The 57671-nt window shown below is 48.6% G+C and carries 52 protein-coding genes (2 of these 52 only partly in view); 21 read left to right on the top strand and 31 right to left on the bottom strand.

Features of this window, described 5'->3' with window-relative positions; translation table 11 throughout:
- Both EYR25_RS08010 and EYR25_RS08015 read right to left on the bottom strand, forming a co-directional pair.
- Window positions 1-1277: the 5' portion of a BamA/TamA family outer membrane protein gene (locus EYR25_RS08010; protein WP_133179196.1), read on the bottom strand. Its footprint begins 364 nt before the window's first position; only the first 1277 of its 1641 coding nucleotides appear in the window; it begins with the start codon at window positions 1275-1277; the stop codon falls past the left edge of the window.
- A 175-nt stretch (window positions 1278-1452) separates the two neighbouring features.
- Window positions 1453-2673, bottom strand: a complete 1221-nt coding sequence (locus tag EYR25_RS08015) for a threonine/serine exporter family protein (protein ID WP_011718608.1) — start codon at window positions 2671-2673, stop codon at window positions 1453-1455.
- A gap of 156 nt (window positions 2674-2829) precedes the next feature.
- On the opposite strand from EYR25_RS08015, the gene EYR25_RS08020 reads away from it, so the two are divergent.
- On the top strand, window positions 2830-3228 hold the full coding sequence (locus EYR25_RS08020; RefSeq protein WP_086904098.1) for an MAPEG family protein: 399 nt from the start codon (window positions 2830-2832) through the stop codon (window positions 3226-3228).
- 212 nt (window positions 3229-3440) lie between these two features.
- A complete protein-coding gene (locus tag EYR25_RS08025; protein WP_133179198.1) occupies window positions 3441-5786 on the top strand; it encodes a YgiQ family radical SAM protein in 2346 nt (781 codons plus the stop codon).
- A gap of 203 nt (window positions 5787-5989) precedes the next feature.
- Here EYR25_RS08025 and EYR25_RS08030 read toward each other — a convergent pair whose 3' ends face one another.
- From EYR25_RS08030 to speFL, 4 genes are all read right to left on the bottom strand, one after another.
- Complete coding sequence (locus EYR25_RS08030) at window positions 5990-7144, bottom strand: porin (RefSeq protein WP_133179200.1); 1155 nt, start codon at window positions 7142-7144, stop codon at window positions 5990-5992.
- Between the two features lie 124 nt (window positions 7145-7268).
- Window positions 7269-8588: a putrescine-ornithine antiporter gene (gene potE / locus EYR25_RS08035; protein WP_133179202.1), complete on the bottom strand. Its 1320-nt coding sequence runs from the start codon at window positions 8586-8588 to the stop codon at window positions 7269-7271.
- An 85-nt stretch (window positions 8589-8673) separates the two neighbouring features.
- On the bottom strand, window positions 8674-10836 hold the full coding sequence (speF, locus tag EYR25_RS08040; RefSeq protein WP_133179205.1) for an ornithine decarboxylase SpeF: 2163 nt from the start codon (window positions 10834-10836) through the stop codon (window positions 8674-8676).
- Window positions 10837-11147: 311 nt separating this feature from the next.
- Window positions 11148-11264, bottom strand: a complete 117-nt coding sequence (speFL, locus tag EYR25_RS21555) for a leader peptide SpeFL (protein ID WP_374897525.1) — start codon at window positions 11262-11264, stop codon at window positions 11148-11150.
- 473 nt (window positions 11265-11737) lie between these two features.
- Between speFL and EYR25_RS08050 the strand changes: the two genes are divergently transcribed.
- From EYR25_RS08050 to EYR25_RS08075, 6 genes are all read left to right on the top strand, one after another.
- Complete coding sequence (locus EYR25_RS08050) at window positions 11738-12286, top strand: YbhB/YbcL family Raf kinase inhibitor-like protein (RefSeq protein WP_133179207.1); 549 nt, start codon at window positions 11738-11740, stop codon at window positions 12284-12286.
- Between the two features lie 17 nt (window positions 12287-12303).
- Window positions 12304-13062, top strand: coding sequence for a helix-turn-helix transcriptional regulator (locus EYR25_RS08055; RefSeq protein ID WP_133179209.1), 759 nt, complete (start codon window positions 12304-12306; stop codon window positions 13060-13062).
- A 31-nt stretch (window positions 13063-13093) separates the two neighbouring features.
- Window positions 13094-13444 (top strand): YkvA family protein, encoded by a 351-nt coding sequence (locus tag EYR25_RS08060; protein ID WP_133179211.1) that lies wholly within the window; start codon window positions 13094-13096, stop codon window positions 13442-13444.
- A gap of 179 nt (window positions 13445-13623) precedes the next feature.
- Window positions 13624-15021, top strand: a complete 1398-nt coding sequence (locus EYR25_RS08065; RefSeq protein ID WP_133179213.1) for a hypothetical protein — start codon at window positions 13624-13626, stop codon at window positions 15019-15021.
- Window position 15022: 1 nt separating this feature from the next.
- A complete protein-coding gene (locus EYR25_RS08070) occupies window positions 15023-16060 on the top strand; it encodes an acyltransferase family protein (RefSeq protein WP_023265999.1) in 1038 nt (345 codons plus the stop codon).
- 86 nt (window positions 16061-16146) lie between these two features.
- On the top strand, window positions 16147-16749 hold the full coding sequence (locus EYR25_RS08075) for a hypothetical protein (RefSeq protein WP_039977508.1): 603 nt from the start codon (window positions 16147-16149) through the stop codon (window positions 16747-16749).
- 75 nt (window positions 16750-16824) lie between these two features.
- Here the strand turns inward: EYR25_RS08075 and EYR25_RS08080 are convergent, their stop codons facing one another.
- From EYR25_RS08080 to EYR25_RS08095, 4 genes are all read right to left on the bottom strand, one after another.
- Window positions 16825-17406 (bottom strand): YSC84-related protein, encoded by a 582-nt coding sequence (locus EYR25_RS08080; protein ID WP_023266001.1) that lies wholly within the window; start codon window positions 17404-17406, stop codon window positions 16825-16827.
- Window positions 17407-17543: 137 nt separating this feature from the next.
- The gene (locus EYR25_RS08085; protein WP_023266002.1) at window positions 17544-18476 is read right to left on the bottom strand and encodes a hypothetical protein; all 933 of its coding nucleotides are present in this window, start codon (window positions 18474-18476) and stop codon (window positions 17544-17546) included.
- A gap of 54 nt (window positions 18477-18530) precedes the next feature.
- Window positions 18531-18932, bottom strand: a complete 402-nt coding sequence (locus EYR25_RS08090) for a nitrous oxide-stimulated promoter family protein (RefSeq protein WP_133179215.1) — start codon at window positions 18930-18932, stop codon at window positions 18531-18533.
- A gap of 104 nt (window positions 18933-19036) precedes the next feature.
- Window positions 19037-19396 carry a DsrE/DsrF/TusD sulfur relay family protein gene (locus tag EYR25_RS08095; protein ID WP_023266004.1) on the bottom strand — a complete coding sequence of 120 codons (360 nt, stop codon included), beginning with the start codon at window positions 19394-19396 and terminating at the stop codon, window positions 19037-19039.
- A gap of 252 nt (window positions 19397-19648) precedes the next feature.
- On the opposite strand from EYR25_RS08095, the gene EYR25_RS08100 reads away from it, so the two are divergent.
- The 7 genes from EYR25_RS08100 (at window position 19649) to EYR25_RS08130 (ending at window position 25458) form a co-directional block, all read left to right on the top strand.
- Entirely contained in the window at window positions 19649-20578 is a 930-nt protein-coding gene (locus EYR25_RS08100) for a hypothetical protein (protein ID WP_133179217.1), read from the top strand.
- Between the two features lie 203 nt (window positions 20579-20781).
- Window positions 20782-21093: a hypothetical protein gene (locus EYR25_RS08105; protein ID WP_023266006.1), complete on the top strand. Its 312-nt coding sequence runs from the start codon at window positions 20782-20784 to the stop codon at window positions 21091-21093.
- 11 nt (window positions 21094-21104) lie between these two features.
- On the top strand, window positions 21105-22559 hold the full coding sequence (locus EYR25_RS08110) for a protein adenylyltransferase SelO (RefSeq protein ID WP_133179219.1): 1455 nt from the start codon (window positions 21105-21107) through the stop codon (window positions 22557-22559).
- An 11-nt stretch (window positions 22560-22570) separates the two neighbouring features.
- The gene (locus EYR25_RS08115) at window positions 22571-22864 is read left to right on the top strand and encodes a DUF3630 family protein (RefSeq protein WP_133179221.1); all 294 of its coding nucleotides are present in this window, start codon (window positions 22571-22573) and stop codon (window positions 22862-22864) included.
- A gap of 10 nt (window positions 22865-22874) precedes the next feature.
- Complete coding sequence (locus tag EYR25_RS08120) at window positions 22875-23912, top strand: serine/threonine protein kinase (RefSeq protein WP_133179223.1); 1038 nt, start codon at window positions 22875-22877, stop codon at window positions 23910-23912.
- Window positions 23913-24039: 127 nt separating this feature from the next.
- On the top strand, window positions 24040-24651 hold the full coding sequence (locus tag EYR25_RS08125) for a thiol:disulfide interchange protein DsbA/DsbL (RefSeq protein ID WP_133179225.1): 612 nt from the start codon (window positions 24040-24042) through the stop codon (window positions 24649-24651).
- 594 nt (window positions 24652-25245) lie between these two features.
- A complete protein-coding gene (locus tag EYR25_RS08130; protein ID WP_011624366.1) occupies window positions 25246-25458 on the top strand; it encodes a DUF1107 domain-containing protein in 213 nt (70 codons plus the stop codon).
- Here EYR25_RS08130 and EYR25_RS08135 read toward each other — a convergent pair.
- Window positions 25455-25676, bottom strand: a complete 222-nt coding sequence (locus tag EYR25_RS08135) for a cell division protein ZapB (RefSeq protein WP_023266011.1) — start codon at window positions 25674-25676, stop codon at window positions 25455-25457. The two genes, EYR25_RS08130 and EYR25_RS08135, sit on opposite strands and share 4 nt — an antisense overlap.
- A 179-nt stretch (window positions 25677-25855) precedes the next feature.
- Between EYR25_RS08135 and EYR25_RS08140 the strand changes: the two genes are divergently transcribed.
- Both EYR25_RS08140 and EYR25_RS08145 read left to right on the top strand, forming a co-directional pair.
- Entirely contained in the window at window positions 25856-27361 is a 1506-nt protein-coding gene (locus tag EYR25_RS08140) for a Na+/H+ antiporter NhaC family protein (protein WP_133179227.1), read from the top strand.
- Window positions 27362-27417: 56 nt separating this feature from the next.
- Complete coding sequence (locus EYR25_RS08145; protein WP_133179229.1) at window positions 27418-27774, top strand: RidA family protein; 357 nt, start codon at window positions 27418-27420, stop codon at window positions 27772-27774.
- A 146-nt stretch (window positions 27775-27920) separates the two neighbouring features.
- Here the strand turns inward: EYR25_RS08145 and EYR25_RS08150 are convergent, their stop codons facing one another.
- Together EYR25_RS08150 and EYR25_RS08155 are read right to left on the bottom strand one after the other, a co-directional pair.
- Window positions 27921-28256, bottom strand: a complete 336-nt coding sequence (locus EYR25_RS08150) for a hypothetical protein (protein WP_133179231.1) — start codon at window positions 28254-28256, stop codon at window positions 27921-27923.
- A 17-nt stretch (window positions 28257-28273) separates the two neighbouring features.
- Entirely contained in the window at window positions 28274-28540 is a 267-nt protein-coding gene (locus EYR25_RS08155; protein WP_165953478.1) for a Rho-binding antiterminator, read from the bottom strand.
- 336 nt (window positions 28541-28876) lie between these two features.
- On the opposite strand from EYR25_RS08155, the gene EYR25_RS08160 reads away from it, so the two are divergent.
- Together EYR25_RS08160 and EYR25_RS08165 are read left to right on the top strand one after the other, a co-directional pair.
- Entirely contained in the window at window positions 28877-29608 is a 732-nt protein-coding gene (locus EYR25_RS08160) for a DUF1223 domain-containing protein (protein ID WP_243729945.1), read from the top strand.
- A gap of 262 nt (window positions 29609-29870) precedes the next feature.
- The gene (locus EYR25_RS08165; RefSeq protein ID WP_133179236.1) at window positions 29871-30962 is read left to right on the top strand and encodes a branched-chain amino acid aminotransferase; all 1092 of its coding nucleotides are present in this window, start codon (window positions 29871-29873) and stop codon (window positions 30960-30962) included.
- A gap of 59 nt (window positions 30963-31021) precedes the next feature.
- Here the strand turns inward: EYR25_RS08165 and EYR25_RS08170 are convergent, their stop codons facing one another.
- From EYR25_RS08170 to EYR25_RS08195, 6 genes are all read right to left on the bottom strand, one after another.
- Window positions 31022-35524 (bottom strand): EAL domain-containing protein, encoded by a 4503-nt coding sequence (locus tag EYR25_RS08170; protein WP_243729946.1) that lies wholly within the window; start codon window positions 35522-35524, stop codon window positions 31022-31024.
- Between the two features lie 287 nt (window positions 35525-35811).
- Complete coding sequence (prpF, locus tag EYR25_RS08175; protein ID WP_133179238.1) at window positions 35812-37005, bottom strand: 2-methylaconitate cis-trans isomerase PrpF; 1194 nt, start codon at window positions 37003-37005, stop codon at window positions 35812-35814.
- Between the two features lie 86 nt (window positions 37006-37091).
- Complete coding sequence (gene acnD, locus EYR25_RS08180) at window positions 37092-39695, bottom strand: Fe/S-dependent 2-methylisocitrate dehydratase AcnD (RefSeq protein WP_133179240.1); 2604 nt, start codon at window positions 39693-39695, stop codon at window positions 37092-37094.
- Between the two features lie 111 nt (window positions 39696-39806).
- Entirely contained in the window at window positions 39807-40934 is a 1128-nt protein-coding gene (gene prpC, locus EYR25_RS08185) for a bifunctional 2-methylcitrate synthase/citrate synthase (protein WP_011718564.1), read from the bottom strand.
- A 233-nt stretch (window positions 40935-41167) separates the two neighbouring features.
- Window positions 41168-42046: a methylisocitrate lyase gene (gene prpB / locus EYR25_RS08190; RefSeq protein WP_023269001.1), complete on the bottom strand. Its 879-nt coding sequence runs from the start codon at window positions 42044-42046 to the stop codon at window positions 41168-41170.
- Window positions 42047-42109: 63 nt separating this feature from the next.
- On the bottom strand, window positions 42110-42898 hold the full coding sequence (locus tag EYR25_RS08195) for a GntR family transcriptional regulator (protein WP_023269000.1): 789 nt from the start codon (window positions 42896-42898) through the stop codon (window positions 42110-42112).
- Window positions 42899-43247: 349 nt separating this feature from the next.
- Here EYR25_RS08195 and EYR25_RS08200 point away from each other — a divergent pair, with 349 nt between their 5' ends.
- Complete coding sequence (locus tag EYR25_RS08200; RefSeq protein WP_133179242.1) at window positions 43248-43721, top strand: 2-thiouracil desulfurase family protein; 474 nt, start codon at window positions 43248-43250, stop codon at window positions 43719-43721.
- 32 nt (window positions 43722-43753) lie between these two features.
- On the opposite strand, the gene EYR25_RS08205 is transcribed toward EYR25_RS08200, so the two are convergent.
- From EYR25_RS08205 to EYR25_RS08215, 3 genes are all read right to left on the bottom strand, one after another.
- Window positions 43754-44695: an acyltransferase gene (locus tag EYR25_RS08205; RefSeq protein WP_133179244.1), complete on the bottom strand. Its 942-nt coding sequence runs from the start codon at window positions 44693-44695 to the stop codon at window positions 43754-43756.
- A 7-nt stretch (window positions 44696-44702) separates the two neighbouring features.
- Entirely contained in the window at window positions 44703-45605 is a 903-nt protein-coding gene (locus EYR25_RS08210) for an acyltransferase (RefSeq protein ID WP_133179246.1), read from the bottom strand.
- Window positions 45606-45719: 114 nt separating this feature from the next.
- The gene (locus EYR25_RS08215; RefSeq protein ID WP_133179248.1) at window positions 45720-47246 is read right to left on the bottom strand and encodes a YifB family Mg chelatase-like AAA ATPase; all 1527 of its coding nucleotides are present in this window, start codon (window positions 47244-47246) and stop codon (window positions 45720-45722) included.
- Window positions 47247-47471: 225 nt separating this feature from the next.
- Here EYR25_RS08215 and EYR25_RS08220 point away from each other — a divergent pair, with 225 nt between their 5' ends.
- A complete protein-coding gene (locus EYR25_RS08220; protein ID WP_133179250.1) occupies window positions 47472-48587 on the top strand; it encodes a DUF1963 domain-containing protein in 1116 nt (371 codons plus the stop codon).
- Between the two features lie 16 nt (window positions 48588-48603).
- Here the strand turns inward: EYR25_RS08220 and EYR25_RS08225 are convergent, their stop codons facing one another.
- From EYR25_RS08225 to gmk, 9 genes are all read right to left on the bottom strand, one after another.
- Complete coding sequence (locus EYR25_RS08225) at window positions 48604-49200, bottom strand: response regulator transcription factor (protein ID WP_023268994.1); 597 nt, start codon at window positions 49198-49200, stop codon at window positions 48604-48606.
- Complete coding sequence (locus EYR25_RS08230) at window positions 49200-50279, bottom strand: sensor histidine kinase (protein WP_039978998.1); 1080 nt, start codon at window positions 50277-50279, stop codon at window positions 49200-49202. The genes EYR25_RS08225 and EYR25_RS08230 overlap by 1 nt, the downstream gene beginning before the upstream one ends.
- A gap of 84 nt (window positions 50280-50363) precedes the next feature.
- Window positions 50364-51068, bottom strand: a complete 705-nt coding sequence (locus EYR25_RS08235; protein ID WP_133179252.1) for a tetratricopeptide repeat protein — start codon at window positions 51066-51068, stop codon at window positions 50364-50366.
- A 176-nt stretch (window positions 51069-51244) separates the two neighbouring features.
- Window positions 51245-52195 carry a calcium/sodium antiporter gene (locus EYR25_RS08240; RefSeq protein WP_023268991.1) on the bottom strand — a complete coding sequence of 317 codons (951 nt, stop codon included), beginning with the start codon at window positions 52193-52195 and terminating at the stop codon, window positions 51245-51247.
- Between the two features lie 170 nt (window positions 52196-52365).
- Window positions 52366-54030, bottom strand: a complete 1665-nt coding sequence (locus EYR25_RS08245; protein WP_133179254.1) for an AMP-binding protein — start codon at window positions 54028-54030, stop codon at window positions 52366-52368.
- A 232-nt stretch (window positions 54031-54262) separates the two neighbouring features.
- Window positions 54263-54646, bottom strand: coding sequence for a RidA family protein (locus tag EYR25_RS08250; RefSeq protein WP_011624341.1), 384 nt, complete (start codon window positions 54644-54646; stop codon window positions 54263-54265).
- 21 nt (window positions 54647-54667) lie between these two features.
- Window positions 54668-56770, bottom strand: a complete 2103-nt coding sequence (gene spoT / locus EYR25_RS08255) for a bifunctional GTP diphosphokinase/guanosine-3',5'-bis pyrophosphate 3'-pyrophosphohydrolase (RefSeq protein ID WP_023268989.1) — start codon at window positions 56768-56770, stop codon at window positions 54668-54670.
- Window positions 56771-56813: 43 nt separating this feature from the next.
- Window positions 56814-57092 (bottom strand): DNA-directed RNA polymerase subunit omega, encoded by a 279-nt coding sequence (gene rpoZ, locus EYR25_RS08260; RefSeq protein ID WP_007651394.1) that lies wholly within the window; start codon window positions 57090-57092, stop codon window positions 56814-56816.
- A 59-nt stretch (window positions 57093-57151) separates the two neighbouring features.
- On the bottom strand, window positions 57152-57671 hold the 3' portion of the coding sequence (gmk, locus tag EYR25_RS08265) for a guanylate kinase (RefSeq protein WP_039978996.1). It continues 104 nt past the right edge of the window; only the last 520 of its 624 coding nucleotides appear in the window; the start codon falls outside the window, past its right edge; the stop codon is at window positions 57152-57154.

Consider the following 57671-nt stretch of genomic DNA (forward strand, 5'->3'; position numbering starts at 1 on the left):
TAAGTATTATTCGATACACTCGCCCACGCCTTGCCATAGGCTATCCATTTAGGATTGATTTGATAGAAGTACTCGGCCTGAACATTGGCTTGATAGGTATCTTTTTGAGTGGTGCCTAAGGTGCTGGTGGCACCCATTTCGAGCAACCATAAATGCTCATCAAATTTATAACCACGGGTAGTTTGCCATTTAAAGTGGTAACCCACGGGCTGATTGTCGCCGATATCATTGGTTTCGATACCGAGTTGAATATAGTGGTGCCAACCTAAGTTAAAGTCTTCGTTATTACGAATAAGATGCACATTATTGAGTACCTGAAAGTCATCCTGAATAAATTCATAGGCGACCCACGGATACATAAAGTCCCTACCCTGCGGTAGCTCTGATGTGGGGTAAACATCAGAATTGGCAAACTCGTGCTTGTCTTGGGTAAAGCCAGCAATAAAGCGAGACAGATTGTCGTTGCTTCTGTTGAGTAACCAGCCATATTGCAAATTGAGATAATCAACAGTGTGGGCAAACTCGTTCACCTCTTGGCCGTTCTGCCGCAAGATATCGGTACGGCTATCATCCAAAAACTCTGCCGAATACATGGTCTCTGTATTCAATGAATAGAATGGCTTACTCACATATACATGCTTTGCTTGGCCGTCGCTATTATCGTAAAACTCGGCGGCGACAATGCCGTGATCGATAATGCTGAGGGGAGCCTCGAAGGCAAATTTATAACCAGTACGGGATTCATTTGACTGATACTTTAAGCGGGTACGGATACCTGTACCTAAAAGGTTATCTTCTTTCACGCCAAAGGAATAACGAGTGTCACCGCCAGAACTACTAAAACTCGCCGTTGGGAGTAGCGACCAATTATCCCAAGTCTCAATAACGACTGACTCGTCATCGGGATTGGCATCTGCATCGGGATCCTTCTCACTCACATAAATTTTAGCATCACGAATATAAGGTTCGGCGCGCAGCAGACGTTGGGATTCATCGAGATCTTTTTGGGTGACAGTATCGTTTTCACTAAAGGTCAGTTTGTCGCGAACCACATATTCCTTAGTATTGATATGCAGATAGTTTGCCCAGCGGTGGATAAAAAACGCATCAGGATCGGACTCATCGAAGATAGGGTTACTGACAACCACAATCTTACTAACCTTTTTCGGGGTCTCAGCGGTTGCCGTTTTGGGCACGGCCTCATCCGCTCTGGCTAGGTTGACTAGACCACAGAGGCAACAAGGTAGAATCGATGCATACAGGGTAAACTTCTGCATAAAACCACTCCCGTAAACTGGATGGCGACAGCTTAAGATTCTGCTGTGCTTCACAATTTAATAACACACGGGAAGTGGCGATTAGTCAAGGAAACATTTTAATAAGATTATGATTTTACTTAAGGTTAATTTAAGAATCGGGCTGGAGTTGGCGCCAGCCCTGAGAGAGGGGATGTTATAGCGTACGTCTTGGTGGTACCACGACGTTGGCAAAAATCAGTCCGGCGATAAGCGACATAAAGATCAAAAAGATCTGCGATCCAATATGGGATTGGTTAAGCATAGTTTCGCCGGAGATCAGCGCGTTCAGCCCTATGTAGGTTTTACTGCCGGGCACTAAAATCACAATACCTTGCAGCAGTGCAATTGAGGCGGGCGCCTTCATCCAACGGGCGAAGAGATTGGAATACACTCCTACCGCCAAGGCGCCGAAGAAGATCCCCACAGAATCCCCAAAAAAGTGCCCGCCTAACATGGCGGAGAAGAATGCCACTATCCCCGCTAGTACGCCCCAAGGTGAATCTTGCATCCGCGCCTTAAAGATAAACACCAGTGCCATCGAGAGAATCGGTACCGCCGACCAAATCGCCCAGCGTGGTAAGCCCTCAGGCTCTATATGAATGGCTTCACCGAAGAAGGCTTTACCTATTGCCATCCCCAGCACAGCACCAAAATACAACTTAAACAACAACATACTGGCATCCATAATCCGCGCTGTGCCCGAGATCAGGTCGCGTGCCGCCAGTTCCGCCAACCCTAAGGTTAGGGCTAAGCCGGGAATAAAGATGATGATGGAGGAGAGGATCACCACCGGAATATTAATATTGGGGTCGATGCGGGCAATGGCGCAGGCGGCAATCGCGCAGACGATAGTTGCAAAGGGCTCTAACACTTCTGCCATGCGCGTCGAGCGCTCGGCGCGGTACACAAAGCCATAGACCAGCAAGCCTAACAAGCCCGACCAAAAGACATCATTCCACCCTGTGCCCATCAACATGGCAAAGGCGGCCGCCGAGGTGCCAAAGGAGAAACAGGTTAATGCTGGGCCGTAGGGGTTGGGTTTGTTGGCGATTTCCTCTAGCCTGTCTAAGGCTTCGGTGAGTGTGCGTTTGCCCGAGGTGAGCTCATCCACTAGTTCATCGGTGCGAGCGAGGGAGCCTAAATCCAATTCGCCAGGTTTAACCCGCGCAACATGGTTATATTCTTGATCGGTATCGTGTTGTAATACGAAGGTCATGGAGGTCGGCGAGATTAAAAAATAACCTTCGATTCCGAGCGTCCGTGAGACGGTTTGCAAATGGGTTTCAAGACGGTAAGCGGGAGTGCCGAACTTATGTAAAGCCTTGCCTAGCTTAATGATAAATTTACGCTTTTCGAGAAACTGTTCGTTATCCAATCGGGCTATTCACTGTATAAAAAGTTGTAAGAGATCACGCGCGCATATTAACCTATCTTGTCGCTAAAAGGTTAATGGCTTTTAAGCTTAATACAAATAAATTGCTGAATTTTTGCGGCAAATGCCGCGGTTATGTTAATCAAAAAGGGAATCGCTATGCCGTTGATGGTAACAGGGTTTTACGCCAGCTTGACTGGGTTGTTGATAATAGCGCTGGCTTATCGAGTGGTGAAATTAAGACGAAGCCAAAAAATCGGGATTGGCGATGGCGGTAACAATGCCTTGGCGCTGGCTGGCAGGGTGCATGCGAATCTGATTGAGAATGCGCCCATCGTATTGATTTTAATGTTGGTGGCCGAGGCGGGTGGTTTGGCGCATTTCTATTTGCATTGTTTTGGTACTGTGTGGATTGTGGCACGCTTGCTCCATGCAATAGGGTTAACTCAGGGGAAAGGCGGTTATCATTTGGGCCGTTTTTGGGGCGTGTTGCTCACATGGTTAGTGACTATCAGCCTAGCCTTGGTCAACTTAGTGCATTTTGCCCAAAGTTTATAACCACTGAGATAGGGTAATGGCCGTCTAAGCCATATCCCTAGCCACTTTAGGGGTATTGAGTACATTGGTGCAAATACCCCTAAAAACACCTCGGCTGCTGTTTTTTTAATCGCACTTATCCCTGTTTGCCTGCTATACTCCGCGTCCCTAAATCGGTGCGGCCCGTTTTTGCCTGCACCTTTGTTTGACATTACGCTTTTGGGTCAAAATCGATGCAAGTTGAATCCACACTGTTTAGCCATCCCAAGTATTGGGCCGAGTGCTTTGGCACTGCGCCTTTTTTACCTATGTCTCGCAAGGAGATGGAGAAATTAGGCTGGGACAGCTGTGACATTATTATTGTCACTGGTGACGCCTATGTGGATCACCCAAGCTTTGGCATGGCGGTCATTGGCCGGATGTTAGAAGCCCAAGGCTACCGCGTCGGGATTATTTCTCAGCCCGATTGGTCTAGCAAAGATGCCTTTATGCAGCTTGGTCGCCCGAATCTATTTTTTGGTGTCACCGCCGGCAACATGGATTCGATGATCAACCGTTACACCGCTGATCGCCGTATTCGTAGCGATGATGCCTATACTCCCGGCGATGTGGGCGGTAAGCGACCCGACCGCGCCGTGACCGTTTATACCCAACGTTGTAAAGAAGCCTTTAAAGATGTGCCAGTGATCATTGGCGGCATCGAGGCGAGTCTGCGACGTATCGCCCACTACGATTATTGGTCGGACAAAGTTCGTCGCAGCGTGATTTTCGATGCCAAGGCCGACATCTTGATGTACGGCAACGCCGAGCGTCCGCTGGCTGAAGTGGCGCGTCGTTTAGCGGCGGGTGAAGCCATTGGGGATATTCAGGATGTGCGCGGCACAGCGGTTATCCGTAAAGAGCCTATGCCAGAGTGGCGAGGTATGGATTCTCGTAAGATCGACCAGCTGCATAAGATCGATCCTATCCCGAACCCCTATGGCGCCGACGATGTGGGCTGCGCCAATTTATCAGGCCCATCGGATGTTAAAATTTTCGATAACGATGCGCCAAAGCCTATCAGTGTGCAGCCGCCACGCCCTAAGCCTTGGGATAAAACCTATGTGCTGTTGCCTGCCTTTGAAAAGGTCTCTGAGGACAAATATTTATACGCCCATGCCTCGCGGATTTTGCACCAAGAGCAAAACCCGGGGTGCGCGCGAGCGCTGTTCCAGCCCCACGGTGACCGTGGCGTGTGGGTGAACCCACCTGCTTGGCCGCTCAATACCGACGAGATGGATGCCGTGTTCGATTTACCCTATAAAAGGGTGCCGCATCCTGCCTACGGTAAGGAAAAAATCCCCGCCTATGACATGATCAAAACATCGATCAACATCATGCGCGGTTGCTTTGGCGGCTGTTCATTCTGCTCGATTACCGAGCATGAAGGCCGAATTATCCAGAGCCGTTCACAAGAATCAATTATCAAAGAAATCAAAGATATTCAGGATAAGGTGCCCGGTTTTACTGGGGTGATTTCCGACTTAGGTGGCCCCACCGCTAACATGTATCGCCTCGGCTGTACCAGTGAGAAAGCGGAGAAAACCTGTCGCCGTTTATCCTGTGTCTATCCATCGATTTGCGGCCATTTAGGCACAGACCATAAACATACTATCGACTTGTACCGCGCGGCTCGTGCTGTGCCCGGCATTAAGAAAATCTTGATTGCTTCGGGTGTGCGTTACGACTTAGCGATTGAAGATCCTGCCTATGTCAAAGAGTTGGTCCAGCACCATGTGGGCGGCTATTTGAAAATCGCCCCTGAGCATACCGAAGAAGGGCCGCTCAGCAAGATGATGAAACCCGGCATGGGCGCCTATGAAAAGTTTAAAGAGCTGTTTGATAAGTTTTCTAAGGAAGCGGGTAAAGAGCAGTTCCTGATCCCTTATTTTATTTCGGCGCATCCGGGCACGACCGACGAGGATATGTTAAACCTCGCGCTCTGGCTGAAGGAGCGTAAGTTTAAGCTCGACCAAGTACAAAACTTCTATCCATCGCCAATGGCAAACGCGACGACCATTTATCACACTGAGTTGAACTCGTTGAAAAACGTCAAGCACAGCAGTGAAGTGGTGCCAGTGCCGAAGAAAGGCCGCCAACGCCGCCTACATAAGGCGCTGCTGCGTTACCATGATCCAGCAGGTTGGCCGATTATCCGTGAAGGCTTGATTGCCATGGGACGTGAAGATTTGATTGGTAACAGTCCGAATCATCTCGTTCCACCAGAAGGGCGCAACGAACGAGGCCCGAAATGGATGAAGGATGCTAACCAAGGGCAAAAAGCCCTGACACGCTTCTCGGGTAATCAGTTTGATGAGCGTAAAGGCAAAGGCGATGCCAAGGGCAAACCGAGCGCAAGCAAGCCTAAAGGACCCAAGTCTGGTGCGAATGCAGCGCAAAATCAGCAGCCTAAGAGCAGCCGTCCGGGGGCTAAGGCACCTTTTGGTCAGTCTGGCTTTAAGGGAAAATCTGAGCAGGGTAAAGCTGGGCACCAAGGCCGCGGAAACAAAGCCTCTTCAGGCCGTCAGCACGCTAAGTAACGGCGAAAAAAAGCCACTCCAGTAAACCTATTTGGAGTGGCGCAGAGATGATGGTAAACCAGCGGTACCATCCAATGAGTGTGTGGCGAGCGTTTGTAGACGGAACGTGCGCCGCACCTCAGTCTCAAATGGGCCCACGGATATGAGGAACGTGAGCCACTATCCCTCAATGTACGGGAGAGCCTGATGAAGACTTTCCATTCCTAAAAGAAGTAGTTAATCCCTACCGCAAAGCCATTATCTTCTTGCGCTTCGAGTGCTGGATCATCCATGTCACTGAAATCTAACTTCATTTCGGCAAACATCACAGTGTCGTTACTGTAACGGTAGTGCAGGCCAAGCATGGCGAATTGGCGGGTCCATTTGCCTTGGATGGGCGTGCTCGCATCTGTATCTAAGTCCAAATAGCTGAGGACAATCATGGGCACAAAGCCATTATCGAATTGGTAGGCCGTCATCAACTCGGCACCAGTGGCATCGTAGAGGTCGCCGCCGACCAGCTCATTGTTCTTACTCTGATGGGCGTTAAAGCCGACGTAGAGACCACTGGCTTCGCGGTTATCGGCATAGTGGTAATAGTCACCATACATGGCGCCGATACCGACGATTTCGTTGGTTTCATCGACTTGCGTATTACCTAGGTGGCCTTCAAAGTCGCCACGGTTAAAGCCAGCGAGCAGTTTAAATTTGTCGGTGAGTGAGTAGGTCAGGCTGGCACCGTAACTGCTGTCGAAATCGAGTTCAGAGTTAGCCATCTCGCTGCCGTCATCGTTTTTCAAGGTGACATCACCATTGGTTTTGGCGGCGTATTGCAGGGCAATTTGCACTGGGCCAAAATTATTGCGGTAAATAAAGGCGGAGTCGGCGCGGCCTGTTCCGGTTAAACCGCCATCGCTAAAGGCGTAGGCGCCGACACTATATCCGGCGAAGACGTTCGGTAAATCCGTGGTGCCTGCGACATCGTAGTAAGCGCCCCATTGTTTACCAAAGCTGAGGCTACCCCATTTATCGTGGGACATACCGACATAACCTAAACGGTTGTAGAGGAAGTCTTCGGTTTTTTCGGCGGCCAGTTTGCCACCTTGCATCACTAAACTGTCATCGCTGGACACCATGTTGATGCCCCATTCCGTGGTGGCAAAGGCGGTCCAGCCATTTCTCTCGCTGCGTTCAAAGCTAAATCGTACTCGGGAGGAGTCATCAATTACTGAGGTATCGTGGCTGTCGTTAAGTGCCGCGAAGCCTAACCAACCACTTAAATCTAATGAGTTTTTTTGATCGTTATAGAGTTCAACCGCTTGGCTGCTGGTGGCGGCCAACAGCATAGGTAGCATTAACGCGATCCATGTTTTTTTCATAGTTCCACCGAAATTAGGCAAGTTTTGTCTGGGGACCTTAGGCACTGTGGCTTAAGGTCCCTGAAGACGGATTGGTTTTATGTTTCTTATCTAGTAATGGGTGAGAATTGCAGGGGAGACGTGCTCACGCTGCTTTGATCTCAGCTGTTGGTGTTTTATTGGAAATCACCCCGTAGATGGTCCAACCGAAGAAGGTCGCGATAGCGCCTAACATCACGGCGGTTTCACCAGAGCTATAGAGGGCGTAGAAGCTATACAGGGCGCCGATAATCGCAATCACGTTGGCGACACGGGCCTTGTTCGCTGGTACTTTGAGTTGTTTTTGCATCACGCCTAGGGCTGCCATCGACAGGATGTAAGGCACAATGTTAGTCACTACGGCGAGGTTCACTAGGGCTTCAAACTGTTTGCTCAGTGATGGACTGATGGTCATCAAAGACAGCAAGGTTTGAATCGAAACGATGATAGTCATACCCCAAATTGGAGCATCGGCTTTACTGACCTTAGAGAACACTTTAGGGAAGAAACCTTCATCGGCAGAGGCTTTAAACACTTGCGCGATAGTGAACTGCCAACCCAGCAGTGAGCCGGTACAGGAGATAATGGCGCAGGCCATGACGATTTTACCGACCACAGGGCTAAACATTTGCGCAAAGGCTAAACCGAATGGGGCGTTTGAGCTGGCAAGCTCGGCGTTGGGTACAATACCGGCAATCACGTTGGTTGAAACAATATAGATAAGTGCTGCACCTAAGGTTCCGCCCATTACGGCGATAGGTACGTTTTTCTCTGGATTATCAACAGCCTCTGAGTTAGCGCAAGCCGATTCTAAGCCAAGGAATGCCCATAAAGTCATCGCGATTGAACCGCCTAAGGCTTTGAAGAAAGGCATATCATGTGGGTTCCAAGCGCCTTTGTAGAGGTCGATGTCGAACCAGAACCAACCGATTAATGACACACCAATTACAGGCAGAATAATCCCCCACACGGTCACACTACTCACGCGACCCGTAATGCGGGCGCCACCAAAGTTAGCCACTGTTGCTAACCAAAGCACGCCAATGGTGGCAAGACAGATAGCCATTGGGCTTAAGTTCACTTCGAGCAGTACCGCGGCATAGCCCACGGCGGAGATAGCGATGGCGACGTTGGCGATAAGTAGCGAAACCGCATAGGTGTAGTTCGCCATAAAGTTACCGCTGCGGCCAAAGGCATATTCGGCGTAACCGCCCATACCACCGGATTTTTTACTGAACATACCGCACTTAGCAAAAGCAAAGGCCAGCGCGGTTGAGCCAGCAGCGGTAACAAGCCAAGAAAGCACAGAGATAGTACCGACTTGCGCTAATTGGGTGGGCAACATAATAATACCTGAGCCCATCATATTGACTATGGTAATAATCGTTAATTGGATAACGCCAATTTTATTTGCTGATTTACTCATAATAATGACCTAATAATATAATTCATTATAGAAGGTTGAAATTGACTGCAGAGCGGGGTTAATTAACTCTGCAGTCTGATTTCAATTATTTATTTAATACATAACCTAGGGCTTGGATTTTTCCTTCAGGGGTGCTTTCGAGGTAAACACCTTGTAATTCAGGGGAGAATCCGGGTAATAAGTTGATGCCTTCTTCAAGGGCAAGGAAATAACGCTGTACTGCGCCACCCCATATTTCACCTGGCACCATACATAACACCCCTGGTGGATATGGCAGTGCGCCCTCTGCGGCAATTCGACCTTCGATTTGCGACAGTGGCACTAATTCGACATTGCCACGAATAAATTCAAGATTGGCCTCCTGCGGGTCCATCACCTTGGTTGGGAAATGCGCCTGACGGAACATTTCTTTTTGCAGTTGTTTTACGTCATGGCTGACATAAAGGTTGTGCATTTCTTGGCAGAGTTGACGAATGGTATAGTCTTTATAACGGGCTTTATTGGCGTTATAGACGGTAGGCAATACTTCCGATAATGGCGCATCTTCGTCGACTAATTTCTCGAAGCGAGATATTTGCGACACTAAGTGCTGCATCTTTGCCATATCTTCCGCAGGCGTCATCAGGAATAAAATCGAATTTAAGTCGCACTTCTCGGGAATAATATTATTTTCACGTAAGAAGTTAGCCAAAATAGTCGCTGGAATACCAAACTCAGTATATTTACCGGTTTCGGCATCGATACCAGGCGTGGTTAATAGGAACTTACAAGGGTCAACGAAATATTGGCCTTTTTCGTAACCGTCGAAGGAGTGCCATTTTTGTCCTGGCTCAAACTCGAAGAAACGTAAATCATCGGCCATTTGTTCAGTTTGATAATCCTGCCATGGGCGTCCTTCGATCATGCTTGGGATAAATGGCTTGATATATTTACATTTTTTCAGCAGTAACTTGCGAGCTTCAATGCCGGCTTTGACCGCTTCACGCCACAGATAACGGCCGCTGGCGCCTTCGTGCATCTTAGCGTTCACATCCAATGCGGCAAACAGCGGATAGAAGGGGCTGGTAGAGGCATGCATCATAAAGGCGTTGTTGAAGCGTTTATGGTTGCAATATCTGGCTTGGCCTTTGATATGTGAGTCTTTTTTGTGAATTTGCGAGGTTTGTGAGAAGCCTGCCTGCTGTTTATGCACTGACTGAGTCACGATAATACCGGGATCTTCAGGTGTCAGTTCGAGCAGCAGAGGCGAGCAGTCATTCATCATAGGAATAAACTGCTCATAACCAACCCAAGCTGAGTCAAACAGGATGTAATCACATAGATGACCAATACGATCAACGACTTGGCGAGCGTTGTAGATAGTGCCGTCGTAGGTGCCCAGCTGGATAATCGCTAAACGGAATGGACGTTGTTCATCGGCACGCTCAGGTGCAACGGCGCGGATTTGTTCCCTTAAATAAGACTCCTGGAAGCAGTGGGCGTCGATACCGCCAATAAAGCCGAAGGGGTTACGGGCGGTTTCTAAATAAATCGGTGTTGCACCGGCTTGAATTAACGCGCCATGGTGGTTGGATTTATGGTTGTTACGGTCGAATAATACTAGGTCGCCCTTAGCCAGCAGTGCGTTGGTCGCCACTTTGTTTGAAGAAGAAGTGCCGTTGAGCACAAAGTAGGTTTTATCGGCGTTAAAGACCTTGGCCGCGTATTTTTGTGCATCCAGCGGCGCACCTTCGTGGATTAATAGATCGCCGAGTTTAACGTCGGCATTACACATATCTGAGCGGAAAATGGTTTCGCCAAAGAAATCGAAAAATTGGCGACCCACAGGATGTTTACGGAAGAATTGACCGCCCTGATGGCCTGGGCAGGCGAAGGTGGAGTTGCCCATTTCCACGTATTTTTTCAGTGTGCCAAAGAAAGGCGGTAATAGGGCTTGCTCATATTTTTGGACGGCGGTTTCGACCTGTTTGCCATAGAAATCGGTATTGCTACCGCAGAGTTCAAATACTCCGGTAATAGAAGAGCAAATATCATCTGGGAAGGTTTCTTCACAACAAACTGATACGAAAATAGGCAGTTTTAATCCGGTATTTTTAATTTTTTCAACAATACCATTTTTAACATCATCAACAGAGACTACAGCCGCGCCCACATCGCAAAAATCTGTGGTTAATACATTTACGACTTCTCTGTCTATTTCAAAACATGATCTAACAGATAAGCTGGCGGCAACTTTTAATGATTTCATCGTTAATTTCCCTTTTACTTTAAAAAGTTTTGGATACAACTTGGCCTATACCTAATTAAAAAATATTAATGGCATTAAATTAGATATGGCTATTCCGTGTGCAGATATGATGAGGCTATAAGTCGTCCAAGAATAAAATAGATAGATTTATTCCGAGAGAATTATTTGGCCGCAGCTTGGCTGCACTGACTAAAGAATGCTTTGATTTAGATGCGAGATAATAAACCTGCAAAAACAGTACGATAAGTGTATGCGCTTACAAGGGCAATACCACTTTAGACCTGTTAATTGGCCTACTACCTACGCGAAGATTAGCGAAGGAAGATGTATGAATGGTCGAAATAGTCGCGTTGGCTAGGCATCATGATATGTCTGGTGCGCCGGATATGTGCCATGATTTTTGATTTCCTCTTCATATACAACTCCATTATGAGATTAGAGAAAATGATTGATACGTTTTATTACGGTATGGAGTTTATCTATGTGTTATCAATAAAAATATGATCCGTGTCTTATTTTTAATTAACTGTAATTATTTATTTCACTATTTTCTATCTATTTAAATACAGTCAATCATCCTTAAGTATCATTATCTAAATAACGAAAGTAAATATTGTCAGTTTATTTTTAAAATTAAAAAATGCATAAATTTATAAATAATAAATATCTAATTCCGCTCTAGTCGCTGTATTTATATGTTTGGCAATTTATAAGGCATGCTATGTTTGAATAAAAATGCAGTTAATGTCTTTACAAAATCACTTAGGTGCTTAAAGATGACAAAAAGTCGACACTTTTTCTCAATTTTGAGCATTTAGGGAAGAAACTTGGCGTTTTGAGGCAGGTTTATGACCTGGAGCTGACGTAAATTAGCGGTGTTACGTATCTATAGGAGACAGTGATGAAGCATTTACATAAGTGGATAGTAGGAGTTGGATTATTAACGGCGGTATTTAGTTCGGCGCAGGCCATGACCTTATCGAGTAAAGATATTGGCGAAGGTCAGCAATTATCGAATCAATTTGTGTTTAATGGATTTGGCTGTAATGGTGAGAATCTTTCTCCCGAACTCACTTGGAGCGATGCGCCAAAAGGCACAAAAGCCTATGCGGTGACGGCTTATGATCCCGATGCGCCCACAGGCAGTGGTTGGTGGCACTGGGCCGTTTACAATATTAACGGCGATCAACAACAGCTAGCCCAAGGTGCGGGGTCTAAAGCCAACGCCTTACCTAAAGGGGCGATTGCGCTGAAGAATGACTTTGGCACCACCGACTTTGGTGGCGCTTGCCCGCCGCAGGGGCATGGCATGCACAGATATATATTTACTGTGTGGGCGCTACCTTCACCATTAGAGTTACCAAAAGAGGCTTCTCCCGCGCTGCTAGGCTTTATGCTTAATGCACAGGCCTTAGCTAGCGCTAAGCTGACCGCTGTATATCAGCGTTAATAGTGCAGGGCTGATGCATGATCCGCATGTTTGAATACGACTCTAAACTGGCGCAGTCACTTTCGCAGGTGCCAGTGCATCAGCCCTCGATTATCCGTGTAATCCAAGGGGAAAAGTCGTTGCTTTGGCAAGATGATACCCTCGCCGTGAATGCCGACCAGCTATTACTGTTACCCGCCGGAAGCCATATCAGCTTCGTCAATCGGCCGATGAGTGGACGCTACCGAGCGGTGCAACTCCTCTTGCCCTATGAGTTGCCCTCGGGCGTTATGCTGGCGGCGACCGACAGGCAGATACCTAAACCCACGCAAACAATTTCACGCTCGGTCGATTTTGCCTGGAATGCGTTATTGCACAGCCTGACTTTGGCACTACCCACGTCGGTACAGATGCATTATTTAGCTGCCTTGCTGCTCAGTCTGCCGCAGCAAGCGAGCGTCAATTGGCTCTACAGTCATAAACCTGCGAATGTGAGTCAAGCGGTGCTGGGCTTATTGGGACAACATCCTTCAGCCCCATGGCAACAAGAGGATGTCGCCGACAAGTTGCATATGAGCAGTGCCAGTTTAAGACGTAAATTGGCGCAGGAAGACACTAGCTTTAGGCAATTGCTCGCCGAAGTGCGTTTGTGTCAGGGCTTAACCCTGTTGCAAAACTCTACGGATTCCGTGCTGCAAATTGCCTTGGCCTGCGGCTATTTATCGGCAGAAAAATTCTCGGCGCGCTTTAAACAGGCTTTTGGCCTGACACCCGCCGCGTATCGCCGTACACTGTGAGCTACGTTGATCGTCATTACAAGGAGTCGACATGGCAGAAGAACAATTCACTGAAACTGGTTTTTGGAACAAAATCAAACTGTTTGGTCGCCAAGCCGGGCGTGAGGTGGTTGAGCGTGCCCTGTGGCTTTATTATGCGGCGCAAAAGCCCAATACGCCTAAGTGGGCCAAGACAGTGATTTTTGGGGCCTTGGCTTACTTTATCTCGCCCTTGGATGCGATCCCGGATTTGACACCTTTAGTAGGTTTTACCGATGACTTGGGGGCCTTAGCGGCCGCACTCACAATGGTTATGCTCTATATTGATGATGAGGTTAAATCCCAAGCAGCGGATAAGTTGGCGCTGTGGTTTGGTGATGAGCCCGCTGAGCCTAAGCCTTAGTCGCGAAAATAGCGGCAACTTAGTAGGCTAAAAATATGATTTTATTAGTGGTTAATGAATAGGCTTTCCCTTAGTTTTTTAAGACTAAAAATATTTTTTTTGAAACGTTTCACTATTGGTTCATTGCGCTATATGCTAGCGCTGTTTTGTGAACCCATTGTGTGTGTTTAGGCAAAGAAATGAAAAATATTATGGCGGTGATCCTGTGGTTTTTAGGAGTCTCTGCCGCCCCCCCCGTGTTCGCCGATAAGGCCTCGCCAGAACAACTCGCCCGCCTGTACCTCGATTTTATGGCTCAGACCAGTCGCCAGAGTGAAGCCCTGTGGCCAGGATTTCGTCTCGACGATAAAGTGCACCTCTTCAGCTATGCAGGCAATGTGTGGTTGCGCCAACCCGGCGGTGAAATTATCCAAGACAACAGCGTGTTAGAGTCGGTTAACTTGCACTCTGGGCTGTCGATTAACTTTGGTTTCCCGCAATATCAAGGGCAAGCGGGTGTGCTTATCCAGCTTGAGTCGCCGACGATTCAATTCGACAGCACGACTAAAACCGCCGATTTACCTTTTGTGATTTGGGCGGGCAACAGTGTGCACGAGGCGTTTCATTTTTATGCCCAGTCCGAGTGGCGGGTGTTAGAGGATGCGCGTCGATATGAAGGCGAGGTTTATCCGCTAAACCTCGATGCCCGCTATTATCGTTTACAACTGTTTAATGCCTTGATGTCGGCCTTAAAACAACCCGAGCAGCAGGCGTTGTATTTGGGCCATGCCGCATACTGGCTACAAGTGTGGCGGCAAGCGGCTCCCAATGAAGATAGAGTCAGTTATGTAAATGACTTAATTGAAGGCAGCGCGCGTTATGTCGAGTTAATTGCTGGTGCGCGCTTCTTAAGTCAAAACCAGTCCTACCTCGGCTATCAGCAAATCCTGTTGCAATATGTGCAGGATTATTATCAACAGCAGCAAATGCTTGGCGGCTGGACAGCCGAGGCCGAGAATATCGGCGCACTGGCTGGCATATTGCTCGATAGCACTCAAGATGCCTATGTGTGGAAAGAGTCGGTGATGTCGGGCATGTTGCCCGTGGATTTACTGCTGAGCCGAATCAAGCCGATTGCGCCTCCTGTTGGGCAGAATATGACGCAGAAGAAACGGCTGCAGGATATGCTGGCCTACTATCCGGCGACGGAGCAAAAACTGACCCAGTTACTTAAGGATGTGCAGGACCCGAAAGTGCCGTTATTGGTGATGCCGAGTGTGAGCGATAGCAGCAGTTTTATCGATGTGGGTGAGGTGCGCTCCGGGTTTTATGTGGTGCCCTATCAAGAAGAAATGACCCAAGCCTATTTAGGTATGAGTTCACAATTCAGTAACTTAAATGTGAGTGGCAGCCCTTTGTTGGATGTGCCCTTACAGAATTATTGTGAGGGCATTGAGGCCGCAACTCTGTTACCTTTGGGGTTCACCTTTCAGCGCGAAGGTCAGTATTTGGTGTTCAATGAGCCGGAAATCCATGGCACCATCCGGGTTTCTGCAAGTGTTGTTGAGGGAAGAACCCTCTACTGTGCGATGAATTAATATGAGAAAAAATCAGCTCGAATTTACCTACATGCGCGGCATCGCGATTATTTTCATCGTGCTTGGGCATAGCATTTATAACTCTGGGGAAGGGTTTCCGTTATTGCTGGAAAATTTACTCAGGGGAGGCACGGCGTTGTTCGTGTTTATCTCTGGTTATTTTTTTCATCGGATTTTTTATAAGGATTTCGATTACGGTAAGTTTATGAAGAATAAAGTGCAAAATGTGCTTTATCCCTTCTTAGTGGTTTCCGCTGTTGGCTTATTCTGCTTAAGTTTACGCTGGATTTTTATGGAGCATCAGCCACTTGAACAGTTGTTGCTCAGTATTTTTTATACCGTACGAAATGGCTACATCTTGTATCCGCACTGGTATATCCCGTTTATCATGGCGGTGTTTTTATTCTCGCCAGTGTTTTTGTGGTTTATCCGCTGCTCGCAGCAAATGCGTTGGACCCTATTCGTGCTGAGTTGTGTGGTGGCGATTCTGCTCCACCGTCCCATAGGTAACGTCAACTTTATCCACTCAGTGGTGTATTTTATGCCTTTCTATTTGATTGGTATTTTATATTCCCAAGATGAACATATTGTGACGCGCTATGGCTCGATTTTGAGTGCATTAGCAGGGATTTTCCTTGTTGTGAGTTTGGTTGAACAGAGTTACATAGTGCAGCACATTGGTAACTACCATAAGGCGCCGTTTGAATATAACGGCATCGACTGGCAGTTTATCCAAAAGCTAAGTCTGTGTGTGTTAGTGCTTAACTTTTGTGATTGGTTGTCGAAACGCAGTCGCATCCCTTGGTTAGTCGAAACCGCCGAGATGAGCTTTGCGATTTTCTTTATCCATCCGTTGTTTGATATGTTGTTTAATACCACTGCAACGATATTCCGTTTCCGTTTCCCGCCTGGGTCTGCTGTCACCAGTATCCTGTTTTCGGCGGCGATTTTTACCTTCCTGATGGTGGGCAGTATTGTCACGGCACGCTTTATCAAAAAACGCTTAGGCAACCGTTCTCGCCTGTATATCGGTTGGTAACACCTTTAAGCTAAACAGGGGAATTAAGTTTAAATTTATTCCCCTGTGTTAGCGTGTTTTTCATCGAATTTTCCATGGAAAACATAATGAAAACTATCACCCTAACACGCCTTGGAATCGTCGGCCTTATGATGGCGACGCCTGTATTTGCCCATGCGGCGACCGAACCTGCACTTGCCATGGCGCAAGAGACTTTCTTCAATCAATTAGCATCCCATTGCGGTAAAGCCTTTGCGGGTAAAGTAGTGTCAACGGACAGTGCCGATGCGGCTTTTCGTGATAAAGCGCTGGTGATGCATGTGCGCGAATGCAGTGACACTGAGCTGAAAATTCCGTTCCATGTCGGTGATGACCACTCTCGTACTTGGGTGATCACGAAAACGACTCAAGGTTTAAGGTTAAAGCATGATCACCGCCATCAAGACGGGACGGAAGATAAAGTGACTATGTATGGCGGCGATACGGCGAGTGTCGGCAGCAGCCAAAAGCAGTCATTCCCCATCGATCAGGCATCGATTGATAACTTTATGCAGAACGGCCTGACCAAGTCAGTCACCAATGTGTGGCATATGGAGGTTACCCCAAGTACCTTCAGCTACCTTTTAACTCGCGAGAATCGTCATTTCCAAGTGGATTTTGATTTGAGCCAACCGCAACCTTTGCCGCCAGCCCCTTGGGGACATGAGTAAGCGCAATCGAGGATAAAAGAAAACCTCCTAGCCCTGTGGGATAGGAGGTTTTTATGGGGACGACACGACTAAAGCTTAGTTGCCTCTAGGCTCGAAGGTAAAGGATTGCCCTGCTAGTGCTGCTTCAAACATTAATCCGCCCTTGGCAACGGTAAATACCGCCATGCCATTGATATAGGCTGCGGTAGCCGATTGATTGCCACCCGCTTGGCCTGCACCTGCTGAGTTGCCTGTAGTGCCCGCTTTGGCATTGGCGCCCATATTAATGGCAACGGCCGAGGCCTGGGCATCGAACTCAAAACTGCCGCTGGTGAACTCATTATAGGATTTCGCATCCTTAAAGAAGATGATTTCGCTATAGGCTTGTCCGCCTAGCTGAAAACCGATAGAAAGTTGGGTCAGGCTAGAGTCTCCCATATATTGCCCCGCTTGAAAGACGCGACCTTTGCCGTAAGCTGCGCCAATACCAATTCCGCCTTTACCTACAGTGGGGAAGAGGGCATAGCCATAGGCGGTATCAAAAAATTTGCGGGTTTCCTTTGCTTGGTGAAAATTCTTTAAGGCTTCTGTGTAGCTATCATCAGCTGTTGCTACGGGAGCCATAAAGCTGGCAATAAGGCAAGTTGATGCGGCGATAAGGGATAAAAATGATTTCATGGCGTTCTTCCTTTGTTCTTCGGTTCCATCAGACTACCCTTTGTTTTAACAAATGACAGCCTAAAGCTGAGTTTGTGTCAGCTCGGGTTCAGTTTTTCAGTGTGGCATATTGCCTGTTTTGATTGTTAAGTGCCGCTTTAGTTCTGTGGCTTTGGGGGCGTATCGGTCGATTTTTCTTTGTTATCGGTCGATTCCTGTTGCAGTTGTTGAATAAATTCAAACTCTTCGGGTGTGAGTATCTCTGAAGATTGGGGGGCAGTTTTAGGCTGCGGGGCTGATAAATGCCCTCTTAGGTAGGCGCTACGGGTGATTTGCTTGAGGCCATAAGCCGCCAGCAGGTAAAAACTTAGCAGCAGGCTTAAGCGTGGCAGCGCATGGGATAGGGTCGACAGTGAATCTCCAAGATAAAAGGGCAATACCACCACAAATACTCTTAATAACCAGTTAAGCAGCATTGCAATGGTGAGACCGAATAGCCAACGGAAACGAATTAATTTTAACGTATCTTGTGGTGCATCGCTCAGTTGCAAGTGACCCAATTTATATCGTTGGAGTAGATGCCATAGCGCCACAAAATAGCTTGCGGTTTGTGCAAAAAGCAGTAACGGCAAAGCCAAGCTCCAATGGCTTAAATCGATAGACTGAGGATTATTAAAAAACTCCGCCTGAAACCAAATCGCGTTTTTGTGTAGATTCAACCGCCAAATGATATCCATTATGGCGAGGAGCAAGGTAATTAGGGCAGGCCAATAGTGGAAAGATAATCCGATAGGTTCAGTACTTTGCTCAAGACTACGTTTGCAGTAGAGGTAGAGCAGGGGCATAAGTAAGAAGTAAATCGGAGTGATCAGGTTAAATAACACATGGATAGGGATCGGCGTGTTATCGCGATTGAGCATGCCCGTCAGGAAATACAGACCGATTAAACTCAAAAATGCAGCGAGTAGTTTTTGATTGCTTCCCGCGGGGTAGAAATAGCGAATATAAATAGCTAACGCGAGGCAATGTAAGCCACCAAATAGGGATAACCACCAATAGGCTTGAGCAAAAAACGTATTAAATTCGTTCATTTTGTCACCTCGACGCCCTGTTATAACAGGGAAATTCGAGGCGAAAAAGTGTTCCTAGATATTTTTATTTGAAATTGCGATTCGCTGATGGCGATTAGATGCCGCCTCGGGCACAGATGCGGGTACTGGTTGACGCTCTGCCAGTAAGTGTTTGATTGCACGAATGGGATGCGGTAACAGCATTCGTGGGCCAGCGAAAATCATGATCTCTTTGACCTGCGCCTTTTGTGCGGGTTTATAACAGTGCACAGGGCATTTATTACAGGTAGGTTTATCTTGTCCGTAGGGGCAGCGATCGAGGCGAATGGCGGCATATTCTAACAGCGCTAAACACTCTTCACACAGGCCGGATGCCGTTTGGCCTTGGTGCTTAGCTTTGCAATAGATCTTTGCCATCGCGCTAATGGTTTCATGTTCGTAGCGCAGTTTACCTGTGAGTAGGGCCGCTGAGTCCATGGGAATACCTTAGTCTGTTACTCGGTTAATCCCATAATAAGCAGCGGCGCGGGCTTGTTCAAAATTGAAGTGTCAATTTATGAAGATGCGCACAAAATAGGACTTTAAATATGCATCACCTTATCGGCATCCAACGTCCATCGAGTGAGATCCTGCAAAGTGCCAATTTGTGCGCCTTCGAGTAGCATCTCCATATTCACACCGCGTGCTTGTGCGCAGGTTTTACAGAGTAAAATCGGGACTTGCTGAGCGCTTAGGATCTCAAACATCTGTTGTAGGTTGTAGCTTAAGTCAGGAGTTGTTTGATGTTTAAGGGCGCCAAACACCGCATCTGACATTAAAAAGATTTTTAAATCAACTTGTTGCTCGGTTTGGTCCTTCAATGCTAACGCAATGCGGAGGCTATTGAAGAGTTTTTCAGTGCCATAGGGGCTGGCGTGGGCAACGATCAGAATTTTTTGCATTAGGCTTTCCTTAATTTTTGCAAATGGTCATAAACCCTAACAGTCTAGCCTAATTGCGCCCGTCGATTTGCGCGCAAGATCGGATAAAACGGCATAAATACTTGATTTACACAGACACTATGGACTTTAATAGCGGTTAATCTCTGCTCAACTTTTGGACAGAATCCCTTGCTAGCTTCAGGTTATTGAGTCGCCCTGGCAAGCCAACTGCAATCGCTTCTGATGGGAAGCAGCCATTAAAGGTGAAGAAGAATGAAGGTCTTGGTCGTTTTTATACTGATCGCTATCGGAGTGTTTTTATTTCGTCGTGCCCAGCGCTTGGCGAAGGAAGAACAAGAGGCAATGATGGCGAAGAAATCAACCGAAAAGACAAGGGATACAAGCGCTTCGCCCGATGAGGCTGAACCTACGCCTGACATTGCTCCTGCTGCGACGAACGAGTCAGCAGATGCTTCTGAGGCTAAAGCACCCGAAGTCGAATTAATGCCAAGGGAAATTGAGCCAGCTAATCGCGTCGAGTTGAGTGAAGATATTATCGATGCCGACATCTCTGCTTCAACCAATAGTGATAGCGTGATTATCGTCGCGGATGTTCATTCTACCGATGACAAAGAGGCTACAACGACGCAGCCTGTCTCTCCTAAAGATGAAGCTCCGGTCACCAAGGCGAGTGAGGCCCAAGAAGAGCCAGTAGTCGTCGACAGCCCAGTTAAGGCTAAAGAAAGCACCGAGAGTTCGCCTGAGGTAGCGAACACTCTCTTGGTAAAAGATGATTCGCTTGCAGAACTTGGTCCTTGGGCAAACGTGACCCTGCAACGTGCAGCGGAAGAATACCAAAGTGCAGAGACGGTGCTGGCGCGCTATAACGCGTTACAAAACGTGATTGGCGAGTGCTATAAGCAGCGCAAATCGGCCGAATATTTAGCCTATGGTGCAGCGCTGCATGGGTTGTATCTTGCGTTATTCCACAGTGCAAATGCCGAAAAGCCCAAAGATCTTGAGCTTAAAACCCCAGGTTTCATGCAGCTTGCGACCCTGTTAAACGATACCCAAGACTTTGATAAAGCAATTGCGCTCTGCCAAGAGGCGATCAAACTTGGTTTAACGGATGGCACAGTCACGGGATTTGAAGGACGAATTAGCCGTATCGAGAAGGCGCAGGCGAAAGCGGTGACGGCCTAAGGTCGGATTGTAGAATTCGAGCTTTGGCGCTCAAACGCGCTTAACAATGCGCTTGAGATACCCTTAGCCGAAAAGCGGTTATTTAACTGGGTAAAGCCGTGTAGAATCCTGATACTTACCGCGCAAAGGCGAACTAAGGTTCGCTTTTTTTATGGGCTATTTTTATGAAGTGTGTTGCGAGCTGTTTTAACCGAATTGTCAAAATGAAATTATCCTTGGCCATCTTGTTTGCCTGCCTCAGCCTTGGCTTGAGTGGTTGCACTAAAACCCCCGAATGGACGCTATTCTATTATCCTGCGGCGACCTCACTGCCAACGACGCCATTACAAACCGATGATATCAATGGTTATTACGACACCCTCGAACAATGCCAACGCAAAGCCCAAGGGTTACAACGCTTAACGGGATCGGGTGTGAGTGGTTTCGAGGCCAGCGGTGCCGGCGTCTATCAATGTGGCCTGCAGTGCGAGTTTAACGACAAGTCCGTGCTCGTGTGTAAGCAGCTCGTTCAATAGGAAAAGCATTGATGAAGTTTAAACAGGATTTTTTTACCCAGTTGCCTGAGTTTTACGCTCAAGTCTATCCGCAGGGAATAAGCAATCCCCATTGGCTGGCGTGGAGTGAAGATGCCGCCAAGTTAATCGACTTGCAACAGCCGACGGATGCATTATTGCAGGGATTATCGGGTAACGCCGCCGTTGAGGGCGCAAGTTATTATGCGCAGGTGTACAGTGGCCATCAGTTTGGTGGCTATACGCCTAGATTAGGCGATGGTCGCTCGATTATCTTGGGTGAGGCATTGGGCCCCCAAGGCGCTTGGGATGTGGCGCTCAAAGGCGGCGGGCCGACGCCCTATTCTCGCCATGGAGATGGCAGAGCCGTGATGCGCTCAGCGGTGCGGGAGTTTCTGGTTTCCGAAGCGCTGCATCATTTAGGTGTGCCGACGACCCGAGCATTGGCGGTGATTGGCTCTGATATGCCCGTCTGGCGTGAGAGCCAAGAAACCGCAGCCATTACCGTGCGTTTGGCGCGCAGCCATATCCGCTTTGGTCATTTCGAATTTTTCTGCCATAGCGAGCGTGGTCAAGCCGATAAGCTGACGCAGTTGCTCAACTTTACCTTGAAGCAGCACTATCCGCATTTGAGCTGCGATCTGGCGGGCTATAAAGCCTGGTTTTTGCAGGTAGTACAAGATACCGCTAAGCTCATCGCCCATTGGCAGGCCATCGGCTTTGCCCACGGGGTGATGAATACCGACAATATGTCGATTCTGGGGGACAGTTTCGATTTTGGCCCGTTTGCCTTCCTCGATACCTTCCAAGAAGACTTTATTTGCAATCATTCCGATCCTGAGGGACGTTACGCCTTTGGTCAGCAGCCCGGCATTGGCCTGTGGAACCTGCAACGTTTAGCACAGGCGTTGACGCCTGTGATCCCGTCCGATGATTTAATTGCCGCCTTGAATCAATATCAGCATGCTCTAGTGCAGCATTATTTGATGCTGATGCGCGCTAAGTTAGGGCTGGCTGCGCGAGCTAATTCGACAGCCGAGCAGGATCAGCAGGACTTAGAACTGATTGGCGGCTTTACCGTGCTGATGGAGAAAAATCAGCTGGATTACAGCAACACGTGGCGCCGCTTCGGTCAACTTGACCCTAGTAGTGCACATTCTTCGCTGCGGGATGATTTTATCGACCTCAAGGAGTTTGATGCTTGGTATCAGACCTATCAGGCGCGGCTGGGTAAAGTTACCGATGTTGAGGCATGGCAACAGGCGCGTAATAGCGTCAATCCCAAGTACATTCTGCGCAACTATTTGGCTCAGGAGGTCATTATTGCCGTGGAGGAGGGGAATCTTGCGCCGCTAGAGCGTTTACACCAAGTATTGCGCCAGCCATTTGCCGAACAATTTGAGCATGAAGATCTGGCCAAGCGTCCACCCGATTGGGGACAAGGGCTGATTATGTCGTGCAGCAGTTGATGGAAGTAAAGATGAAATTAGAAGCCATTCAGTTAGATTGGGCCGCTTTAAGCTTAAGTGTGAGCGGCGATATCGATTTTGACCATTTCGAGGCCTTTGCCGAGCCATTAGCCCATGCCTTAGACTGCCGAGTGCGCGAGCGCCAATGGGGCGCGGATCGCCATCAATGGCTATTGGAGTTTGAGGGCACCTCGCTTTGGCTCAATTATGAGTTTTACGGCAATATCTGTTGGCTGAGTGTGGAACGTGAGGCCGATTTTGAGGTGCTGGAATACCTTGCCACACTGTTAAAGTCCTATGTATGAGAGAGTCGCAATGAGCCAAGATAAGTTAGCCCCATCTCAGGGGGCGGTCGATGATACGCATTCGGACGCAGCCTTTGACTTTCAAGCCTTAACGCCGGATTTGATTTTAGATGCGATCGAGAGTCTTGGGGTGTATCCCGAGACAGGCCTACTCGCGCTCAATAGTTACGAAAACCGCGTGTATCAATTTCGCAGCGATGAAGGGCAACGCTATGTGGTGAAGTTTTATCGCCCCGATCGTTGGACCGATGCGCAGATCCAAGAAGAACACGACTATGCCATCGCGCTTGCCGAGCAGGAAATCCCAATGGCGGTGCCCGCATCTGTGCAAGGGCAGACCTTACATCATTTCCATGGCTTTCGCTTTGCACTGTTTCCCTCCATCGGCGGTCGTCCCTTTGAGGTGGATAATTTAGAGCAGTTGGAATTTGTTGGGCGTTTTATCGGTCGTATACACCAGTACGGCGCGCAGTCGACGTTTAAGGCCCGTGAGCCACTGAATCCCCAGATTTTAGGCGATGAACCTTTAGCCTGGTTAAAGCAGTCAGACTTAGTGCCAAGCACACTGCGCCCCGCGTTTTTTACCGTGGTGGAGCAAGTGCTGGCGAAGGTGAATCAGCTTTGGGCGCAGCAAGCTTTTACGCCTATTCGTCTGCATGGGGATTTGCACCCGGGGAATATTCTTTGGACTCCCGATGGGCCTGGGTTTGTGGATTTAGACGATGCCCGCATGGGACCGGCTATTCAAGATTTATGGATGATGCTGACGGGCGATAGAGCGCAGCAGCAACTGCAACTCGAGGTATTACTCGAGGCCTATGAAGAGTTTTGTGAGTTCGATACTCGGCAGTTGTCCTTGATTGAATCCCTACGCGCATTACGTATGGTGCACTATAACGCTTGGATTGGCAGGCGTTGGCAGGATCCTGCTTTCCCTATGCATTTCCCCTGGTTTGGGGATGAAAAGTATTGGGAGCAGCAGATCTTAGCCTTTAAGGAGCAACTCGCGGCACTCGATGAACCGCCGCTGAGTCTGATCCCCTACTAAATGTGTGAACAGGGTGGAATTACGCGCCTATTAGCCCAAACCGATTGAACTCTTGGCTTGAGTTACACTCAAAAAATGAAATATGTTAGGCTCCAGCTAGTTTTGAAAATTGATTTAAGGAAAATTCATGAAAAAAGCATTACTTATGGTGGTAGCGCTGTTATTGGCTCCATTAACTGTATCGGCAGTTGAGTACAAAGAAGGCGTACACTACACAGTGATTAACGACGGCCCAGCGACAGCTAAGCCTGAAATCACCGAGTTTTTCTCTTTCTATTGCCCACATTGCTTCAACTTCTCTAAAACTGTAGTGCCTAAAATTTTGGCTGAAAAGCCAGAAGGTGTGGCATTTAACCAAGCCCACGTTGACTTTATCGGTAAGGAAATGGGCGTAGAAATGTCACGCGCCTTTGCCGTTGCACACCAATTGAACGTGGACGAGAAAATGGATGCGGCTCTATTTTCTGCCATCCATGAGAAGAAACAACACTTCACTAACCGTGATGACGTGCGCGCCTTGTTCGTGGCTAACGGCGTAGACGGCAAGGCCTTCGATGCGGCGGCTGACTCTTTTATGGTGAAAGCGCAAATGGCGAAGATGAAGCGTGATACTGAAAACGCGAAGATTTCAGGTGTGCCTGCCTTAGTGGTGAATGGCAAGTACCGTGTCGAAACCGGTGCAATCAAGTCTTACGATGAACTGTTAGATATCGCTTACTATTTAGCCAAGAAACAGTAATGATCACCAGATTGCCGTTGTTTTATCATTATTTTGTAATCTAACTGATTGATACTGAGAGCATAAAATTAAAGGAGCCTAGAGCTCCTTTTTTATTGGTTTGCGCAATATAGTCGCAAATAGTTGAACCAGAACTTCGAAATATTCGTATGTGATACCAAGGAGTGTTCATGCTTGGCAGGCTTTCTGCTGATTAACGTCCGTTTATAGATAATTACTATGTTGCACGGACGTTTGCAGAAACACGGCAGTAGGCAAATGCGGGCAAAATGAATCTGAAAACTCTACTAGCTGTGGAAATTTGGCAAAAAAAAAACCGTACTTCCGATAATGGAGAGTACGGACTTGAGTCATATGACTCATTTTTACCCTGAGTAACGTGGACAAGTCTAGTTTGGCGTCAAAATAATGTCAATAGTCAAAAAATTGACTGTTAAGTGTTTTTATGATTGCTTTGTTATTTTTAATTAAAAATCATGCAGTTACATTAATTTGATTGTAAATATTGAAAAAAATCTATCAGGGATGAAACTCAATAGGTAATGCTTCTGTCAAACAACTGTAATCAATAACAAGAATGCTGTAGGGGGTTGTATGAGAGTTTTCCCTGTGTACGCACCGAAGCTTATTGCAAAGCATGCGCGTATTTTTCTTACTGGCGTGATATGGGTTAAAGACTTAGGTCGATTAGAATTTGAAAAGGGGCGTTTTTTATTGCCAAGAAAAAGCCTGCCAAAAGTGAAGCAGGCTATCTTAGAGCTGAACGAACTGATTGAATCGCAGAATCATCAAACTAAAACAGCTTAGATTTCACTGTTGAGCAGGCCAACAAGTCCAGTGACTTTGTCGTTCCAAGAAGCGAGTTCTTGTTGCAGTTGTTGGTTCTGCTCAGTCAATTGTTGATTTTGCTCATTCAAAGTTGACGTCTTTTGCTTCTCTTCCTCTAGCTCCATTTTTAGAAGCTCGATGGTTTCGAGTGTAGCCTGGATCTTGGTTTCCAGTTTGGACAGTAATTCAAGGCTCATCTGGAGAGTCCTATAGTTTCTGGATGGGACTGTGATTCTAGCAGTGCCAAGAGCATAAGGAATAGCAGTCTTTTTCGTTTGGTCAAAAAATGCCCGATAACCGCATGCGAATTTAAGTTTTTTTGCATTTGTTATTAACTCGTTAGTATTCTTGGTTTTATTTTTTATCGGAATGGCCCATGTTGTCGAATTTGCTCGCCATACTTCCCCTGTTATTAACCCTAGTATTAGCCCTTTGGTTGCGGCGTACTTTAGTGGCTTTGGGGGTTGGTATTCTCTCGGGCGCGTTAATCATTGCCCACTTCGATATCCTGCAAAGCGCGAGTTATCTTCTCGAGATAGGTGTTAAACAGTTTTATAGCCAAGATGCGTGGCAATGGTGGCATTTAAATGTGCTGATGGCCATGTTACTGCTTGGGAGCATGACACAGCTCCTCGCCAGAAGCGGTGCGGTAGAGCAATTTGGTGATTGGCTATATCGACGTATTCGCACGGGACGACAGGCGCGTATTGGTGTCGTGCTGCTGGGCTGGTTGGTCTTTATCGATGGTATTTTTAGTTGCCTCGCTGTGGGGCATGTGTGCCAACCTTTGAGCCAGCGCTATGGTATCCGTCAGACACAGTTAGCCTATTTAGTCGACTCTAATGCATCACCGCTCTGCTCACTCTTGCCTTTTTCTAGCTGGGGGCCCTATGTGATGGCGCTGCTGGCTGGACTCAGTTTTTTACCCGTTTCTGCGCTCGAGGCCTTTATCGAGGTGGCTTTATCCAATTTTTATGCGATAACCACCTTAGGTTTGTCGCTGATTGTGGCTTGGTTTGGGGTGGGATTTCGCTCCATCGAGAAGGCGCTATTGTCGGCTGAGCCCGTCGAGCCAAATTTTACTCCCTCGCAAGGCAATCCTTGGCTGCTTGCGATCCCTATGCTGACCTTGCTGGGCGCCTCAGTCGGTTTAACTCTCTGGTCTGGCGCACAGCAGGTGCCATCATGGGATATTTCGGCCTGGTTAGCTAAGGCCGATATTGGCGCGGCGATGCGTGATGCTTGTTTGTTATCAACGCTAGTCACTCTAGTATTGTTGCTGATGTCAGGCCGAAGCATTGGGAAACTACTTGCGGACTTGGCGCATGGGGTGCGGATGATCGCCTTTGCCATAGCGATTTTACTCTGCACTTGGATGATAGGCGCAGTGATCCAAGATCTGGGCGTGGCGAGCTTGTTGGCGAGTTGGGCTAAATTGTATTTATCCCCGAGTTTACTGGTGGCGGGGATGTTCCTGCTCTGCGCTATCATGGCCTTTGCTACCGGCTCAAGTTGGGGCACCTTCGCGATTATGATCCCCATCGGCGGGGAAATTGCCCATAACATGGATGCTAGCTTGCTGTTACCTGTATTGAGTGCGGTGATGGCGGGCTCGGTATTTGGTGATCATTGCTCGCCGATTTCCGATACTAGCGTGCTGAGCGCGACGAGCTCTGGCTGCTTACCCCATGACCATGTGGTGACTCAACTGCCCTTTGCGTTAATCGGGGCTGGTGCGGCATTAGTGGGATTTCAGTTAGTGAACTTATCCGTTGCAACCTTATTCGTGTGGTGTGGGGTTATAGGTACTGCGCTTGGGTTATTGGTCTTAATGACACGCTTTTATCCACCTTGGGTGAGCGCTCGTTCGCAGACAAACTGAGCCTTTCGGGGTAGAATGCCCGCAGAACTAACCATTTGATTTAAGAGATTATCCCTATGAGCATTACCCGTTTAGATGTTGGTACACGTATGAGCAGCATAGTGATCCACCAAGGCACAGTGTACTTATGTGGCCAAGTGGCAAAGGATAAGTATCAAAACATCACCGAACAAACGACGACTATGTTAGAGGAAGTCGACAGTCTGTTAGGGCAGGCGGGCAGTTCTCGGGAGCACTTGTTGTCGGCCACTATCTATTTAAAAGATATGAATGACTACGATGCCATGAATGCCGTTTGGGATGCTTGGGTGCCAAAGGGTCATGCGCCTGCCCGTGCCTGTGTACAGGCGGCGATTGCCGAGCCTGAATATTTGGTTGAAGTCTCTGTTATTGCTGCGGTGGCCAAGGCGTAACTCGCTATCTTATCTCAGTAAGTAGTAAAGCTAAGTTGAACTTGGCTTTACCCGCCCTCAACCATTGCTGCCTTAAATGATGGCGGTAAATTCATGGCAATAACGCCCATTCGTAATGCGATCTTTAGTTAGAACAATAGCTTCAGCTAGAAATAGCGGGCTAAGTTTGCCGGGATATTGGGGCTGTGCGAAGGATACTGCGCCAGCAAGGCTTGGGAGATGGCCTCAATATCCAGTGTTGGTAAACCTTGCTCTATGATGGTCGCGGCCCAAGGTGCGTGGAGCTTGAGTTGATGATAATCCTCAGTTTCAACAAACCGTGCCAACGAATAACGGCTACCGCCCAATCCGTGTCCCCAACCTTCGCTAACATCAAAGGGGGAATCGAGTCGCTCGCTATCAAACTCCACCACGTAGGGGGATTGGCCGTGGTGGCCACCAGTCCAATCGCCTAAGTCCAATAACAGAATCATCCTTGCCATTTGTTTATGCTCCTTTGCTACTGGCTGGCAATTATAACACGGCCAAAACTAGCATGGGGATCCGTGGGCGTGATGGCGATAATGCTATCTAGCCGCAGTGTTTGCTGGCCCGTTTGATGTTCGACGACCAGCCATTCTGTCTTATCGGCGTGGGTCTGGGTCGTAATTGCTCGTGCTTGGCACAGGCTGCCGTCCTGCAATTCAATATCGAGGCGATAGCCGTGCATACAAGCCAGCTCAAGGTAGTCGTAGTGGGCACAGGGGATCATTTTGTAGTCAGACATCATCTTTCCTCTGGTGTGAATGATTTGGATGCGATTTAAGGTCTTCTTCTCTATTAATACCAATCACATTAAATATCTAATCAGTTCAGAGCCTCACAGGTATTTCAATCCAAGGCGCATTGACGAAGAAATGGTTATTCCCTTTTAAGTCAATGTAACACGGGAGTGAGATGCCTGTGAGGCTCCCGAAGGGCGGGATTGAACGGGCTTTATACTGCGTTTAAGGCTTTCGACAGAGCACCACTATGCCTTCAAGCCTTCGCCTTGTCTAAAGCCCGTTTAACTCCCGCTGAATGAACAGATATTTAATACGATTGGTATAAGAGAGGATAAATAATGAAACGCATCCTATTAGTGAGTATTTTGTTCTGGCAGCTGTTGCAACCCGTGTTTGCCCAGTCGTTGGCGCCTTTTCAAGCGCAGAGTGCCGTGACTCGCCCTTATATTATCGAACTTTATACGTCACAGGGCTGCAGTAGTTGCCCGCCCGCCGAAGCTTGGTTATCTGAGCAATTTAATAAGACCGACCTATGGCAGAAATATTTTCCATTAGCCTTTCATGTCACCTATTGGGATTATCTCGGGTGGAAGGATATTTTTGGCCAAAGGGCTTTCAGTGAGCGCCAATATCAGCATTTAAACCAAAAGCATACGCGGCAAGTGTATACGCCACAGTTTGTGATTAATGCTAAGGAGTGGCGTGGTTGGTTTTCGGGTGAGTTAAGCGGGATATTTGCTATGCCTCAGCCTGAGGTCGGTGTGCTTAAGGTGCGCATCACCAATCAGCAACTTGAGGCGAGTTTTGCACCGCAGCCCAGTTGGGCGCAGGATAAAGACTTACATCGAGCGCGTTTGCACTTGGCCTTGGTCGGTTCAGGTTTTACGACTGAGATAAAACGCGGCGAGAATCGCCATAAACAATTACCCCATGATTTTGTAGTGCTGAGTTTGCAATCTTTGCCCGCGACGGCTGTGTTTGCGGGCGCAACTGACCCCGCGCTGCAGTTTACCCAATCCCGCGCTGCAGTTTACCCAATCCCTCGATGCCGTTCCCGCATCAGCGCTTAACGCGCCCCGTTTGGCGTGGGTGGTCTGGTTAACGCTAAATGAAGAAGCCATACAAGCCGTGGGCGGCTGGCTTGAGGCGCCGCAGGGCGAAATCCAAAGTCAATAAGGGGAGGTGAATGAGGCAATTTGTCCTAACGGCAAGTTGTTAAGACATCTTTCTAACAGGTTATTTTATCAGCTAAGACTTTTAGATTAATCTCACCTATTGACTTTATTCCTGCCGCTACCTAGTCTGCTTGTTCAGTAATCAAGGTGGTATGCGATGGAAATAAAATACGATTTAAAACCTGCGTCCGAACGCCGTACAGAGCAATTCAAGCCCGAAGGAAATGTGGGCTTCGGTAGCCTCAGAACCGATCATATGTTTTTAATGGATTATCGCGATGGTGAATGGCGCGATCCACGTATTGTGCCCTACGGTCCGTTTGAAATGGCACCGGGTGCAATGGCCCTGCATTATGGTCAGTCAATCTTCGAAGGCGCCAAGGCCTTTATGCATGAAGATGGCGAAATTTACACTTTCCGTATCAACAAAAACGCCGAGCGTATGAATCGTTCTGCGGATATTGTCTGTATTCCTAATATCGATGAGCAGATGCAAATCGATGCGATCAACGCCTTGATCGATGTGGATCGTCTCTGGTTCCCGATGCAAGAAGGTGCCTGTTTATACATTCGCCCCTTTATTTTTGCGACCGAAGACCGTCTGTCTGTAAGCCCAAGTTCTCGTTACACTTTCTGCGTAGTGTTAAGCCCTAGTGGTGCTTACTACGCGGCGGGTGTGAATAAAGGCATTCGTCTGCTGATCAGCAAGACTTACCATCGCGCGGTGTCGGGTGGTACTGGCGCCTCTAAAGCGGCGGGTAACTATGCTGCCTCATTGCGTGCCGGTAAAGCTGCCGCGCAGTTTGGTGCATCACAGGTGTTGTATTTAGATGCGAACAACCAACAGATTGAAGAAGCGGGCGCCATGAACCACTTCCACATTCTGAAAGACGGCACAGTGATTATTCCAACCTTCACCGATACCATCTTAAAATCTATTACCTCGCAATCCATTATGGAGCTGGGTGAGTTACTCGGCTGCGAAGTGCGCCAAGAGACTGTTATGCTCGATAAATTTATCGCCGATATCGAATCCGGTGAGATTATCGAAGCGGGTGGTTTTGGTACGGCAGCCGTAGTGTCTGCTGTCGGTTCCTATATTTTTGAAGATGGCCGAGTGGTGACTGTTGGCAACGGCGAGGTGGGTGAGCATATTCAGCGCATCTACAAGCTATATACCGATATCCAAAAAGGCCATATCCAAGGCCCTGATGGCTGGGTGAAACGTGTTGAGCGTGTCGCACCTTAATCGTGAAATGATTCAATGAAATAAGGCTCCTTTAGGGAGCCTTATTTTTTTATCTGGTTTTATTTTATCCGTTGTTGCAACAGCGCTAAGCAATCTTGGGCACTGAGCGGTTTACTCAGCAGGAAGCCCTGTACTTGATCGCAACCTTGTAGCGCTAAGAAGTTTAGCTGCTCTTGGGTTTCTACCCCTTCCGCCACCACATTTAACTCTAGGCTGTGGGCGAGGGCGATAATCGCGCTGGTAATGGCCGCGTCGTCGGGGTCGTTGGTAATGTCGCGCACAAACTCACGGTCAATTTTTAAGGTATCGATGGGGAAACGTTTTAGATAACTCAAGCTTGAGTAACCGGTACCGAAATCATCCACGGCGATGGTTAAACCTAATGCTTTGAGTTTCGAGAGGATATTTACCGATTCCTGCGGATTCCCCATGATCATCGACTCGGTTAATTCCAGCTCGAGCGCCTTGGCGGGCAGGCCCGATACCGCAAGGGCGACTTCGATGGTTGAGATAATATCGGCCTTCAATTGCCGCGCTGACAGGTTCACTGCCATGCTGATATCGCCAAAGCCTAACTCACTCCACTCGGCAAGCTGTTGGCAGGCGTGGTTGATCACCCAGTGGCCAATCTGGTTAATAATGCCGGTTTCCTCCGCCAACGGAATAAATTCGGCGGGTGAGATGGGGCCTAACTCAGAATGATGCCAGCGTAGCAGTGCCTCAAGGCCTGTGAGAGAGCCATTTCGCAAACAAAACTTGGGTTGATACACCAAACTTAACTCATTGCGAGAAATAGCCTGCTTAAGCCCCGCTTCGAGTTGCACATGGCGTGTTGCCATCTCATTGAGTTTATTGGTGTAAAACTGAAAGTTATTTCGCCCGAGCGCCTTCGCATGATACATGGCGGTGTCGGCAAACTTGATCAGCGAGTCCACATCTGTCGCGTCGTTGGGATACAGGCTGATACCAATTGAGGTCGAAATGGTCAGTGATTTATCGTCGAGCAAGAAGGGTGCCTGAAAGGCCTTAAGCACTTTCTCGGAGATCAGTGTTGCTGCTTTGGTTTTCGCCACGCCTTCTAGAATAATGGTAAATTCATCGCCACCTAAGCGGGCAACTGTATCCCCTTCGCGAACGGCACTTTGCAGCCTGTGGGCCACGGCTTTGAGGAGCAGATCGCCAATATGGTGCCCCATAGAGTCATTAATATGTTTAAAGCGGTCGAGGTCTAAAAACAACAGAGCGACGATATTATTCGACCTATGGGCTTGAGATATGGCGTGGTTGAGCCTGTCTTGGAACAAGGTGCGATTCGGCAGTCCAGTCAGGGTGTCGAAGCTGGCGAGGAAGCGTAAATCCTCCTCGGCCTTTTTACGTTCTGTGATATCGGTAAACACCGCCACAAAGTGGCTTGTTTCCCCTTTGACATCGATCACTTGGTTGATCTCAAGCCACACTAGAATCGCCTTACGTGACTTGTTACGGATCCAAATTTCACCCGCCCAATGTTTATTTCGTAGTAACTGCTGCTCAATACTGTTGAACAGATCTCGCTGCTGCCTGCTGTAGGCTAAGTGAATTAAATATTTATCACTGATTTGCCGCTCCGAATATCCGGTAATGGCGCTAAAGGCTGGGTTTACCGAGCGGATACGATAGTCTAAACCTGCCACGACAACCGCTTCGTTCATGCTGTTAAGCACTTGAGAAGAGAGCACTAGCTCGTTCTCGATCAACTTACGCGAAGTGATATTACGGGTAGTGCCCGTCATCCGAATGGGCTGTTCATGGCTATTTTTTTCTACCACTTTGCCGCGCTCAAGGATCCAAACCCAGTTGCCCGGTGAATGCTCGATACGATATTCCACTTCAAAAAAGGGCGTCCGGCCTTGTAAGTGTTCGGTCAAGATTTGCCTAAATCTTTCTCTGTCTTCAGGGTGGGCATTATCGTGCAGCAGATTATGTCGATTCCACTGGGGTACCGGAATATCAGTATGGGTTCGATATACTTGCTGCTCTTGGATATTCCAATCCCACATGCCATCACCAGAGGCCCAAAGTGCGAGTTTAAGCCGTTCTTCGGAGGCGCGAATGCTGGTTTCAAATTCATGTTGCTGCTGGCGTTTTTGCTTGCGCCACTTAATTGTCCATCCTAGCAGACCTAATGTCAGCAGAATATAAAGTGCATAGGCAAATTGAGTTCTATAAAACGGGGCATTAACCGTTAAATCGACAAGGAGAGCATAATTACCTTCGCGATTGTATTCTAGCGAATGCCTAACATGCAGTACGTAATGGCCTGGATCGATATTGGTAAAAGTAATTTCATTACCTGTGGGCAAATCGTGCCATTGGTTATCAAATCCTTCGAGGAAATAGCTAAAGCGATTTTTTCCTGTGTAACTAAAGTCGAGGGATGTCACCTCAAAGCTAACCAATTGATCTGCGTAGTTCATCACTATTTGTGGTGGATGACTAAGATCGAGGATGGTGTGTTTTTCTCCCGCGATTTTATAGGCAGTGAGCGCGACTTTTGCGTCGACCCTTTGATCTGGCAGTGTTTCTGGATTAAAACGATTGATGCCGTTAATGCCACCAAACCAGAGGTCACCATCGCTGTCTTTAAGTTTTACACCACCGTTAAACTCCAATGCCTGCAGGCCTTCCTGTTCATTAAAGTTGATGATTTTGCCATTAATGGGATTTAGCTTGCCTATACCAGCGTTACTACTAAACCAGATATGATGCTCACTATCTTCCAGTAGGGCGTAAATAGTGTCGCTGGGTAAGCCCTGAGCGCGGGTGTAATCATGGAAAACGGGAGAGGAGTCCTGTGCTGACAGCTTGCTAATACCTCCATGGGTTGCAAACCAAACATTCCCATCAGTCGATACTAAAATATCCCTAATACGATTGTTTATAATGCTTTTTTTATCATGCGGGTCGTGGTAAAAAACCTCGCCAACTCCCGTAGTCATATCAAGTTTAACTAGACCGTTGAGCGAACCTATCCACAGAGTATTTTGATTGGATCTCAGGATAAGTAATAGATTTTGCATTGGATGAAAATTCTCAATCCCAGTAAGTGGAACTGGCGTAAATTCATCTTTATCAGGTGACTTTCGATACAGCGCGTGGGATGTCGCCACCCACAGTCTGTTTTGATTATCTAGCTCTAAGCTGCGGATATAGTTAGCTTCGGAGGTGGCATCCAGATCATTGGAAACCCGTATCAGGCTGAAATCACCATTTTTACTTAAACGCCCTAATCCATAATTACTCGCAAACCACAGCGTGCCCTGATGGTCTTGAATAATCGAACGCAAAATTAGATTAATGTTTTGAGTTTCTTGTCCTAGCGCCTTGGCAAACTCCGAAGTGAAATGCTCGTATTTTGTACTATTCAAAGCAAGTCGTTTAAGTCCAGCGCCTTCAGTACCTATCCATAATGCCTGATCTTGGCTACGGTATATGGTGCGAATATTATTACTCTGCTGAGGTAATTCATTTGTATATTCAAATAAATGCTGAAAATATTGCCGACGGGTATTGATCTTATTCAAACCTGAATAGCTCGCACCAAGCCATAGGTTACCGAAGGTATCTTCAAGCAGGCACAGGATATTATTTTCACTAATACTGTTTGTGCGCTTCATATCGTACTTATGGTATGAAGCGACAAAGTGATCAGCGGCTCGCTCTAATTGAATTAACCCTGCTCCAGGGCCTACAACCCAGAATTGTCCTTGGGGTGTATGAATAAAATCTTTGATATACGGAATATTCTTTTCTGCTTGCCAAAGCATTTTTCCATGTTGAGTCGCCAGATCATAATGCCAGAGTTGATTACCTAGAGCTAAGGTAATGGCGCGAGTTGAGTTGGCTTTGATTTGATATGCGATCTGGTCCTGAGGCACATTGAGTCGGGTAATTGTGTTGGCGCTGACTGCAAAAGTACCACTTGCCTTAGTGCCCGCGAGTAAGTAGGTGTTATCAACGTTAGCAAGGCTGGTAATGTAAGGTTCTATGCTAGTCCCTAATGAAACCTGTGTAAGGCGCTTGGTTTTGGTCGAGAGTGAAAATAATCCTCCTTGAGTACCAATCCAAAGGGTATTACCCACAATATTGAGTTTAGTGACTCTTGGGTCTGTCAGACCCTGTTCTGTACCAAAGCGCTCAAAGGTACCAGTTTTTAAATCTAATCGATTAATCCCTTGGCTAAAGGTACCTACCCAAAGATAGCCATCAGCATCTTGAATAATATCTGATACATAGCTTTCTGAAATGCTTTTAGGATCATTAGGCGAGTGGATAAACAGATTAAAGTTATAGCCATTATAACTGTGGAGTCCATCTTGAGTGCCAATCCAAAGCATGCCCGCGCTGTCCATAAACAGGCTAGTGATAGTGTTTTGGTTTAACCCTTCCTCACTGCGGATATGTTCGAATTTTAGCTGAGTGTTGGCCGAATTTAATGGTAATGCCAAGCCTGATGGGGGCACCGCAAAAAAATTCAGGATGCAGAGCACACTTAAGATTAGTCTTAGGATTGGTTGACTCAAAACTACCCCTATAAAACCCAGTGATCCCAAAGTTGGGAGGCATTAGTTACTTTGGGTCAATCGCGCGAGTCAAAAGCAGGCGCGAACTAAATTGCAAAATAAAAGTAATGAATACTTTATTTACAAGTTTATGCCGCTCATTGGATTTTTATCATTATCAGCAGTAAACAATGCAAGTTTAGCATTTTTTACCGAATGCCAACATATTGGTTGCTACAGGGGATAATAAAAAAAGACCTTGCCGGAAGGGGGAGAAGCAAGGTCTTTGGTTGAACTCTTTTCTTGGCTTAAGCCGAAGGCACGCGCACAAAGCCTTCCATTAGGACGCGGGCGCTACGGCTCATAATGGCTTTGACGACAGTCCACTCGCCGTTTACTTGCATGGCCTGCGCGCCAACGCGAAGGGTGCCTGAAGGATGGCCAAAGCGCACCGCCTCTTTTTCACCACCGCCAGCGGCGAGGTTGACTAGAGTGCCGGGAATCGCCGCCGCGGTGCCAATGGCTACGGCTGCTGTGCCCATCATTGCATGGTGCAGTTTGCCCATGGAAAGGGCGCGAACCAGAAGATCGATTTCCTCTGCCGCTACGGTTTTACCGCTGGATGACACATAGCTCTTCGGTTTAGCAACAAAGGCGATTTTTGGGGTATGTTGGCGTGATGCGGCCTCATCAACATGCTTTATCAGTCCCATATGTAGAGCGCCGTAAGCACGGATGGTTTCAAATTTGGCAAGAGCCGCGTTATCGCTGTTGATATCGTCTTGCAGTTCAGTGCCCGTGTAACCCAGATCCTCAGCATTGATAAAGATGGTTGGAATACCCGCGTTAATCATGGTGGCATTAAAGCTGCCAATACCCGGTACTTCGAGTACATCTACTAAATTACCCGTTGGGAACATGCTGCCACCATCGCTGTCTTCGTCAGCGGCGGGATTCATAAATTCGATCTGTACTTCGGCGGCGGGGAAGGTCACGCCATCGAGCTCAAAATCACCGGTCTCTTGCACCATGCCATCGGTAATTGGCACGTGGGCAATAATGGTTTTACCAATATTGGCCTGCCAAATGCGCACGGTGCAGATACCGTTTTGTGGAATACGATCAGCATCAATCAGACCATTGCTGATGGCAAAGGCGCCGACGGCGGCGGTTAAGTTGCCGCAGTTACCGCTCCAATCCACAAAGGGTTTGTCGATAGACACTTGGCCGAACAGATAGTCAACATCGTGGTCGGCTTGGCTGCTTTTAGACAGAATAACCGTCTTGCTAGTACTAGAAGTTGCGCCGCCCATACCATCAATCTGTTTACCATAGGGGTCGGGGCTGCCAATGACGCGCAGCAGCAATGCATCACGGGCAGGGCCGGGCACTTGGGCTGCTTCGGGTAAATCTTGCAGGCGGAAAAACACCCCTTTGCTGGTACCGCCGCGCATATAAGTTGCGGCTACTTTAATCTGGGGCGGAAACGGATTCTTGCTCATGCTATTAACTCCAAGGGGAATAGCGAAAAGGTTAGCATTGATATAGGCGGCAAGCTTGTCGGCATTGCCGCCTTTTAGCGCGAGCCTTACTTCAGATTCGACTCTAAAAAGTCCTGCGCAAAACGTTGCAGTACGCCGCCAGCAGAATAGATAGACACTTCTTCTGCGGTATCTAAACGACAGGTCACGGGCACTTCGACGCGCTCACCGTTTTTGCGGGTGATGATAACGGTTAGATCTGCACGAGGTGCGATATCACCAATAACATCAAACATTTCAGTACCATCGATGCCGTAGGTCGCGCGATTTTCGCCCGCTTTAAATTCAAGCGGTAATACACCCATACCCACTAGGTTAGTGCGGTGAATACGCTCGAAGCCTTCGGCAACAATCGCCTCAACACCCGCTAAACGCACACCTTTTGCCGCCCAGTCACGGGATGAGCCCTGACCATAGTCGGCGCCGGCGATAATAATCAGCGGCTGTTTGCGATCCATATAGGTTTCAATGGCTTCCCACATGCGAGTCACTTGGCCTTCTGGTTCGATACGCGCCAGTGAGCCTTGCTTCACCTTGCCATCGACAATCGCCATCTCGTTTTTGAGTTTAGGGTTGGCAAAGGTCGCGCGCTGCGCCGTTAAGTGGTCGCCCCTGTGGGTCGCATAGGAGTTAAAATCTTCCTCTGGTAGACCCATCTTATGCAGATATTCGCCCGCCGCGCTGTCCATCATGATCGCGTTCGATGGCGATAAATGGTCGGTGGTGATGTTGTCGCCTAATACGGCTAGTGGACGCATGCCCTTGAGGGTGCGCTCGCCCGCTAATGCGCCTTCCCAGTAAGGTGGGCGGCGGATATAGGTCGATTGTGGGCGCCAGTCGTAAAGTGGGCTGACCTTATCGCCATAGTCGACGCTTAAATCAAACATGGGCTCGTAGACTTTACGAAACTGCTCAGGCTTAACGCTTTTCGCAATCACGGCATCGATTTCGGCATCGCTTGGCCAAATGTCGATTAAACGTACCGGGTTGCCGTCTTTATCGTGGCCTAACACATCTTTCTCGATATCGAAGCGGATGGTGCCTGCGATTGCATAGGCCACCACTAATGGCGGTGATGCGAGGAAGGCTTGCTTAGCGTAAGGGTGAATACGGCCGTCGAAGTTACGGTTACCGGATAACACTGCGGTGGCGTAAAGATCGCGATCAATCACTTCCTGTTGGATAACAGGGTCGAGCGCGCCGCTCATGCCGTTACAGGTAGTACAGGCGAAACCGACAATACCGAAGCCTAGAGACTCAAGCTCAGGTAAAAGATTTGCTTCTTCTAAATAGAGTTGCACAGCCTTCGAGCCGGGGGCTAAAGAGCTCTTAACCCAAGGTTTACGGCTTAAGCCCTTGGCATTGGCGTTGCGTGCCAGCAGACCTGCCGCAATCACGTTGCGTGGGTTACTTGTGTTGGTGCAGCTTGTAATCGCCGCAATAATCACTGCGCCATCTGGCATTAGACCTGGTTCGTTTTCAACCACGCCGCTAATGCCGCGTTCGGCAAGCTCAGAGGTTGGCACGCGAGCATGTGGGTTAGAAGGGCCAGCAATGGTACGCACAACCGATGACAGGTCAAAATGCAGGGTACGTGGGTACTCGGCATGTTTAAGATCGTCGCTCCACAAACCTGTGGTCTTGGCATAGGTCTCAACCAGCTTAACTTGCTGGTCGCTACGGCCCGTTAAGGTTAGGTAGTCCAGCGTTTGTTGGTCGATATAGAACATGGCGGCGGTGGCGCCAAATTCAGGGGTCATGTTGGAGATGGTTGCGCGGTCGCCGAGTGTTAAGGCCTCAGCGCCTTCACCGAAGAACTCTAAGTAGGATGAAACCACTTTTTCCTTGCGCAGGAATTCGGTCAGGGCCAATACGATATCGGTAGCGGTAATGCCCGGCTGCGGTTTACCCGTTAACTCAACGCCGATAATATCTGGCAGACGCATATAAGAGGCGCGGCCTAGCATCACGCTTTCAGCTTCAAGTCCACCCACACCGATAGCGATAACGCCTAGCGCATCTACGTGTGGTGTGTGACTGTCGGTGCCCACTAAGGTATCTGGGAAGGCAACACCATCGCGTGCATGCACCACAGGTGACATACGCTCTAGGTTAATCTGGTGCATGATGCCGTTACCCTGTGGGATAACATCAATGTTTTTAAAGGCTTTTTGCGTCCAGTTGATAAAGTGGAATCTGTCTTCGTTGCGTCTGTCTTCAATGGCGCGGTTTTTCGCAAAGGCGTCCTTATCGAAGCCGCCGTATTCCACCGCCAGCGAGTGGTCGACAATTAGCTGCGTTGGCACAACGGGGTTCACCTGCGCTGGATCGCCACCCTTAGCGGCAATCGCATCACGCAGACCTGCAAGGTCAACCAGTGCGGTTTGGCCCAAAATATCGTGACACACTACGCGGGCAGGAAACCATGGGAAATCCAGTTCCTGTTTTGATTCAATAATTTGTTTTAGTGAGGCGGTGAGCGCCTCAGGCTCGCAGCGACGGACTAAGTTTTCAGCCAGTACACGAGAGGTGTAGGGCAGTTTCGCGTAGGCGCCGGGGCTTATGGCTTCAACGGCTTCGCGGGTGTCGAAATAGTCGAGCGCGGTGCCTGGTAAGGGCTTGCGATATAAGGTATTCATGGCTGTGGTCATAACCTAACCTATTCTTATTACATCAGTGCATAAACATTTGAGTTTGCACATTATTCACACTGGGTTCTGTTGGCGAAACTGACGCCTAAGCGCCAGTTTCAGTTGTGTCGATTAACGGTCCGAAATCGGCACGACCTTACGTAAAGCCACACCCACATAGTCGGCACTTGGGCGAATGATGCGGTTGTTTGAGCGTTGTTCCATCACGTGTGCCGTCCAGCCTGTTACCCGTGAACATACGAAGATTGGGGTAAATAGCTTGGTTGGAATGCCCATGAAGTGGTAAGCACTGGCGTGGAAGAAGTCGGCGTTACAGAAGAGTTTTTTCTGTTCCCACATCAGGGCTTCACAGGCAACAGATACGCGGTAGAGGCGATCATCGCCGTAATCGGCGGCCAGCTTTTCAGACCATTCTTTGATGATGGCGTTACGTGGGTCTGACTCACGGTAGATGGCGTGACCAAAGCCCATGATCTTCTCTTTACGCTCGAGTTTACCCATCAATACATCGCGGGCATCGGCTTCGTCTTTCATATCTTGGATCAGTTCCATCGCCGCTTCGTTGGCACCACCGTGTAGCGGACCACGAAGTGAGCCGATAGCACCAGTGACGCAGGAATGCATGTCCGACAGAGTCGATGCACACACGCGGGCGGTAAAGGTTGAAGCGTTAAACTCATGCTCTGCATACAGAATTAAGGATACGTCCATCACCTTAGCGTGCAGTGCCGATGGCGCTTTGCCATGCAGCAGGTGCAGGAAGTGAGCACCGATTTGCTCGTCGTTGGTTTCGGTGTCGATGCGTACGCCATCGTGGCTAAAGCGATACCAGTAGCAGATGATCGATGGGAAAGCCGCCAGTAAACGATCGGCGATTTGGCTTTGCTCGCTAAAGCTGTGCTCGGCTTCGAGGTTACCCAGCATAGAACAACCAGTACGCATCACATCCATTGGATGAGCATCGGCAGGGATGCGCTCTAAGACTTCTTTTAATGCCTGTGGCAGGCCGCGCATGCCCTTAAGTTTGGTCTTATAGGCTTCGAGTTGTGCTGTGGTTGGCAGCTCACCGTAGAGGATGAGGTGAGCGACTTCTTCGAAGGTGGCGTTTTCAGCCAGATCTTTCACATCATAACCGCGGTAGGTCAGGCCGCTGCCCGATACACCTACGGTACTTAATGCGGTTTCACCCGCGCTCTGGCCACGTAATCCTGCACCACTTAATTTTTTTGCGTCTGACATAATCCTTCCCTTCCGTTAACGCTATGGTTATTGCAGACAGGCCCAATATTGGCCGTCTACCTTTTTGGTTAAAGCTGCATAATGTTGGCGAAATACTCGTTTCGGCCTTATGTAGGGTTGCAGCGTGTCGGTGATGCATGAGCCGTTATGTGAGGTCGCGGCTCGCGCATCTGGGTATCAGTAACAACGCGAAGCCAAAGCTTCTACTGACGTCCATGGTCTGTACTTATCTTTTACTTATCTTGGCTAAACAATTGATCTAACTTGTCTTCAAAGGCGTGGTAGCCCAAGTACTTATACAGATCCGCTCGGGTCTGCATAGTGTCTAAGACATTGCGTTGATGACCATCATTCATCAGCGCTTGCATCACTTTCAGTGCGGCTTGGTTAGCTGCGCGGAAAGTACCGAGTGGGTAAAGCACCATGTCGGCGCCCGCTTCGGCAAGTTCTTCTTTATTGAACAATTGGGTTTGGCCAAATTCGGTCATGTTCGCCAGGATTGGCGCGTTAACTTGGGCTTTGAAGTGACGATATTGGTCGAGTTCAGTTAAGGCTTCGGCGAAAATCATGTCGGCACCCGCGGCGATATAGGCTTTTGCACGTTCGATACCCGCTTCTACACCTTCAACGGCAACCGCATCGGTACGCGCCATGATCACAAAGTTAGGATCGGTGCGGGCATCGACGGCGGCCTTGATACGGTCAACCATTTCCTCTGTGCTGACGACTGCTTTGTTGGGTCTGTGGCCACAACGTTTTTGCGATACTTGGTCTTCCATGTGCACGGCGGCAACACCGATTTTCTCAAATTCTTTAATGGTGCGGGCGATGTTGAAGGCGCCGCCCCAACCTGTGTCAATATCGACCAGCAGTGGCAGTTTGGTTGCCGAGGTGATACGACCGGCATCGATCAGCACGTCGTTCATCGAGGTCATGCCTAAATCCGGTAAACCGTAGGAGGCGTTCGCTACACCCGCGCCCGACAGATACAGGGCTTGGAAACCCGTTTGCTCCGCCATCAGAGCGAAATAGGCATTGGTGGTGCCGACGATTTGCAGCGGTTTTGAGTTAGCAAGAGCTTGGCGAAAACGTAATCCTGCGCTTTGGGTCATGGTCTTGTCCTTATCCTATTTAGGGTACTGAGTGTTCAGTATTCGATGCTTATGGGCTGCGACTTAGCTGATATTGGCTAAGGTTTCTTTCGCGGCGGCGTTAGCTTGTAATTCAATCAAGCGTAATTCGGTATTTTTACGGCCTTGCTCTATATGGCGACGCATCAACAGGCTGGCGAGTTCGCCATCACGCTGGGCGATGGCCTCGACGATACGTCTATGTTCGGCAATGGCTTTTACTGGTCGATTCTTATTGGTGCACTGATAGCGATACATCCGCAGCAGATGGTAGAGCCCGCCAATTAAGGTTTCTTGCAGATGCTTATTGCCGCTGGCTTGGATGATTTGATAGTGGAAGTCGACATCGCCTTCCTCTTGGAAATAGGTATCGCCATTAGCCAGCGCGGTTTCTTGCACGGCGAGCAGGTCTTGCAACTTCGCAAGCTGTTCTGGGGTAATGCGGCTAGCGGCGAGTTCGCAGGCCATGCCTTCGAGCACGCTACGTAATTGATATAAATCGTTTAACTCGCTCACAGTCAGTTGAGCAACACGGGCACCTACATGGGGCGCGCGGACAACGAGACGTTGTCTTTCTAAGGTTTGCAGTGCTTCGCGGGTTGGGCCGCGGCTGATGCCATATTTTTCGGCGAGGGCTTGCTCGTTGATCTTACTGCCCGCAGGCAGTTCGCCCTTGATGATGCTGGTTTGTATTTGCACCAAAATTTGATCGGCTAAGGTGGTCGACGATTTTTCGCTGGCGAGGGATTTCACCTTATTCGTTGGGCTCGTCGCGGCATGAGCCACTGAGCTTGGGGTGTCATCTGTGGGGAATATGGTCTCTTGCTTCAACATACTGCGCATCACTCGTTGATTGCTGGATTGTCGACAATGGGTAAAAAATAGTCCCGATAAAGGTTATTGTCAACAATATGTTTACTTAGACGTAAGTCTATATCTTTGTCTTTTAAAAATTTAGTTGTTGTATTTGTTGGTCATTTTGTGATTTCGTTGATTTTAGTAATTTTATCTTCTCTATTTGATAATTAATAATTGTCGACAATTTGGCGTTTGGAGTGTGAGCTGATAGTGCGATAAAACGCAGCTTTTACCCCATTGCGACTTATTGAGTACAATGCTGAAAAGGTATTGGTTGGCATTCATAGGGTTAAGGCTCTCGGGGTTAAGGTATTAGGGGGACAATATGGAGAGAATCCTCATTAGCAGTTGTTTACTCGGGCAGGCGGTACGTTATGACGGCGGTCATAATCTGCTGCAAGATGAGTGGATGCAGCGATGGCAGCGAGAAGGCCGCATAGTAGCGTTTTGTCCTGAATGTGCTGGCGGATTATCCACACCAAGGCCTGCGGCTGAACGTGTCGCTGAGGTAGTGCTAACGGCGCAGGGAGAGGATGTGACTGCGGCCTTTCAGTTAGGGGCACAAAAGGCGCTTGCTCTGGCTCAGGAGCAAGGTATTAAGATTGCGATTTTAAAGGCGCGTAGTCCTTCCTGTGGCAATCAACATATTTATGATGGCACTTTCAGTAAACGTTTAATCGCAGGACAGGGAATAACGGCGGAATTACTGCAGACGGCGGGTGTGAGCGTGTTTAATGAAACCGAATTAGCGCAAGCGGCAACCAGGCTGGCACAGCTTGAGGCGGAATCAGCGGGCTAGGTAAGCCTAACCCGCTATCGACTCACGTTACGTTAGTGAAGCTGTGTGTGGGTGCTGGTGGCACTGTCAGTTAGCTGTCGATGTTGCAGTAATAGCGCATCGATTTGCTCGTCTTTCTCGGCCCAAATTTGGTTTAACCAACGTTGAAACTCGACGCGGTACTCGGATTCGGCAAAGTAGCTAGTCGCATCGACCTGCGGTACTGGTAAGGCGCGAACTCGCACCACTATCTTACGCACTTTGCCGTTCATCACGCCGAATAACACATCATCCGGTGCATCGGGGTACACTAAGGTCACATCCAACAGATTGGTAAATTGCTCGCCCATGGCCGACAGGGTAAAGGCAATACCGCCCGCCTTGGGACGGAGTAAATGGCGGTAAGGTGAATCCTGACGCTGGCGCTTGTCTTCGGTAAAGCGGCTGCCCTCAACATAGTTAATGATCGAGGTGGGCATATTTTTAAACTTCTCACAGGCGCGGCGAGTGGTGGCTAAATCTTTACCCTTAAGCTTTGGATTTTTCTTGAGTTTTGCAGGGCTTGTTCTATCCATAAAGGGCATGTCGAGCGCCCAGCAACCTAGGCCCATAATAGGGACATAGATCAGCTCTTTCTTGAGGAAGAACTTCAGCATAGGTATGTGGTTACGCAGCAGATAGGTCTGCGCAGCAATATCAAAACCACTGAGGTGGTTACTGATTAACAAGTACCAGCCGTTTTTATCCAACCCTTCAAGGCCTTGGACATCCCACTCGATTTTGGCTATCAAATATAAAATGCCACCATTGCAACTCGCCCATGCCCACATAAAACGGTTCATCAGTCCGGTTACGGCATTACGTGCACCTTGAGCTGGCATCAACATTTTCACTAAACCACCGAGGCAAACTAAGGTTCCCCAAAGGGCGGTATTAATGATCAGCAGGCTCAGACTGAGAATAAACAGCACTGGGCCGGGAAGGAAATTCAACATAGAGGTTTTACCTTACTTCTTGGTCCGCTTGACCAGCCAATTGGCTGATCACTTGATCTTTAGCGAGCCAAAGTTCATTCAATTGTTCTTGGAAGCTGATTTTGAAATCACGATCATTCACGTAGTCACCACGCATGTCCGGCGCAATATTGCTCACTTTGATGTGTACTTTAACCTTTGGCAGCTTGCCTGTCAGGTAGTCCCAAAAGCTGGGAACAGGGCCAGGGTAGTAAATCGCAACATCCACTAACTTGTGGATCTGTTCTCCCATCGCCGATAGCGCGAAGGCCATGCCACCCGCTTTGGGTTTTAACAAATGTTGGAACTGTGAGTTTTGCTTTTTGTGTTTAGCCTTGGTAAAGCGTGTGCCCTCGACAAAGTTCATTACGCTGACGGGTTTTGTCTTAAATTTCGCGCAGGCTTTACGTGTAATTTCAATATCTTTGCCCTTGAGCTTTGGGTTTTTCTTCAGTTGTGCCGTGCTATAGCGGCGCATAAAGGGGAAATCCAATGCCCACCACGCGAGTCCTAACACTGGCACATAAATCAGTTCCTGTTTGAGGAAGAACTTCAGGAAGGGAATGCGGCGGTTAAACACCCGTTGCAGGATTAAAATATCCACCCAAGATTGATGGTTAGCAATCACCATATACCATTCTTTGGTCGAGAATTGCGTGTCACCCGTGAGTTCGACGTCGACTGAGTGCAGTACACGCTCAATCACGCCATTGACGCTGATCCAAGCACTTGCGCAAAAGTCGAGAAAGTAGCTGATGGCCGTTCTCAGTGGCGGCAGAGGAATAAGCTTTATCAGGCTGCCCAGCATAATAGGTACAACCCAAAACAAGGTATTCACGACATAACCTAAGAAGGCTATGCAGCCTTTTAATTGTGAAAACAGCGTCCCCATTAGTACCTCCTGATAAAAATTGGAGGCCTATGTTACTCGGTGTCGGCGTTTGGCTCAATCTTACGGCAGCTGGTCGGGGCATTTGTTAATACGATTGGTATAACATGTCGAGCATTAATACTGCTGGGACAAGCGAGCTAACAGCTTGTCCATGGCGCGATAACCTAAGGCTTGGGCGAGGTGGCGCCGTTCGGTATTGGGGGCTTGCTCCAAATCGGCAATGGTGCGGGCAACACGTTGAATGCGATGGAAACTGCGAACGGATAACCCGAGCTTAACGACACTCTGCTCTAAAAAGCCTAAATCGGCGTCGCTAAGGCCGCCGAATTGCTTGAGCTGTTTTCCCGAGAGTTCACTGTTGAGCACGCCTGCCCTAGCGAGTTGAATATCGCGGGCGCGTTTGACGCGTTTGGCTATTTCATCACTGGTTTCGCCGGTCGTTGTTGGTTGTGTGAGTGTGCCCGCGGGGAGTTTGGGGACTTCGATGGTGAGGTCGAATCTATCTAAAAAAGGACCCGAGAGTCTAGCGAGATAACGCTGAACCTGATCGGGCGTAGCGCGATTGGGGCCATCAATATCACCGCTGGGACTGGGATTCATGGCGGCGATCAACTGAAAGCGACTTAAAAAGGTTAACTTAGCGGCGGCGCGGGAGATCACTACTTCGCCCGTTTCCATGGGTTCACGCAGGCAATCGAGCACCTTACGGGGGAACTCGGCGACTTCATCTAAAAATAACACGCCGCGATGGGCGAGTGAGATTTCCCCCGGTTTAGGAATGCTGCCTCCGCCGACCAAGGAGATGGACGAACTGGTATGGTGCGGCGCACGAAATGGCCGCTTGAGAAAATCCTGCGGCTTGATATTAATGCCCGCCACCGAATGAATGGCGGCGACCTCTAAGGCTTCTTCGTAATTGAGTATGGGTAATAGCGCCATAATTCGGCTGGCTAACATGGTTTTACCTGTGCCCGGCGGGCCGAGCATCAATAGGTTATGGTTTCCGGCCGCGGCGATTTCGAGGGCCTGTTTAGCTTGATACTGGCCTATGACATCGCTCAGACAAGGCTGGGTGGCTGGCACCTCATCGCTAATCCATTCTAGCTGTTGCTCGAGCATAGGCAGTGGCGCTTGTCCGTGGAGAAACGCGGCTAAGCTTTGCAAATGGGAAGCAAAATAGACGCTGTGATAGCCCACAAGCTCGGCATCGTGGCGATTCTCTAAGGGAAGAATTAACTGATTATTATGACGTTTAGCCGCAATGATGGCGGGCAGTAACCCTTGGCAATGGCGTATCAGCCCCGAGAGCGCGAGTTCACCGACAAATTCGGTATTTTTAAGGCTACTGGCTGGAATTTGCTCCGAAGCCGCCAGAATGCCTATGGCGATGGGCAAATCGTAACGGCCACCTTGTTTAGGCAAGTCCGCCGGCGCGAGATTGACTGTTATCCGCCGCATAGGGAATTCAAACCCTGCATTGATCAAGGCGCTGCGCACGCGCTCGCGCGCTTCTTTGACCGAGGCTTCGGGCAAGCCCACCAGATTAAAGGCGGGCAGGCCATTACTAAGATGGACTTCAACCGTGACTTCTGGAGCTTCAACACCGCAACTGGCTCGGGTATGTACACAGGCTATCGCCATAAACAAATCCTTTTGTTGATCTTTTTGCGCTGAATTTGAGTGTAGCAGTAATTCGCCTAAGGGTTTTCAATTCACAGGATCGCTGTCCGCCAGCGCCGCAAGCTGTTGACTCAGGCTCTAGTGTTAGTGTGACAGCCTTGGCAATCTGAGCTGTTAAGCGATAGCAAATATTTGATAAAAATGATAAAAATAATAAAAAGCCAACATTGGAGTAGTGAGGTAAATATGGATATGTTGTTAGCAGAAAATTCCCCCATTCGTCAGCACCTACTCGAGCAAAAGCTGGCTCAGTTTAAAGACCCCAACCTTGCCAACGTGCTCTCGGCGTTTATTCGCAGTAGTGTCGATCTCTATCCCTGTGCAAACGAAGACTATGCCCAGTTAGGTAACAGCCGACTAGGTGGATTGCCGGATTTGCCTATCGGCATGGAGTATCCGGTGACTTTGGTCGGAAGGGAGGAGATGTTGGATGCTTACGCTGAGGAATTCGACCACACTCGCGAGTATGTCGAGGAGCACTATTGTTGGTCGCAAGATTGGGACTGGGACGAGGCGGCGCAGGCCTTTCGTGTACCCATGCAATTTATCGCGCAGATCAATTGTAGCAAACTGAAGGCGTTACAATCCTACTTACCCCGAGAAGGGCGATTGTTGTTCTTTTTGGAGCGCTGGCGATTCTCAGAAATGCTTCGCGGCCATGTCTATTATGTCGCTGAAGATCAGCAACTGAACTCTGGGAAAGCGATTGCCGAACTTAAGTTCGACGATGCGGTATGTGCAAACTATGAGTATGAGGCGGCTTATCAACTTCAGGGGATTGCCAGCATTAAGATGATAGCCCCTGACATGATTAATAGTGACAACCCGCATTTAGTAAGGTTAGCCAAGGCACGTTTACAAGCGCTACCAGAACCGCAACAAGCCATGGTGCTGGAGGCCATAGAGGTTGTGGATGATGAATTGGTACCAGAGTGGCAAGATCAGCTTAAGGGCTATGAGCTGATACAATTGAATGAGCACGGGTTTATCCCTGGTCAGATTCTCACTCAATCGCAATGGGCTAATACCGACTGGCAGTCATCCAACTTGCAGGCATTGCTCGTCCCCGAGCAGCCACTGCCGTATTACAATGGTATCGCCAGCATTAATGGTCATGGTGATAGCCGCTATAAAGCCCCCGAGTTCCACGCCGCGGCTGAGTTAGGCGGCAATGCCGAAGATTATCTGGTGCTGCTTAAAGTCGTCTATAGTGAGCACTCTATGCAGTTGAATTTTATTATCCACCGAGACGATCTCGCATCGGGTCAATTCGAGCGCATTTATTGCATTTATGATTATTAGCGTCTTGAAAGGTTGGCTATAACCAACCTTTTTGCTTGGCGATACGGGCGGCATCGATTCGGTTGCTCGCATTGAGTTTGGCAATGGCTTCGGATAGATAGTTACGTACCGTACCTTCGGCAATAAACAGCATCTCGGCTATCTCGGCGGTGGATTTGCCTTCACTGGCAAAACGTAGGGCGCGGCGCTCTTTATCGTTGAGGGGGTCGACATCGCCAATCGCCATGATTGCCAGCTCTGGGTCGATAACCCGCTTACCCGCGATCACCTGTTGGATGGCGTTGACTAAGGTTTCCGAGGGCGCATCCTTCAGTAAAAAACCACCCACGCCCGCTTCAATGGCGCGTTTGATGTAACCTGCGCGGCCAAAAGTCGTGATCACCACCACTTTAGTTTGGCTATGTTGCTCCTTTAGCCAAGCAGCTAGCTCTAAGCCAGTCCGTCCCGGCATTTCGATATCCGTGAGTAATAGATCAAAATGCTGCTGTTTGAGGAGGCTTAATGCTTCATCGCCATTGCTGGCTTGAGTAATGGTAAAACCGCCAGCGAGGGTTAATAGTGCTGCGAGCGCGCCGCGCACCATGGCTTGATCTTCAGCTAAGAGGATCTTCATTAATCTGTTGCTCCCTGCAAAGGTAAACTGACGCTAAAGGCGTATCCCTGCTCAAGATTATAGCTTAAATGGCCTCCGAGGCTATCGAGACGTTCACGGATGCCTGTAAGCCCATTTCCTTCTACAAAGGGCCTTGCTAAGGCATTATCTTTAACCTCGACATTAAGGGTATTTGCCTGTTCACTAAATTGAATGCTGCATTGGCTCGCGTTGCTATGGCGCAAAATATTATTCACGAGTTCAGTTAAAATCAGCACAAGTTGGCTTTCTGTTCTGGCGGGCAGTTTTGGTAACTCACCGATTAACTCAACATAGATGCCTTTGTCCCTGAGTGAATTACATAGCTGGGTGATGCAACTTGCTAAGCCTTTATGTTTATATTCTGAGACTGTATGCCTTATTTGACTCAAGCTTTCCCGCGCGATTTGTCCTAACTCTTGTAGTTGGGTCGTTGCAAGTTGATATTCTTGTTTCGCCAGTAGTTTTTCGGCCAATTCAGCCTTTAGGGCAATCGATGACAGACTGTGCCCCATAATATCGTGTAAGTCTCTGGCGATACGTTCTCGTTCAACAATTGTGGCTAACGTGCTGATCTCTTTGGCGCTTTGTCGCTCCTTCAATCTATGTTGGTAACGTCTTCGCTCTGCCTTACCGAGCATGCCAATCCCTAATACCAAGGCGGAGCCGTACATTGGAAAATAGTAGCTATTGAATTGACTAACATAGTTGAGCAAGAACAGTGTAACTAGCATTCCGAACCAGCATAACAGGCTAACTCTAAAGGAATAAAAGAAACCAATAAAGAAACTGGCAAAGGTAAAGAGTGAGATAGAACCTGGATTAATGGGGGTAATAGCTATAGCAAGTACTAACATGCCGATAATAGGCCGATGAGCGCTGCGGAAATTACAGCGATAGGTCCAAAAATAGCAGTAAATAAAGGGAACCAGCACCGCTAAAATTAAGATAATTTGCCAGCTAGGATAAGGCGTAATAAACAGCGGGATCAGATAAAACGCGAGGTTTATTAAGTACACCGATGCGAGCTTTCGTTCAAGTTGTAGTGGGTTATTTGTCATATCGGTTCGCCTAAGATCCATTTTGCGGCTGCTGAGAGTAGGATTGGCCTCAAGCATTGGCCAATCCTTTTGCCTGTTCTGGGGTTATTTTGCACTTATTTGCTGATTTTGTTGAAGTAAAAACTTAGCCCAACCATAATCTTTTTCCACTTGCAGCGCCTGTTGCCAATCTTCGATAGCCCCTTGTGCGTCACCTAACTCCTGTTTTGCGAGTCCGCGCCAAGTGTAAGCCTCTGCCTCACCCCAGCAAATGTTCTCGCAAGGTTGATTAAATCGTTCAATCGCATTGCTGGCCAGGGTCTTTGCATGCTGCATGCTGCCCCCAAACATCGCTGGCGTATTATAGGCGGCAATCGCTTTTACTAATGCGACTCGCGGATTAAGCGGCGCAAGCTGCTCGGCCTGAGCAATGGCATTGGCGGATTTGATCCCAAGCTCGGCGCCTTTACTGTTATTCAAGGCGATTTGCATGCCATACACGGATGATAATAGCGCGAGGGATTCGGCATCGGCTTGACTGTTGGTTAAGGTTTCTAAGCTCGCTTGAGCCGATGCCAAGGCATTCTCTGCAATTGTTTTTTGTCCCATCACATTAGCGCTGATGGCTAAGCGGTAGTTGGCATAAGCCGCCTCGTAATCTTGAGTGGCAGTGCTGAGCTGTTGCAATTTTTCGATATTCAAGGTGCTTGCTGCTTTGTCTACTTCAGCGATATTGGAGCTTGAGTTCGAAGCCGCGAACGCTGGCGAGCAGGCGAGAGTAAGGCTTGATAACAGTAAAAGTGTTTTCATGGTATTTCCTTATTGAAGTGATAACCCATTGCTTAGGGACGACTTCATTATCAGAAATACCTTGGCCTGAGTGCAGACACAAAGGTCATCAATTGGGCATGACAAATGTCATGTATTAAGCCTAAAAGCAAAACACCGGAGAGGCTCCGGTGTTTTGTAAGATGAGGCGTAACGTATTAAACGACCGCTTGGGCGCTGGCTTGGTTGACTAGGTAAACCATGTAGCCTAAGTAAGCGATAAGCAGCGTGGCACCTTCACGGCGACCGATACGCAGGCCTGACCAAGCGAAGGGTAAAATCACCACGGCTAAGGCGAGCATCACGATAAAGTCGAAGGATTGGAAACCTAGGGCTGACACTGGGTGCACAATCGCAGTTACACCTAAAATACCTAAAATGTTGAATAGGTTAGAGCCAACCACGTTACCGATAGCGATATCGCTCTCACCTTTAAGCGCCGCTAAAACCGAGGTCACTAACTCTGGCATACTGGTGCCGATAGCGACAATGGTTAAGCCGATAATGACTTCACTCACGCCAAACACTTTGGCTAAATCGACAGCGCCATTCACAAATAAAATCCCGCCACCGACTAACATGCTGATGCCCACAATAATAAAGGCGACAGAGAGCAACGGATTTTTAGGACCTTCTTCGATGATTTCGCCATCGGCATCGGTGGAGTTTTTCGAGCTGAAATAGCTAAATACTAGGTAGCCAACAAGCAGGGATAATAAAATCACCCCGTCAATCAGGCTGAGTTCGCCGTCCAATAACAATCCCCAAAACAGCATAGAAGCGAGGATCATCAAGGGGATATCCCGTCTCACCATTTGTGATTGTACTTGAATCGGGCGAATAAGCGCGGTAATCGCCAAAATCAAACCAATGTTGGCGATGTTCGAGCCAATCACGTTACCGAGCGCAATGCCGCTATTGCCTGCCAGTGCCGACTTTACGCTCACCGCAAGTTCAGGCGCGCTAGTACCGAAAGCAACAATGGTTAAGCCGATGATTAGGGGCGTGATGCCAAGACGTAGGGCGATCGAGCTCGCGCCACGGACTAGGGCTTCTGCGCCTAAGGTTAAAATGATAAAGCCGCCGATAATTGAAAGTGCAATGAGCATTTTAGACTCTGTTAAACCTAATTGAGTGAATAGTTTTCAGTTGTATCAACTTACGCTGACTGGCGTACATGATACGTGTTTTTCAACTGCTTTGACAGAATATGTCATAAAAAAGCACACCGCCAAGATGTGCTTTAAAAGTGAGTGTCATTACTTAAGGATTCGATGGGTTATTTTGCAGATAACTCATCTTCCCAGCGTACTTGTGCACCGCGAATACCGTCGACACGCTCGCTAAATGCCTTCTCGAGCACATGACGTTTGATCTTCAGTGTCGGGGTTAACACATCGTTTTCGATGGTCCAAGGCTTGCTCACAACCACAATCGCATCCACATGCTCATGGGATTCTAAATGTGGATTCACACTGTCGAGTGTCGCTTTTAAAGATGCACGAACTTCCTCACGGGCTTGTAGGTTGGCACCTTCAGAAAGTTGCACTAACGCGACTGGATGCGGCAGGCCTGAACCAATGACGCAAATCAGCTCCACATGGGGATCCTGTGCGAGCTTACGTTCAATGGGCACTGGGGCGACGTATTTACCCTTGGCGGTTTTAAAGTTGTCCTTCACCCGGCCGGTGATAGTCACACAACCATCGGCGTCGATAGCGCAGAGATCGCCAGTATGGAAGAAACCATCGGGATCGAAGGCCGCCGCTGTCGCTTCGGGTTGCAGATAATAGGCTGTCATCAGGCCGGGACTCTTCAGTAGCAGTTCGCCATCTTCACCCTGGCGGATTTGACAATCCTGCACGGGTTTACCCACAGTGCCGATTTTGCGCGCATCGAAGGGATAGTTGATGATGGAGTAAGCACAGTTTTCCGTCATCCCCCAAGCTTCACAGATATCCAAGCCAATACTGTGGTACCAGTGGATAAGAGAGGGCGGAATAGGGGCCGAGCCAGAGCCGAGTAAGCGGCAATGGTTGAGCCCTAACCCTTTGTGGATCTTGTGTTTTACTAGGCGGCTAATCAGCGGGATCTTAAGCAATAGATTGAGTTTGCCAACACCAATCTTGTCGATAATGTTCTTTTGGAACAGGCTCCACAGCCGCGGAACCGAGAAAAACACCGTTGGTTTAGCACGCTGCACATCGGCAACGAAGGAGTCTAAGCTTTCGACGAAGGCTACGGTACTGCCGGAATAGAAAGACGAGCCTTCGATCGCTACACGCTCGGTAATATGCGCTAACGGTAAGTAGGACAATAATCTGTCGTTGCCATTGGTACGTAAATCGCGCACAACCGCTTGGCAAGTCCAGCCATAGCTGGCAAACGTCTGAATCGCCCCTTTGGGGTGACCCGTTGAGCCAGAGGTGTAAATCAGCGTCATGATCTGATCAAGCTCTGGTAACGGTGCTTCAATCAAAGGGTTGCCCATCTTGAGCAATTGTTCCCATTGATATTGGGCTGGCATGGTTTCATAGGGCATGGCAAGGCGGAGTAATTCGCCGCCGACACCGGCTTCTTGATCGGCCCAGTGGTCGAGCTTGCCGAGGAAAATCGCTTTGGCACCGCTATGTTGCAACACATAGCGGATAGTATCTGTATTGGCAGTTGGGTAGATGGGAACGCTGATATAGCCGCCGTGCATCAGGGCTAGGTCGGTAATAAACCATTCGGCGCAGTTTTTAGAGAGCACGGCAATCTTATCGCCCGGCTCTAAGCCTAAATGACGCAATGCCCCCGCGAGTTGCTGGACTTTTTCTTGCACTTCATTCCACGTGAAATCAAGGTATTGACCCTTGATGGGCTGGCGCAAGTAAATCTCATCCCCACGTGTATTCGCCCAGTGTGCCAGCATTTCAATTGGCGTCTTAATCACTTTATCCATAGGCAATTCCCTGTTCTTTATTGTTATTTTTACCCCAACATAGGTGCCCAGTATGGCGAGTTTTGTGAGGCCGCGCAAATAGTTTGCAAGATTGTAAAATCTTAAAATAGGCGGACTAGCCTATCGTTTGAGTATGAAATGAAAATGAACTTAATCACAGGTCAGAGCAGGAGTTGCGGGCGCATTAGGCAATAAAAAAGGCGCCTAAGCGCCTCTTAACATTGGTGGAAGCTTACAGCTCCATCACGCCGTCCATTTCGACTTGCGCATCCTTAGGCAGTTGCTTCACACCGATAGCGGCGCGAGCAGGGTAAGGTTGGCTGAAGTAACGGCTCATGATTTCATTCACTTTTGCGAAGTGACTCAAGTCCGTTAGGAAGATATTGAGCTTAACGATATCGTTGATTGTGCCGCCAGCCGCGGTGCAAACAGCGGTTAAGTTTTCAAACACTTGCACGACTTGCGCCTCAAAATCATCGCTCACGATTTGCATTGTGCTTGGCACCAGTGGGATTTGGCCGGATAAATATACAGTGTTGCCGACTTTAACCGCTTGAGAATAAGTGCCAATTGCCGCTGGGGCGTTTTCGGTCGCGATAATGATTTTTTCTGCCATGACGCTCTCTCTAATAAATGATCAACGATTACGGGATGTACGCAACACCTCGGGCAGTACCCGGATACGGCGCATCACGTTAGCTAAATGGATCCTATCCTTCACCGAAATCCGCAGGTTAATCAAGTAAACGCGGCCATCACGCTCTTCGGTGCTAAGGTTGTGAATGTTCGAGCCTTCGGCGGCGATAATTGAGGTGATCTTCGCCAGCGCGCCTTGGTGGTTAACAATTTCAACCCGCAGATTGGCTTGATACTCGACGCCTTCGACATTGTCCCACTGTACGGGAATGTATTTATCGGGTTCGCCTTGGTAACCGCGAATGTTAGCGCAGTTTTCCATGTGGACGACTAAGCCTTTACCTTGGCTCACGTGGGCAATCACCGCATCACCAGGGATGGGGCGGCAGCAGTTAGCGAAGGTTACTAACATGCCTTCGGCGCCACGGATTGGCATCAGGTGAGAATCGCGGCTCTCTTGATTCTCTAAATTATCGCCAATCAAACGTTGGGCGATGACTATGCTCATGGCATTGCCAAGGCCGATGTCGGCGAGTAAGGAATTTAAATTGGCGTGCTTGGTATCGCGCACGACTTTATCAATCTGCTCGGCTGGAATGCTATCGAGTTTGGTTTTACCCAGCGCATGGTTTAGCAAACGGCGGCCAAGGGCGATAGCATCGTCTGCTTTTAGGCTCTTAAGCACTTGGCGGATTTTGGCGCGTGCTTTACCCGTCACCACAAAGTTAAGCCAAGCGGCATTCGGACGCGCGCCTTTGGCGGTAATGATCTCAACGGTTTGGCCGGAGATTAATGGCTGGCTTAACGGATAAGCTTGGCGGTTAACGCGTGCGCCGACACAGGTATTACCCACATCGGTGTGGACTTCATAGGCAAAGTCGACGGCGGTGGCGTTAACCGGTAATTCTAAAATGCGACCTTCGGGGGTAAAGACGTAAATCTCTTCGGGGAAGAGTTCGGTTTTGACGTTCTCCACGAATTCGAAGGAGGTGCTGGCGCTCTGTTGTAATTCCAGCAAGCTTTGCATCCACTTGCGGGCACGCACTTGCGTGGTGGTGCCTTGGCCATCGGCGCCGCCTTTGTAAGCCCAGTGGGCCGCAACCCCTTTGTCAGCCATTTGATCCATATCTTCGGTACGAATTTGGATCTCAACGGGCACGCCGTGTGGACCGAATAACGAGGTATGTAGCGACTGATAGCCGTTGGCTTTGGGGATAGCGATATAATCTTTAAAGCGACCCGGACGCGGTTTATACAAACCGTGCATGGCACCGAGCACGCGGTAGCAAGTATCGATGGAGTCGACGATGACGCGAAAGGCGTAGATATCCATAACCTCTTGGAACTGCAGTTCCTTGCTCTGCATCTTGTTATAGATGGAGTAGAGGTTTTTCTCGCGGCCTTTAACTTTGCCTTTAATGCCCGCATCGTTTAGGCGGGTGAGTACCGCAGCTTCAATGCCTTGAATCAGTTCTTTACGGTTGCCACGGGCGGCTTTAACCACTTCCTTTAACACCCGATAGCGCATCGGATAATAGGCTTGGAAACCTAAATCCTCTAACTCGGTCTTGATATTGTGAATACCGAGTCGGTTGGCAATCGGCGCGTAAATCTCTAAGGTTTCACGGGCAATACGACGGCGTTTGTCAGGACGCAAGGCGCCTAAGGTGCGCATGTTGTGGGTGCGGTCGGCAAGCTTGATGAGAATAACGCGGATATCCTGCGTCATCGCCATCATCATTTTGCGAAAGTTTTCCGCTTGGGCTTCTTTTTTATCGCGAAATTTCAGCTTGTCGAGCTTAGACACCCCTTCAACCAACTCTGCCACGGATTCGCCAAATTGTTCGGCCAAATCCTCTTTGGTGACATAGGTATCTTCGATGGTGTCATGCAGCAATGCCGCCATCAGCGTCTCATGGTCGAGACGCATTTCGGCGAGGATGCGGGCGACCGCAACCGGATGGGTAATATAAGGTTCGCCGCTAGTGCGCATTTGCCCTTCATGGGCATCACGCGCAACTTGGTACGCCTGCTTGAGCAATTCTACCTGTTCGGGTTCTAAGTAACCGGAAGCAGACTCCTTTAGACCTTCAAACAGATACAAGTGGCAGCTCTCCTTTACCCAAACAGGTGTGACTCAATTAGACTTATAGTGAACGGCCTTCAGCGATGGCGGCAACAGCTGCGATTTCAGCTGCTTCACGCTCACGCACGGTTTGACGCTCATCAGCGTCTAAAGTGTGAGCATTCACTAAACCTAGTTCGATTTCACGCAGGGCGATAACCGTTGGCTTGTCGTTCATCTCTTCAACCATAGGGTCTTTACCCTGCACGGCGATTTGGCGAGCACGACGCGCCGCAACCAGGATCATATCAAAACGGTTGCCGATTTGTTCTACGGCGTCTTCTACAGTTACGCGAGCCATGTGTTGAAACTCCAGTTTATCTAGGGGAAAAAATGACGCAAAATTGTACACTAAGGCAGTTAGCCTGCCAACAGATCGTTAAGCATATCATTTTGCGCGTGGATCTGACTAGCACCCGTTAAGCGTTGGCTGCGAATGATCGCCCGCAGATCCGCCAGTGCTGTGTCAAAATCGTCATTGACGATAATAAAATCATATTCTTTATAGTGCGACATTTCAGAAACCGCCTGTGCCATACGGCTAGCGATCACATCAGCACTGTCTTGGCCACGGCCAGTGAGACGTCGTTCTAGCTCATCCCTTGAGGGCGGTAGAATAAACACGCCCACGGCCTCAGGCATTAATGCTTTAACCTGCTGGGCACCTTGCCAGTCGATATCGAGGAAGACATCGATACCTTGAGTCAAAGTGTGCTCAATCACGTGGCGTGACGTGCCATAGTAGTTACCGAACACTTCGGCCCACTCGAAAAAGGCATTTTGCGCGATCAGTGCTTTAAATTCTTCAACATTAACAAAATGGTAGTGTTGACCATTCACTTCACCGGGGCGAGGCGCACGGGTAGTGTGCGACACTGAA

Origin of the sequence: Shewanella decolorationis, from assembly GCF_004354305.1 — a bacterium.
GTDB lineage: Bacteria > Pseudomonadota > Gammaproteobacteria > Enterobacterales > Shewanellaceae > Shewanella > Shewanella decolorationis.

What these genes read in the sequence shown, in the direction of transcription:
- EYR25_RS08020 (WP_086904098.1), top strand. Translation starts at nt 2,830, where the DNA reads ATGCCGTTGATGGTAACAGGGTTTTACGCCAGCTTGACTGGGTTGTTG.
- EYR25_RS08025 (WP_133179198.1), top strand. Translation starts at nt 3,441, where the DNA reads ATGCAAGTTGAATCCACACTGTTTAGCCATCCCAAGTATTGGGCCGAG.
- EYR25_RS08030 (WP_133179200.1), bottom strand. Translation starts at nt 7,144, where the DNA reads ATGAAAAAAACATGGATCGCGTTAATGCTACCTATGCTGTTGGCCGCC.
- potE (WP_133179202.1), bottom strand. Translation starts at nt 8,588, where the DNA reads ATGAGTAAATCAGCAAATAAAATTGGCGTTATCCAATTAACGATTATT.
- speF (WP_133179205.1), bottom strand. Translation starts at nt 10,836, where the DNA reads ATGAAATCATTAAAAGTTGCCGCCAGCTTATCTGTTAGATCATGTTTT.
- speFL (WP_374897525.1), bottom strand. Translation starts at nt 11,264, where the DNA reads ATGGAGTTGTATATGAAGAGGAAATCAAAAATCATGGCACATATCCGG.
- EYR25_RS08050 (WP_133179207.1), top strand. Translation starts at nt 11,738, where the DNA reads ATGAAGCATTTACATAAGTGGATAGTAGGAGTTGGATTATTAACGGCG.
- EYR25_RS08055 (WP_133179209.1), top strand. Translation starts at nt 12,304, where the DNA reads ATGATCCGCATGTTTGAATACGACTCTAAACTGGCGCAGTCACTTTCG.
- EYR25_RS08060 (WP_133179211.1), top strand. Translation starts at nt 13,094, where the DNA reads ATGGCAGAAGAACAATTCACTGAAACTGGTTTTTGGAACAAAATCAAA.
- EYR25_RS08065 (WP_133179213.1), top strand. Translation starts at nt 13,624, where the DNA reads ATGAAAAATATTATGGCGGTGATCCTGTGGTTTTTAGGAGTCTCTGCC.
- EYR25_RS08070 (WP_023265999.1), top strand. Translation starts at nt 15,023, where the DNA reads ATGAGAAAAAATCAGCTCGAATTTACCTACATGCGCGGCATCGCGATT.
- EYR25_RS08075 (WP_039977508.1), top strand. Translation starts at nt 16,147, where the DNA reads ATGAAAACTATCACCCTAACACGCCTTGGAATCGTCGGCCTTATGATG.
- EYR25_RS08080 (WP_023266001.1), bottom strand. Translation starts at nt 17,406, where the DNA reads ATGAAATCATTTTTATCCCTTATCGCCGCATCAACTTGCCTTATTGCC.
- EYR25_RS08085 (WP_023266002.1), bottom strand. Translation starts at nt 18,476, where the DNA reads ATGAACGAATTTAATACGTTTTTTGCTCAAGCCTATTGGTGGTTATCC.
- EYR25_RS08090 (WP_133179215.1), bottom strand. Translation starts at nt 18,932, where the DNA reads ATGGACTCAGCGGCCCTACTCACAGGTAAACTGCGCTACGAACATGAA.
- EYR25_RS08095 (WP_023266004.1), bottom strand. Translation starts at nt 19,396, where the DNA reads ATGCAAAAAATTCTGATCGTTGCCCACGCCAGCCCCTATGGCACTGAA.
- EYR25_RS08100 (WP_133179217.1), top strand. Translation starts at nt 19,649, where the DNA reads ATGAAGGTCTTGGTCGTTTTTATACTGATCGCTATCGGAGTGTTTTTA.
- EYR25_RS08105 (WP_023266006.1), top strand. Translation starts at nt 20,782, where the DNA reads ATGAAATTATCCTTGGCCATCTTGTTTGCCTGCCTCAGCCTTGGCTTG.
- EYR25_RS08110 (WP_133179219.1), top strand. Translation starts at nt 21,105, where the DNA reads ATGAAGTTTAAACAGGATTTTTTTACCCAGTTGCCTGAGTTTTACGCT.
- EYR25_RS08115 (WP_133179221.1), top strand. Translation starts at nt 22,571, where the DNA reads ATGAAATTAGAAGCCATTCAGTTAGATTGGGCCGCTTTAAGCTTAAGT.
- EYR25_RS08120 (WP_133179223.1), top strand. Translation starts at nt 22,875, where the DNA reads ATGAGCCAAGATAAGTTAGCCCCATCTCAGGGGGCGGTCGATGATACG.
- EYR25_RS08125 (WP_133179225.1), top strand. Translation starts at nt 24,040, where the DNA reads ATGAAAAAAGCATTACTTATGGTGGTAGCGCTGTTATTGGCTCCATTA.
- EYR25_RS08130 (WP_011624366.1), top strand. Translation starts at nt 25,246, where the DNA reads ATGAGAGTTTTCCCTGTGTACGCACCGAAGCTTATTGCAAAGCATGCG.
- EYR25_RS08135 (WP_023266011.1), bottom strand. Translation starts at nt 25,676, where the DNA reads ATGAGCCTTGAATTACTGTCCAAACTGGAAACCAAGATCCAGGCTACA.
- EYR25_RS08140 (WP_133179227.1), top strand. Translation starts at nt 25,856, where the DNA reads ATGTTGTCGAATTTGCTCGCCATACTTCCCCTGTTATTAACCCTAGTA.
- EYR25_RS08145 (WP_133179229.1), top strand. Translation starts at nt 27,418, where the DNA reads ATGAGCATTACCCGTTTAGATGTTGGTACACGTATGAGCAGCATAGTG.
- EYR25_RS08150 (WP_133179231.1), bottom strand. Translation starts at nt 28,256, where the DNA reads ATGGCAAGGATGATTCTGTTATTGGACTTAGGCGATTGGACTGGTGGC.
- EYR25_RS08155 (WP_165953478.1), bottom strand. Translation starts at nt 28,540, where the DNA reads ATGTCTGACTACAAAATGATCCCCTGTGCCCACTACGACTACCTTGAG.
- EYR25_RS08160 (WP_243729945.1), top strand. Translation starts at nt 28,877, where the DNA reads ATGAAACGCATCCTATTAGTGAGTATTTTGTTCTGGCAGCTGTTGCAA.
- EYR25_RS08165 (WP_133179236.1), top strand. Translation starts at nt 29,871, where the DNA reads ATGGAAATAAAATACGATTTAAAACCTGCGTCCGAACGCCGTACAGAG.
- prpF (WP_133179238.1), bottom strand. Translation starts at nt 37,005, where the DNA reads ATGAGCAAGAATCCGTTTCCGCCCCAGATTAAAGTAGCCGCAACTTAT.
- acnD (WP_133179240.1), bottom strand. Translation starts at nt 39,695, where the DNA reads ATGACCACAGCCATGAATACCTTATATCGCAAGCCCTTACCAGGCACC.
- prpC (WP_011718564.1), bottom strand. Translation starts at nt 40,934, where the DNA reads ATGTCAGACGCAAAAAAATTAAGTGGTGCAGGATTACGTGGCCAGAGC.
- prpB (WP_023269001.1), bottom strand. Translation starts at nt 42,046, where the DNA reads ATGACCCAAAGCGCAGGATTACGTTTTCGCCAAGCTCTTGCTAACTCA.
- EYR25_RS08195 (WP_023269000.1), bottom strand. Translation starts at nt 42,898, where the DNA reads ATGTTGAAGCAAGAGACCATATTCCCCACAGATGACACCCCAAGCTCA.
- EYR25_RS08200 (WP_133179242.1), top strand. Translation starts at nt 43,248, where the DNA reads ATGGAGAGAATCCTCATTAGCAGTTGTTTACTCGGGCAGGCGGTACGT.
- EYR25_RS08205 (WP_133179244.1), bottom strand. Translation starts at nt 44,695, where the DNA reads ATGTTGAATTTCCTTCCCGGCCCAGTGCTGTTTATTCTCAGTCTGAGC.
- EYR25_RS08210 (WP_133179246.1), bottom strand. Translation starts at nt 45,605, where the DNA reads ATGGGGACGCTGTTTTCACAATTAAAAGGCTGCATAGCCTTCTTAGGT.
- EYR25_RS08215 (WP_133179248.1), bottom strand. Translation starts at nt 47,246, where the DNA reads ATGGCGATAGCCTGTGTACATACCCGAGCCAGTTGCGGTGTTGAAGCT.
- EYR25_RS08220 (WP_133179250.1), top strand. Translation starts at nt 47,472, where the DNA reads ATGGATATGTTGTTAGCAGAAAATTCCCCCATTCGTCAGCACCTACTC.
- EYR25_RS08225 (WP_023268994.1), bottom strand. Translation starts at nt 49,200, where the DNA reads ATGAAGATCCTCTTAGCTGAAGATCAAGCCATGGTGCGCGGCGCGCTC.
- EYR25_RS08230 (WP_039978998.1), bottom strand. Translation starts at nt 50,279, where the DNA reads ATGACAAATAACCCACTACAACTTGAACGAAAGCTCGCATCGGTGTAC.
- EYR25_RS08235 (WP_133179252.1), bottom strand. Translation starts at nt 51,068, where the DNA reads ATGAAAACACTTTTACTGTTATCAAGCCTTACTCTCGCCTGCTCGCCA.
- EYR25_RS08240 (WP_023268991.1), bottom strand. Translation starts at nt 52,195, where the DNA reads ATGCTCATTGCACTTTCAATTATCGGCGGCTTTATCATTTTAACCTTA.
- EYR25_RS08245 (WP_133179254.1), bottom strand. Translation starts at nt 54,030, where the DNA reads ATGGATAAAGTGATTAAGACGCCAATTGAAATGCTGGCACACTGGGCG.
- EYR25_RS08250 (WP_011624341.1), bottom strand. Translation starts at nt 54,646, where the DNA reads ATGGCAGAAAAAATCATTATCGCGACCGAAAACGCCCCAGCGGCAATT.
- rpoZ (WP_007651394.1), bottom strand. Translation starts at nt 57,092, where the DNA reads ATGGCTCGCGTAACTGTAGAAGACGCCGTAGAACAAATCGGCAACCGT.